Raw genomic sequence first — 54,486 nt, 5'->3', positions numbered from 1 at the left:
CCTTCTTCTTGTCCCAGCTCTTCGCGGTGCCGTCGGTCACCGGAACCGTCGTCGTCACCACCTCGCCCGACGAGATGCCGCGCATCGCCCACGCCAGCGACAGCAGGTCGCTCAGGAACGCGGGGTCGCATCGCTGTAGCGCATGCGGACGAAGGTCAGGGCGTTCGCGCCGTCCAAGCGCTGGCAGCCCGCCTGCAGCGTCTGGCGGGTCTGGGTGTCGTGCATCTCCTGGTCCAGGCACATCTCGACGCCGCCCACCGCCTCGACGATCTCCGCGAACCCGCCGAAGCCGATCTCGGCGTAGTGGTCGATGCGCAGGCCCGTGGCCTGCTCGACCGTCTGCGCCAGCAGCTGCGGGCCGCCCTCCGCGAAGGCCGCGTTGATCATCGTCCGCCCATGGCCGGGGACCGGCACCCGCGAGTCGCGCGGAAGGCTGATCAGCGTCGGGGCCGTGGAGTTGTCCGGCAGGTGGGCGATCATGATCGTGTCCGTGCGCCGGCCCTCCGCCTCGCCGACGTGCAGCCCGGCCGCCGTCTCCGGATCCAGCCCCTCGCGGCTGTCCGAGCCCACGATCAGCCAGTTCGTGCCCGCGCCCGCCGCCGGGCGGCCCGGGTAGTCCGGGAAGGCGTCGACCCGCCGGATCGAGGAGTCGACGTGGAACCACAGCCATCCCCCGAACAGCACCGGTAACAGCACCAGGACCACCACGACCGCGAAGATCTTGCGGCCCCTCCGGCGTGGTCTTCCGGCACCGCGGTTCGGCGCGGCCCAGTCGTTCCGGAACTGATAGGTGTTCATATCCGCGAAGACGTTCCGCTCGCCGGAAAGTTGCTCCTGTCCACAAAAATGGACGGCCTCGTGGCCAAACTCCCCAGCCGTGGCCGAAGCCTCTTGCCTCTCCTCCAGCCGCGCAGGCCCACGTCATCGCCCGCAAGCTGTAAGGGGCGTTTCAGAGTGGTGCGCGGGAGCACAGGGCGTAGATTTCGCGCGAAACCGGCGATCTGCGTGGGGCGGGATGGCGATTTCGCGCGAAACCGCCACCTAGCGCCTTCGGAGGAGCGTTCCCGGACGCCGCCATCTGCCCATAGTCCACATAGGACGACCGTGCCCGCTGCGTCGAGGGTCGTGAGTGCTCGTACCGGTAAGAACCGGAACGAACACTCACGAGCACCTCACCGCAGACGTTGGGCCCGGAGGACGGTGTCGTGGGTATGGCCGCCGGGCGACGGGGGGTTCCGCAGGCGGGATTCGTCGACCAGCACGGTCCAATCGCCGTCGAGGAGTTCGGCGATCTCGTGGGGCTGGTAGAACTCGCTCGGCTCGAAGCCGTACGCGGCTTCCGGTGGCATGTCCGTCATGTCGTGGCCGACGAACAGGAACGTGCCGCCCGGGGCGACCGAGGCCAGCAAGCCGCGCAGGGCCGCGTGCCCGGGCTGCTTCACGAGCGGGAAGTAGTGCACCGACACCAGGTCGAACGCGAGGGCCGGCGGCGCGGCGGTGTTCAGGTCGGCGCGCGTCCAGGCCACTTCTGGACCGCCCGCCGCGACTCGGGCGGCGCGCTCCAGCGCGACCTGCGAGACGTCCACCGCGGTGACCTGCCACCCGCGCCGGGCCAGCCAGAGCGCGTCCGCGCCTTCGCCGCATCCCACGTCGAGCGCTTGCCCGGGCGGCAGGTCGGCCGCTTCGGCGACGAGCGCCCCGTTCGGCTCGCCGCTGAACAGCTGGTCCTCGCTGCTGTAGCGCTCGTCCCAGAACTCCTGCCCGGTCACCTCAGATGCCATGACGCCTGTCTCCCATGACGAGTTCGCAGATGCGCGCTTCCAGTTCGTTCGAGAAGGGATCCCGCGCGGCTTGTCGTTCGGTCATCTCGACCACCTCCGACACCAACATGGCCCCGCGATCCAAAATCCGGCAACGCTGTTTGCGGGAACAGCAAATGCATCAGGGAGTTCCCAGGTGGCGGCTCAGCACCGCGGCCTCCGCGCGGAGCCGTTCGGCGAGGTCGTCGCGCCCGGCCTGCTCGTACTCCTCCGCCGCGGCCGCTCGCTCCCGCACCTCGTTCGCCACGATCGACCGCATGTCGGACTCGGTGAGCCGACGGCGTTGCGCCTCCGCCGCGCCAACGCCCAGCGCCGCACCCGCGACGTGTTCGTTCCCGCTGCTCAGCGAGCGGCCCGCGGGCACGGCTTCGGCGTTGTCGATCGCCGCCAAGGCGGAGCGGAGCGCCGCGACGGCGACGTTGTTCCGGGCCTTGAGGGCCGTTTTCAGGTCGTCACGCAGGCTGGTGCGCATGGGACTCCAATCCGGGTGTCGCCGAGCTGCCTTCGATAGCAGTACGGCTGTACGATATTCGGGTGCCGCGGGTTGCCGATCATGATCAGCGTCGCGCCCAGATCGCGCGGGCCTTCCAGCGCCTGCTCGCCGCGGAGGGCTTCGCGGGCGTCTCGTTCTCGCGGGTGGCGACCGAGGCCGGGATCTCGGTCGGGCTCATCCAGCACTACTTCGCGGGCAAGGACGCGCTGCTGCACTTCGCCTACGAGGACGCCACGCGCCGCATGGGCGAGCGGGTGCGGATTCGCGTCCGCGACGGCGAGGCCGCCCGCCTCCCGATCGCCGAGGTGCTGCTCGACAGCCTCGTCGAACTGCTGCCGCTCGACGAGGAACGGGACGTCGAGTACCGCGTCCGGCAGGGCCTGCAGGCGCAGGCGCTGCACCACGCCGGCCTCGCCGAGGTCGCCCGGCAGTCGGGCGGCGCCATCCTCGACTACGTCACGAAGGCGGTCCAGGACGGCGTGGAGCGCGGCGAGGTCGAGCCGGGTGTCGACGCTGTGCTCGCTGCTCGCACGATCCTCGCGACCGTGCAGGGCCTGGCCGATCAGGTCGCGCTCTCGGGCGCGGACGCCTTCTCGGCGCGGGACGCGTTGCGCCCGGTCATCGCCGCGGTGTTCACCGGGCATCGCTGATCTCCTCACCGCGGGCAAAAGCTCGCGACGACAACATGGCCGTGCGGCTATCGTAGCAATATGCTCGTATTATTATTGCTCGTCGAGGGGCGCACACGATGACCGAACACGTGACCGTGCAGCTGAGCAGCGGCGCCATCCGCGGCCGCAGGCTCGACGAACACCTCTCATTCCGAGGCATCCCGTACGCCGCGCCACCGGTCGGCGAGCGGCGGTGGCGGCCGCCCGCGCCGGTCGAGCCGTGGTCCGGAATCCGCGACGCGACCGTCCCCGGGAATCCCGCGCCGCAGCTGGCGCAGTCCTTCGCGGACGTGACCTCCGTCGACGAGGACTGCCTGACGCTCGACGTCACCGCGCCCTCAACCGCGGGCACCGGACGCCCGGTGCTGGTGTGGCTGCACGGCGGCGGTGGGACGAACGGCACCGCCGCCATCTACGACCCGCGGCGGCTCGCCATCTCCGGCGACGTCGTCGTCGTGGCGCCGAACTTCCGGCTCGGCGTGTTCGGCTGCTTCGGGCATCCGGGCCTCGCCGACGGCGGCACCTTCGGCCTGCAGGACCAACAGGCCGCACTCCGCTGGGTGCAGCGGGAGATCGCGGGATTCGGCGGCGACCCGGCGAACGTGACGCTGATCGGGGAGTCCAACGGGGCCCTCGCGGTGGCGGCGCACCTGACGTCACCCGCCTCGGCCGGGCTGTTCCACCGCGCGATCCTGCAGAGCGCGTTCGGCGTGCTGGGCCCGACACCGGCGCACACCTTCATGCCCGGCCTTCCGACGCTTCCTCCAATGTGGACACCGGTGGCCGAGCTGGACCGGCTCGGCGCCGCCACCGCCGCCGAGCACGGCTGGATCACGCCCGGCAGCGATACCGAATCTGCGCTCGCGCAGCTCCGGCGGGTCCCGGCGGAGGAGTTGCTGCAGGTGTCGGGCAACTTCATCCGGCCCGCCTTCGGCGGCACCACGCTGCCCGAATCACCTGCGGAAGCACTGCTCGCCGGGCGCTTCCACCGGGTGCCGGTGGTGCTGGGCACCACGCTCGACGAGGCCCGGTTCTTCGTCGGACTCGCCGGAAACCCGGTCACCGCCGAGAGCTACCCGCGCCTGCTCGCGGAGGCCTTCGGCGACTCGGCGGAGGAAGTCGCCGCACGCTACGCGCTCGACCGCTTCCCGACGCCCAACCTCGCCTGGGCGCAGATCTGCACCGACCGGGCGTGGTCGCGACCGGCCTGGGAACTGGGCCGTGCCCTCGCCGCGCACACCGACACCTGGTTCTACGAGTTCGCCGACCGGGACGCCCCGCCGCTCGTGCCGCTCCCCGGAGCCCCGACCGGCGCGCAGCACTCCAGCGAGCTGGCGTACCAGTTCGACATCCCCGGCGCACCGCAGCTGACCGCGGCGCAGCGCGAGCTCGCCGACCGGATGAACCGCTACTGGACCGCCTTCGCGGCCAACGGCGACCCCGCCTGCGCCGACCTTCCAGCCTGGCCCGACGCCGCCACCGGCCACGTCCAGTCCCTGGCTCCGGAACGGATCGGCGGCACGGGTTACGCGGCCGGGCACGCCCTCGACTTCTGGTCGCGGATGCCCTGAAAAAGTTCGCGCCCGAGCGACGATTCGGCCCCACCGTCGCAGTCCCACCTGTGAGCGACCCGAAGCACAGGAGATTCAGCCGTGACCAGAGCAGAACCGACGACCCGCCGCGCGCCCGGAATCTGGCCGCTGGTGCACGCCGAGCGGGCGGCCCTGGCCGCCGACCTCGCCGACCTGACCGACGAGCAGTGGGCGAGGCCGTCGCTGTGCACGGAGCTCACGGTGCGCGAGGTGCTGGCGCACCTCACCGCGGGCGCGAGCCTCACCCCCGCACGGTGGTTCGCGGGCGTGATCCGCTGCCGGTTCGACTTCGACAAGCAGGTGGCCATGCGACTGGCGGAGCAGCTGGGCGCCACCCCGGCGGAGACGCTCGCGCGGTTCCGCCGGGTCACCACCAGCACCACCAAGCCGCCGCTGCCGGTCGTGGCGATGCTCGGCGAAGCGATCGTGCACGCCGAGGACATCCGGCGACCGCTGGGCATCCACCGCGACTACCCGATCGACACACTTACGCGGCTGGCCGAGTACTACCAGGGCTCCGACCTCGTCGTTCCCGTCAAGAAGCGGATCGCCGGGCTCCGGCTCGCCGCGACCGACGGCCCCTTCGCCACCGGCTCGGGCCCGCTGGTGTCCGGCACCACCCTGGCGCTGACCATGGCCATGACCGGGCGCACGGCCTACTTCGACGAGCTCGACGGCGACGGCGTCGCGACCCTGCGCGACCGCGCATGAACCAGGCGCCCGGTCGGCTGAGGTTCAGCTCCGGTCGACCAGGTAGTCCTCGCCGCCGACGTAGGCGGTGTGCCCGGTCTCCAGCGGGGCGGTTGCCGCGGACGCGATTTCGGCGGCGAACTCGGAGACCGTCGGCAGGGATCCGGCCTCCGCGCGGCGGGCGTCGATGATGCCGGGGCGGGCGCGCTCCAGGAGCGTCGGGGTGATCGTGCCCTCGATCATGTCCCCCGAGACGACCACCAGGCCGATCCCACGGGCCGCCAGGTCGGGGATCCGGTCGCGCAGCGCGTCCTCGCCGGCCCGCTTGCTCGCGGCCACCGGTTCGTACTCGTCGTAGGTGGGCCGCCTGCCGTGGAAGTGCGCCTGGTGGCTGGTGACGAAGACGATCCGCGCCGACGGCGGCAGCAACGGCATTGCCGCGTCCACAAGGGACACTTGGGCGTCGCGGTTCAACCGGAGCGCGTAATCGGGCGGGACGTCGCGCTCCATCCCGCCGGAGGCGTTGAGGACCAGCAGGTCCAGGCGGCCGCACAGGTCGCGGATCTCGCCGGTCATGGCCGCGACCTCGGCCCGGTCGGTGAGGTCCGCGCGCACGGCCGAGGCCGCACCGCCCGCGCGGGCGATCTCGTCGACGACTCGTTGAGCGCGCCTGGCCTTCTCCCGGTAGTTCACGAAGACCCGGGCGCCCGCGGCCCCCAGCAACCGAGCCGTCTCGGCGCCGATCCCCCGAGATCCTCCCGTCACCAGCGCGATCCGCCCAGCGAGGCTCGTGCTCATGCCGGTTCCGCCTCTCCGCGTTTCACAGTTGTGGTTGCGTCCGGCTCAATCCCGCGTTTCGCAGTTTCTCGTGGCTGGTTTGCGTCACGTTCCCCTGAGGTGCGGTTGAGGAGGACTCGGGTTGACACAGGGCTACTCATGCCCTCTCCATCCGCATGACCATCGCGTCCGCGCCGGCGGCCACGTCCGCGCTGCGCGGCACCGCGGTCCGCGACAGCCGGGTGCTCACGGCCGCTCCGAAACCGGCGATCCGCACCACGTCGTTGACGAACTCGTCGAGATCCTCGGGCCACGGCAGCGAAGGCTGGTTGATCAGCAGCGACACGCACCCGTGCATCGCGGACCACAAGCTCAACGCCAGCGTGCGGGGGTCTCCGCGCAGCACTCCGCCGTCCACGCACGCGGTGACCGCGTCCACCATGTGCGCGAAGCACTCCTCCGTCGCGGGCGAGAGCTCCGGACCACCGGGCCGGTGCAGCATCAGAACGCGGTACTGCACCGGATGATCGAGGGCGAACCGGACGTAGGCGCGTCCACATTGGCCCAGCGCGATGAACGGATCCGTCAGCCGCGCGCAGGCTTCGCGGATCCGGCTGCCCAGCCCGTCCCACGCCCGCAGGCACACCGCCTCGACCAGCCGGTCCTTGCTCGCGAAGTGCCGGTACACCGACGGCGTGGTGACGCCGGCGCGCTCGGCCACGGCCCGCAGCGTGAGCGCCTCCTCGGTGCCGGCCTCGACCAGCATCCGCTCGGCCACGAGGAGGATCTCCTCGCGCAGCCGCCCGCCCTCGCCCGGGTTGGCCCGCACCCGCCTGCCCGGCACCGGTTCGCACAGGTCCGACATCGGGTCGCATCCATCTGACACGAGATCACAGTGACAGCGTCACCCTGACATTGTCAACCACTCCGGACGCTCGCCCCGGTGGCCCGAAAGACCAGATGGCGGCCCTATCGAGCCAGGTCAGAACGATCGTCACAGATTCCCGATCGGATTTGTCCGCAGAGCATTGACCTCGACTTAACTTGAAGTTACAAGCTCTCGATGTTCGCCTCGGCGATAGACCGGGAGCGATTGGTTGGGAAGGAACCCCATGACGACAACGACAACCGACGACCCCCGCCAGGTCACCGTGCTCGGCCTCGGTGACATGGGATCGGCGATCGCCAGGACGCTCGTCGACCGCGGCTACCGCACGACGGTCTGGAACCGGACCGCGAGCAAGAGCGAGCCGCTGGTCGCCGCCGGTGCCACGGCGGCCGCGACGGCCGCGGAGGCGGTGGCGGCGAGCCCGTTGGTCGTGATCTGCCTGCTCGACAGCACGGCGGTCGACGAAGTGCTGGGCGCCGTCGAAACCGCGGTCGCGGGCAAGGTGCTGGTGAACGTCACGAGCGGTTCTCCCGCCCAGGCGCGGGAGAACGAGCGCTGGGCGACCGAGCGCGGCGCCGAGTACATCGACGGCAAGATCATGGGAGATCCGCCGTACGTCGGAACGCCGAACATCATGTTCCCGTTCAGCGGCTCCCGCAGCGCGTTCCAGGCCCACGAACCGGTGCTGCAGGAACTGGGCACCATCGCGTACCACGGCGAGGACGCCGGCCTGGCGGCCGTGGAGTTCATGGGCCAGGTCGCGATGGGCTACGAGATGCTCATCGGCTTCCTGCACACCCTCAAGCTGGTCCAGGCCGAAGGGGTCGACGTGGTGGCGTTCACCGAGCGCGTCGCCGGCTCGGTGGCCGCCTACCCGCCGCTGCTGACCATGATGGGCAAGGCGATCAAGAGCGGCGAGTACGCGCCGGATCTCGGCCCGCTCAACGTCCAGGCCGCGCTGATGGACGACATGATCGACCACCGGGAATCCATCGGCGTGGAGGCCGTGCGGATGCGGGAGGTCAAGGAGCTGATGGACCGCCGGATCGCCGAAGGCCACGGCGATCAGGGCTTCTCCAGCCTGTTCGAGTTGCTCCCGAAGCGCCGGTGACGCGCAGCGGGGTGCGGACGCCCGCACCCCGCTTTTCGCCGCACGCCCGAACCTGAAGCCGCCGCAGATGATCAGCGCGGCCGGCGCAACCCCGCGATGAGGAGCTCGACCAGTCGACGCGCGTCGTAGCGGGGATCGCTGTCCGTGCCTATGCAGAGGTTCCCGACGCCGCACATCAGCTCGCAAGCGTCCACATCGGACCGGATCTCGCCGGAACCGGCCGCGGCGTCGAGCAGTTGGGCGCACCCCACCCGCGCTGCTCGACCCGTCCCTGCGGCGCCGCTGACTACTGCGGCGCTTCGCCGAAGATCATGCAGTGCCCGCGCGCCGTGTCCGCGTACTCGCGGACCCGGTGGATCAGCCCGTCCCGGAGTTCGAGGACGAAGCAGTGGTCGTTGCTGTAGGGGTTGCCGTTGGCGAGGGTCGCCGTCATGGTCGCCTCCACGACCACCCGCTCGCCGTCGGCGTGCAGCCCGTGGAAGACGACGTCGACGTCACGGGCGTACAAGCGGGGGAAGTCCTCGGCGAAGAAGCGCACGATCGCCTCCCTGCCCACCATGTGGTCGGGCGCCCCGAGCGCGACGGCAGTGGCGTTCCCGGGTGGCGACAGCCATTCGGCGTCCTCGGTGAGAACTGCGGAGATCTTGTCGGGGTCGTTGCTGGCGAGCGCTTGGAAGGCGTTCTGGACGATGCTCATGGGCCCCACTGTTTCCCTTGGCGCAGGCCGATGTCTTGGACGAATGTTCCCGTCGATCCGCCCATAGCATGGGGTGATGCGATCCGCCGGGAACGAACGCGAGGCGGTGGCCAGGTGGTGCGTCGCGAGGCCGCCGAGGCCCAGCCGGCTGGCCGGCGTCAGCATGGCCGGGTTCCGCGACCGCGGCGCGGGCCCGGTCGACGTGCGGGTGGTCCCGCACCCGGCCGTCACGCTGGCGCTGGAATTCGGTGACGGCCCGCTCGTCGTGGATGCCGAAACCGGTCGGCAGCGGCGGGGAAATCTCGTCACCGGGTTCATGCACGGCGCTGTTCGCGTGCGGGGCGAGAAGGTCGAGTGCGTGCAGGTGCGCCTGTCCCCGGTGGTCGCGCACGAGGTGCTGGGCATCTCCCCGGCGGAGCTGGACCACGTGGTGGTGACCCTCGACGACCTGTGGGGCCGCGACGCGGCGCGGATCCGGGAGCAGCTCGGCGAAGCCCGGTCGTGGCAGGACCGCTTCGCGCTGGCGGACGCCCTGCTCGCCCGTCGCCGCGAGGCGGGGCGGCCCGTGGATCCCCAGGTGGCCTGGGTCTGGCAGCAGATCGCCGGCAGCCGCGGCCGGGTCCGGGTCGACGGGCTGGCGGCCGAGATCGGGTGGAGCCGCAAGCGCCTGTGGTCCCGGTTCCGGGCGCAGATCGGCCTCCCTCCCAAGCGAGCCGCGAAGCTGGTCCGCTTCGACCACGCCGCGCACCGCCTGGCGGCGGGCGGGAACGCGGCCCGGATCGCGGCGGAGTCCGGCTACGCCGACCAGTCCCACCTGCATCGGGACGTCCTGGCGTTCACCGGGGTGACCCCGGCGACCGTGGCCGGCGAGACGTGGCTGGCGGTGGACGACATCGCGTGGCACGGGCGCGACACGTCGATCGACTAGCCTTGTGCGGTGTTCGACTCGCCTGACTTCGATCTGGCGCCGTACGCGGAGTTCGACACGTCGGAGCTGGTGCGGCGCACCTACTGCAGCTGGGGCGACGCGGGCTGGCGGTCGCTGCTCGTGCAGTGCTTCGACCACGCGCCCGAGGCCCACCACGTCCCGATGCCCGGGGTGTCCGACCTGCATCTCGTGCTCTTCGTGGCCGGGGACGTGGCCACGCGGACGCGCGCCGACGGAAAACCGGTCCGCCGCCGCTGGGTTCCCGGCGATCTGGAGCTCATGGTTCCCGGCCGGACGAGCGTGCGCGACTACCGGGCGACGTCCGCGATGCGCACCATCCAGGTGCACATTCCATCGGCGACCGTCCAGCGGGCCGCAGCGCAACTGGGCGGTTCGGGGCCGGACTTCGAAGCGCTGTCCGCCGCGGTGGACACGGGCGATCCGGTCGTCGAGCAGATCATCCGCGCACTGCCCGCCGCCGGTGGCTCGAACGATCTCTACGCGGAATCCGCCGGGGCGTTCCTCGCGACGCACCTGCTGACCCAGGGCCGGCACGGTCGCCTGCCAGGGCCCGAACACGCCGCCGTCCGCGCGGGCATCGCCGTCATGCGGGACCGGCTGGCCGAGCCGCTGACGCTGGCCGACATCGCCGCCGAAGTGCACCTCAGCGTGTACCACTTCATCCGCGTCTTCCGGGCGGCGACCGGTGAAACGCCCCACCGGTTCCTCACCCGGCTGCGGATCGAGCGGGCGAAGCGGCTGCTTTCCGACGACGCCCTCACCGTCGCGCAGATCGCCGAGCGTTGCGGGTTCGCCAGTCCTGGTGCGCTGTCGACGGCCTTCCTGAGCCATGTCGGCGTCCGGCCGTCGGCGTACCGCAAGATCTGATCGAAGGTCGGCAATCCAGCGCATGTACCCGGCGGCCCGCGTCACCTAATTTCGGCCGTGCCAAGCAGCTTCGGCGTTGCCGCGCGCTCACCCCGGACGCGGTTCCCGCGATGAGAACGGTGGGTGCGGCGGCGAACGAAAGGATTCCGACCATGCTCCGCTACGACGCGACCGCGACCGCGACAGCGTCTCCGGCCGTCGTCTGGCGCCTGCTCGTCGACGCACGCACCTGGCCCACCTGGTCGACCGTCGACAGCCTGGTCACCGAACGTTCCAGCGGCCTCGACCCCGACGGCCGCGATCCCGTCGGCGCGGTCCGCGCGTTCCGCACCGGGCGGACGGTCACCGGGGAACGGCTGACCGGGCTCGTCGAGGAGAAGCAGCTGACGTACGAGGACGCCTTCAACTCGGCCATCCACGACTACCGGGCGGTCATCGACCTCACGCCCGCACCCGGCGGGGGCACGGCCATCCACTGGCACGGCACCTACTCCACCCGATGGGGAATGGGCTGGTTGATGAAGCGCGTCATGCGGCGGGTCATGCAGCAGATGGCCGACGGCCTCGCCTCCCACGCGGCGGAGCAGGCGCGCCAAGACCCGGCCGGCTAGGCGCGCTGGGGTTCCCCTCCGGTGAACAGTGGTCCGCATCACATCAAAAAAGTTGTGCGGATTTCCGGTGCAGCTGTCGAGAACAGCACGCCGGCTCCGTCCCTGGTGCACGATCGGCCTCAACGGGCCGTACCACCGAGAGGGAGCTCACCATGAAGTACCTGCTGCTCAAGCACTACCGAGGCGGACCGGCACCGGCTGTGGACTACCCGCCGATGGATCAGTGGACTCCGCAGGAAGTCGACGCACACATCCAGTACATGAACGACTTCGCCGCCCGCCTGGAGGAGACCGGCGAGTTCGTGGACGCCCAGGCGTTGGCCCCCGAGGGCGCCTTCGTGCGACACGACGGCGCGGGACGCCCGCCGGTGACCGACGGCCCGTTCGCCGAGACCAAGGATCTCGTCGCGGGCTGGATGATCATCGACGTGGAGTCCTGGGATCGCGCGGTCGAACTGGCCGGCGAGCTGTCCGCGGCGCCCGGGCCTGGTGGCGAACCGATTCACGAATGGCTCGAAGTGCGGCCGTTCCTCACCGAGCCGCCCGCGGTGGCCGAATGAACGAGCCGCAGCTGCGGGAGCTCGTGCCCGCGGTGATCGGCGTCCTCGTCCGTCGCGGAGCCGACTTCGCCGCGGCCGAGGACGCCGTGCAGGAGGCCCTGATCCGGGCGCTCGAAGCCGGTCCGGGGGAGCAGCCACGCGACCTGAAGGCGTGGCTGATCTCGGTCGCGTGGCGCAAATTCCTCGACGCCGCCCGAGCCGAGAAGGCCCGGCGCGAACGAGAGCTCGCAGTGGAGGCCGAACCGCCCGGCGGCCCGGTGCCCGCCGCGGACGACACGCTGCGCCTGTACTTCCTGTGCGCGCATCCCACCTTGCCGCCGAGTTCGGCTGTCGCGCTGACCCTGCGCGCGGTCGGCGGCCTGACGACCAGGCAGATCGCGGCGGCATACCTGGTCCCGGAAGCGACGATGGCCCAGCGGATCAGCCGGGCCAAACGGCGCATCGCCGAGGTCCGGCTCGACGAGCCCGGCGACCTCGCGACCGTGTTGCGAGTGCTCTACCTGGTGTTCAACGAGGGGTACAGCGGGGATGTCGACCTGGCGGCCGAGGCGATCCGGCTCGCCCGCCAACTCGCCACCCTCTCCGACGAGCCCGAAGCGGCCGGGTTGCTCGCGCTCATGCTGCTGCACCACGCGCGCCGGACTTCCCGCACCGGGCCCGACGGTCGCCTGGTGCCGCTGGCGGAGCAGGACCGCTCGTGCTGGGACACCGAGCTGATCACGGAAGGAGTGGCGATCTTGCAGACCGCACTGGCCCGCGATCGGCTCGGCGAGTACCAGGCCCAGGCCGCGATCGCCGCCCTGCACGCCGACGCCCCCACCGCGTCCGAGACGGACTGGGTGCAGATCGTGGAGTGGTACGACGAACTGCTGCTCCTCACCGGCAGCCCGATCGTGCGGCTCAACCGCGCCGTGGCGGTCGGCGAAGCCGACGGGCCGCAGGCCGGCCTCGCGGAGCTCGCCGAAATCGACCCCACCCTGCCCCGCTACACCGCGGTGGCGGCATACCTCCGCGAACGCGCAGGAGATCTCGGTCCCGCAGCCGACCTGTACGCCGAAGCCGCCCGCGCCGCCACCAGCCTGGCGGAACGCGACCACCTCACCCGCGAAGCAGCACGCGTGCGCCACGCCGAGCGGAAATCACCACCGCCGTGAAGGCCACCAGCTGCTGGCCGCGACATGTCGGCGCGGAGGAGGGTTCCGATTTTGCCTAAAATTGGAAAACCCCGGCACGGATCGTCTTGCGGCGGGCATCTTCTCCGCGTTCCCGGCGCTATTCCTCGTGGTTCCGAGTCGTTCGGCTGCCGGCGGCCTTTCCCGGATCGGGCTCCCCATGCTGTTTCCGTGGATGTTTCCGCGGTATTCGGTGCTGGTTCCGAGGCGGCGGGCGACGTTTCGCGCGTAGCGTGTGCCGCGGTCACGCAGCCGCCCTGGAGGTTGACGATGTCTTCGACGGTCCACTCGTTCCGCACGCCCGACGGCGTCACGCTCGGGGTCGAGCACTTCGGCGATGCGGCGGCGCCGCTCGTGCTGCTCGCGGGCGGCACGACCATGCTCTCCTGGCCCGACGCACTCTGCGAGGCGCTCGCCCGCGGCGGACGTCACGTCGTGCGCTACGACCTGCGCGACTCCGGCGCATCGACGACCGTTGCCCCCGAGGCACCGGCGTACACGCTGCGCGACCTCGCCGCCGACGCCGCCGCACTCGCCCGCGGACTCGACGACCGTCCGGTGCACCTGGCGGGCATCGGCGTCGGCGGGATGGTTGCCCAGGTCGCCGCGCTCGACCACCCGGACGCGTTCTCGGCACTCACCCTCGCCGGGACGCGGCCCGTCGCACCGGGCCCGGTCGACGACGACCTGCCAGACCACGACGCGGCGACGATGGACCGGTGCTTCGCGCTCCCGATGCCCGACTGGTCCGACCGCGCTGCCGTGGCGGAGTTCGCCGCCGCCAGCGCGGAGATCCTCGGCAACGACCCTGCCGCGGCACGCGCGACCGCCGAACGCATCTTCGACCGCACGCCGGGCACGGAGCCCGCGGTCCAGCTGGCCAACCAGATGGGCATGGTTTTCTCCAGGCTCGACTGCAAGCCGCGCTGGCGCGAGCGCCTGCCCGAGCTCGCGATGCCAACGCTCGTGGTGCACGGCCGTCGCAACATGTTCTTCCCAGTCGGCAACGGCGAGGCGCTCGCGCGCGAGATCCCTGGCGCGCGGCTGCTCGTGCTCGAACAGGCAGCGACCGCGATCCCCGACGCGGCCGCCGATGAGGTCGCCACGGCGATGCTCGCGCTGTAGGCGAGAACTCTGGTCGCAGGCTGCGGTAGCGACGTTGCTTGGCCGAGTTCGGCGCGGAGTGCGATCAACTCCGTCTTTGATCAGTCTCGGTTTCGTCGCCGGGCGGGATGCGGCGGCAGCCTTCTTCCCGAAGCCGGTCGACCGCATCGAGCGCCCGGGCGGAGGCGGTCGTCATGACGCCGCCTCGAGCCGCAGGCCATTGCGCCACACGGCGGCCAGGTCTTGTATCGGCAGGTCGAGCACCTCGCTCAGGCAGACGATCGTGCCGAACGCGGGAGTCGGGAGCCGACCGGTCTCGATCTTGCGCAACGTCTCCGGTGACATGCCGGCCGCGCGCGCCACGTCACCGAGATCGCGGCCTGCTCGCGCTTCACGCAGCAGCCTCCCGAGACGCCTGCCGGCCTCGATCTGTTCGAGCGTGAGCGGATTGCGGACCACGACACCAGGGTACGAGTGGTATTTCAATACCGCACGATGCTACGTTGGTATTATTATACCGATACACGACGTGAGGGTACCCATGATCGAGTTGAAGTCGCCCGCAGAGATCGAACGGATGCACACCACCGGGCAGTTCATCGCCCAGATCCTGTCCGAGCTCAGCGAACTCGCCGACGTGGGCGTCAACCTCCTCGACCTGGAACACCACGTCCGCAACCGGATCCGCCAACGCGGCGCGCAATCCTGCTATTGGGACTACGCCCCGTCCTTCGGCAACGGCCCGTTCCGCAACGTCACCTGCCTGTCGGTCAACGACGCGGTGCTCCACGGACTGCCCCACGACTACGCGCTGCGCGACGGGGACATCCTCACCACGGACCTCGCGGTCGGGATCGACGGCTGGGTCGCGGACGCCGCCCGCACCATCATCGTGGGCACGCCGGCCGACGATGACCTGCGACTCCTCCGCGCGACCGAAGAAGCGCTCGCCGTCGGCATCGAGGCCGCGCGGCCGGGCAACCGGCTGGGCGATATCTCAGCGGCGATCGAGGCGGTCGCCACCGGCTACGGCTACCCGATCAACACGGAGTTCGGCGGCCACGGGCTCGGACGGACAATGCACGAGGATCCCCACGTCCCCAACACGGGCCGCGCCGGCCGCGGCCTCAAGCTCCGAGCGGGCATGACCCTGGCACTCGAACCCTGGTTCGCCCGCACCACCGACCGGATCGTCTTCGACCCCGATGGCTGGACCATCCGCTCGGCCGACGGCTCGCGCACCGCCCACTCCGAGCACACGGTCGCGATCACCGAAGACGGCCCCCTGGTGCTCACCCAACGCCAGCCACACCACGCGGACTCGACCTCGGCATGAGCGGCCGGTCCGCGACGCGGTGAGACTTCGCAAGATCAGTTCGTCGGCGGACCTGTCATACCACCGGGCGTGGACTTCGATTCCGCTCGGAAGCCCACCGCGGAGTACGGGACCGCCACTAGGGTCGGCCCGTGTCCGACTGGGAGCAGTTCCTCGATCAAGTCCCCTGGTTCGTCCAAGGCGACGAGACCGCGGTCGTAGGCGAAGCGCAACCGTGGAGGCGCGGGCCGATCCCGGGGTTGCCCGTGCTCTCAGCCTTGCTCGAATCGGCGACTGTCACGCCGGTCTCCGTGGACGGAGAGACATACGAGCTACTGGCGTGGGAATCACGCGACGATCGGCGAGGATGGCTCTGCCACCCTCCCCGGCAAGAGGGAGGCGAGGAGGTCCACCCGGCTCACCAGGCTTTCTGGACCGTCTGCGGCGGGATCACCGCGTGGTTCGGCGAGCCCGGCGCCTGGTGGCTCAACCAGGACGAGGTGCTCACCGCTTCCGCTGCGGACATGCAGCTTTCAGAAGTACTCGCCGCCTGTACCTGGCTTTGGGACGACGAGGGGCTGGACCTCCCCATTCAGCCTGACGAGTACTACGTCGTCGCGATCGAAGCCAACGGAAACCTGACGCTGGCCCACCGCCAGAGCGGTCAGCTCCTGCTCTTCGCGCAGGACCACGCGTTCACCGGAGTAACACCCCTGCGGGGCTGCCCGCCGTACTCCTTGCTCACGATCGATGACGTGCCCGACCTCGCGACGTGGATCGAGACGTGCGCCGCCGCGCAGCGACCGTGACCCAAGGACGACCGACCACGACGGCGCCGAGCAGAGCCTCACAAGCCTTCTCCTGGCCCCGTTCAACCCCTGAGCTGCCCGGCCTGCATCTCCTCCCAAGGAAACGGCAGACCTGAACGCCCGGAAGCTACCCCCGGGCGACCGCGCGACATGGTCAGCGAAACAGAACCTAGACGGCTGAGCGGGTTGTTTCGTACGAGTCGACCAGCCGGGCCAGCTGCCGGCCCGCCGCCCGCAAGGGTTCTTCGCTGCGGTTGACCTGGGCCGTCACTTCGGCGCCTTCCAGGGTGCTGATGATCGTGGTTGCCAGATCTCGGGCGTCTTCCGCGCGGAGGCCCGAGCGCAGCAGCTTGTCGTGGACCAGCTGCTCCCAGCCGCGCAGTGCGGCTGCGCAAACTCGCTGGATCTCGGAGTCGGTGCCTAGCGTCTCCAGCGCCGCCGCGGTGATCGGGCAGCCGTCGACCCAGTCCGAATCACGTAGCGCTTCGGCGAGCTGGTGGGTGCAGGCGATCATCGCCGCGCTCGGGCTCTCCTCACTGTCCAGCGCCGCACGCAGGAAGGCCGCGAACTCCTGACCGCTGTGCTCGATAGCGGCGGCGGCGACAGCCCCCTTGCCATCCGGGAAGAAGTGGTAGACCGAGCCGAGGGTGGCCTGCGCCTCCCTGGCGATCTGCTTGATACCCGTGCCTACGTAGCCCTGGCGCTGCAGGAGGCGCGCGGCGGCGGTGACGATCCGGTCCCGGGTGCTGGTCTGGCCCATGCGCACAGCCTACTGGTTAGAACGTTCGTTTTAGCGATGTGCTAGCTTGCAGCCGCGCCCTAAATAGAGCGTTCTTTCTAGTCCTGTCACGTCGACAGCGGAGGTCTTCACCGTGAACAGCAAGCAGCCCGTGACCATGATCGGACTGGGCCCGATGGGGCAGGCCATGGTCCACGCCTTCCTCGACGAAGGCCACCGGGTCACCGTCTGGAACCGCACCGCGTCCCGCGCAGACGCCCTGGTCGAACGTGGAGCCGTGCGCGCCGGCAGCGTCGAGGAGGCGCTGGCCTCCAACGAGCTGGTGATAGTGAGCCTCACCGACTACAACGCGATGTACGCGGTCCTGGAACCCGCGGCGCACGCCCTGTCCGGTCGCGTGCTGGTCAACCTCAGCTCCGACACACCGGAGATGACCCGTGCGGGGGCGCGGTGGGTTGCCGAGCACGGCGGGACGCAACTCGCCGGCGGGGTCACCGTGCCGCCGTCGGGCATCGGACGACCGGGGTCGTCCATCTTCTACAGCGGCCCCCGCGCCTGCTTCGAGACGCACCGGCCCACCCTCGAAGCACTGACCAGCACCGAATTCCGGGGCGAGGACCCCGGACTGGCCGCGCTGTTCTACCAGATCGGCATGGTCATGTTCTGGACGTCGATGCTCAGCTACTGGCAGGCGATCGCACTCGGCGAAGCCAACGGCCTCACCGCGGCCGACGTCCTGCCGCACGCCATCGAGACCATGACGTCGATGCCGGACTTCCTGTCCTTCTACGCCGAACGCATCGACGCCGGCGAGCACGGCGGCGACGTGGACCGCCTGGCCATGGGCATGGCCAGCGTCGAGCACGTCCTGCACACCAACGCCGACGCGGGCGTGGACACCGCTCTTCCAGCTGCCGTCGTCGACCTGTTCCGGCGCGGAATGGACGCCGGACACGCGGCCGACAGCTTCTCCAGCCTCGTGAAGCTGCTGAAGAAGCCGGCGGCCTAGAGAGGGGCGCGCACCCGCCCCGCGGAACCCATTCGCCGGGGCGGGCAGCAGCGCCCAGAACAACTCCAGCTGAATCCCCGTGGCCTGCAATGTCGCCGAGAGCGTCATCAGCTCGGCGGCATTGCGCGCCAAGCGTTTCATCTCGTGCACGGTCAGGATCACCGGCTGATCCGGCGCCGCGGTCTCGATCTCGCGAGCCAGGGCGAGCGCGGCCTCGAACTCCGGGCGCACCCGGATCCTGGTGCTGATCTTCTCGGAGAACACCCGCGTGCACTTCGCCGCCGCGAGCGCGTCGAGCTGGCTTTGCAGCTCCTGGGTGGCCGTGGAGCAGCGTGCGTAGCCGATCCGGATCGGCACCCCGTTCGTCTCCGGCGCCGGCGGAGCGTCCTCCGGCCCTTGCGTCCATTTCTTGCCCGGTCCGCGGTCGGCCGGGACGGGCACGGTGAGTTCGTCGCGCAGTGACGGGATTGGCTAACCTATGCCCGTTTTCGGCGGACCTTGCCGAGTCTCGCGGCCTCGCACGACCTGGTGTGTAGTACTGGCAGGGCCAGCTATGCCCTTGGTGATCGGCTGGGTGACAAGCAGACTCAGGGCATGGGCAATAACGACTTGGGCGACTTCCTGCGGGCCCGCCGTGCTGGACTCACACCGGATGAGATCGGTCTGCCGGTCGAGTTCGGCGCCGGTCGCCGGGTCGCCGGTCTGCGGCGCGGTGAGGTCGCGCAGCTGGCCGGGGTGAGTACCGAGTACTACACCCGTCTGGAACAAGGCCGCGCCCGGCAGCCGTCCGAACAGGTACTGCATGCCCTCTGCGACGCGCTGCGGTTCGATGACATCGAGCGGCGGCATCTGTTCGCCCTCGCGGGCACCACAGCCGGGCGCAAGGACCGGGCCGAGCACTCGTCACAGCTACGACCGGCGCTGCGACAGGTGCTGGAGTCGATGGATCTGGCTTCTGCTTTTGTCAGCGACCGGAACCTCACTGTCGTCGGCGGGAACACGTTGTGGGCGTTGCTGTTTCCCGATGTGGCCGAGCTGCCGCGCCGGGAACGCAGCATGGCGCGCTGGACGCTGCTGGATCCGCGTGCTCGCCTGGTGTGGTGCGACTGGGAACGCGTCGCCCGCGACTACGTGCACGGGTTGCGGCTGGCCGCCGCCGCCCAGCCGCGAAACCAGCGCATCGCCAACCTGATCGGTGAGCTGATGATGCGCTCACCCGAGTTCCCGGCGTGGTGGTCAGAACACCGCGTCCAGGAACGCAGCACCGGCCTCAAACGCCTCCACCACCCTGTCGCCGGTGACCTGGAACTGCAGTACGAGATCTTCACCTCGGTCGCCGACCCGGGCCAATCGCTCGTCGTCTACTGCGCGCCGTCCGGCTCGCCATCTCAGGAGCGCCTGCGACTGCTGGCCAGCTGGGGCAGCGAACCCGCCACCGCGACTACCCGGGACACCGCCGCCGAGTCCTGACCACCGCCCGAACCGGGCGATCCAGCACCAACACCACCCAGACACGACCCCGCCATACCCGCGGGGTCGATGCCGCCGTGCCCACGCACAATCCCGCGGCCTGACACTCATCCACGAAAGGACACCCGTAGTGAGCAAGACATTCCTGATCACCGGCGTCAGCACCGGCCTCGGACTGGCCATCGCCCGACGAGCCCTGGCGGCCGGACACCGGGTTGCGGGCACCGTGCGCACCGAGCAGCACGCGGCCGCCTTCCAGGCACTGGACCCCGACCGCGCCCGGGCCTTCATCCTCGACCTGTCCGACGCGGACCGGATCGACCCCACGGTGCGGGCCGCCGAAGCGGAACTGGGCCCGATCGAAGTGCTCGTGGCCAACGCCGGCTACGGGCTCGAAGGCACCTTCGAAGAGTCATCGATGGCCGATCTGCGCCACCAGTTCGAGGTCAACGTATTCGGCACGGTAGCGACCGTGAAAGCGGTCCTGCCCGGCATGCGGGAACGGCGCGGCGGCCACATCTTCGTCATCACCTCGATGGGCGGGCACACCACCTTCCCCGGACTGGCGTTCTACGAAGGCAGCAAACACGCCCTGGAAGGCATCACCGACACCCTCGCCCAAGAGGTCACCCAGTTCGGCGTGCGGGTCACCGCCGTAGCTCCCGGCGCGTTCAAAACCGACTGGGCAGGTAGGTCACTGGTCCGCGCACCACGCAGCATCGCCGACTACGACGCACTGTTCGACCCGATCCGGGCCCGCCGCCAGGCCCTCGCGGGTCAGGGCATCGGTGACCCCGATCGCGCGGGCGACGCCATCCTCACCCTCCTAGACGCGGAGAAGCCTCCCGTGCATGTCCTGCTCGGCTCGGACGCGCTACGCCTGGTCACCGCCGGGCGCCAACGCGTCCAGGACGACTTCGACGCCTGGGAGGAACTCACCCGCTCCACCGACTCCACCGAAGGCGGAGTAACAGTCGCCTGACACTGGACAATTCACCAAGACAGCGGCCGGTAACGGCACTGTGGCTACCGACCCACCCGGAGACAGCGACAGCGCCACATCCGACACATGATCAACGAAACGCCACACGTCCGCTCATCAGCGCAAGGCGTTCTGTGTCAAGCAGATGGCCGGTGCCTCGTCCGGCGCGGTCCCCCCGTCAGCCGACCGCGCCGGACTTCTCCTGCTCGCCGTGGGAACCGATCTCCGAGGCACCGACTGCGGTGGGCCTCGGATCTTCGGGTCCGACCCGGACGCCGGCCCGAAGCGCAGGAACTCCACCGCGTCCAGCACCAGCGCGAACAACTCGGTGTTCGTCTCGGTGCGGATCGCGGAGACCATCTTGTCCAGCGTGGTGAAACCGGGCAGCTCGCGCCGAGCCCGGACCAGCTCCTCCAGCGCGACGTTGATCAGGTCGGCCGGGCTGTCCTCACGGGGATTGCGGCCATGATCAGCCTCAAGCTCGTGGCATTTCTTCGCCCCGGCGCAGCCGGTCGGGTTCGCGCCGGCCTCACAGCGTTCAGGCAGCGTTGCGTGCTGATCTAAGGTGCCGCCATGACGCTCAAGCTCCGGCCGCTCGCGCTCGACGACGTCACTGCCGTCCACGGCTGGGCCTGCTTGCCGGAATCGTGCCGCTACCAGGCGTGGGGACCCAACACTTACGAGCAGACGCAGGCCTATGTGCGGGCCGCGGTGGAGGCATCCCCAGACCGGCTGGTGTTCGCGGTGCTCGTCGATGGCGACGTTGTGGGCAGCGCCCAGCTGAAGCTGCGCGGCCCGAGCACCGGCGAGATCGCGTACGCGGTGCATCCACGGCTGTGGGGGCAAGGCATAGCTACGGCTGCGGCGCGGGAACTGCTGCGCATGGGCTTCAGCGAGCATGGGCTCCACCGCATATCCGGCACGTGCGACCCGCGCAACCTCGCCTCGGCAGCGGTGTCGCGCAAGATCGGCATGCGATACGAGGGCCGGATGCGCGGCACCGCGTACATTCGCGATGGCTGGCGCGACTCGGACCTGTACGCCATCCTCGCCGACGACTGATGCTGGCTCAGGCGATGGCCAGTTGGCCGGACACTGGCATCACGACTGAGAGTTGGACACCAGATTTGAGACCTGCAGAACTGCAGGGTCTCAAACCGCGTGACATCTTGATCTCATTTGACCTGCGTCTTTGCCGGCGTCTCGCTGGGTAGCCACTCGGGTTCCGTCTCACTTCGGTGGTATTTCTTCGTGGTTGAGACGTGGTGGTCCGGTGCAGCTGGACAGCTTTGTCCGAGCATCCGATCCCGCGGCGGCCAGCTCGGCGAGCGCCGGAGGCTCACAACCCACCGCACAAGTGCAGTCGAAATGCAGTCGCACACGAGAAAGTGCAGCCGAAAATGAGACCCTGCACCTACACGGAACTACTCCTGGGCCATGTCGACGAAGCGGCTGTAGTGCAGCTGGTGGGCGACCGTGATCGTGGCCGTCGGGCCCGCACGGTGCTTCGCCAGGATCAGGTCCGCCTCGCCCATCCGCGGGTCGTCCCGCTCGAACGCGTCCGGCCGGTGGATCAGGATCACCATGTCCGCGTCCTGCTCCAGTGAACCGGATTCGCGGAGGTCCGAGAGCTGCGGGCGCTTGTCCGTGCGCTGTTCCGGGCCTCGGTTCAGCTGGGAGATCGCGATCAGCGGCACTTCGAGCTCCTTGGCCAGCAGCTTGAGGTTTCGGGAGAACTCCGAGACCTCCTGCTGCCGGGACTCGACGCGCTTGCCGGAGGTCATCAGCTGCATGTAGTCCAGCACGATCAGCTGGATGTCGTGGCGCTGCTTGAGCCGCCGGGCCTTCGCGCGGATCTCCATCATGGTGAGGTTCGGCGAGTCGTCGACGAACAGCGGCGCCTCGCTGATCTCGCTCATCCGCCGCGCCAACCGCGTCCAGTCGTCGTCGGTCATCCGGCCACCGCGCATGTCGCCGAGCCGGATCCGGGCCTCGGCGGAGAGCATGCGCATGACGATCTCGGTGCGCCCCATTTCCAGCGAGAAGATGACGCTGCCGAGCCCGTGCTTCACCGACACCGACCTGGCAATATCCAGTCCCAGAGTCGATTTGCCCACACCAGGCCGGGCCGCGATGATGATCATCTGGCCCGCGTGGAGGCCGTTGGTCAGGGCGTCGAGGTCCGCGAAACCCGTTGGGATGCCTTGGGATTCTCCACCTCGCGAGGCGATGGCGTCGATCTCGTCCATCGTCGGTTGGAGGAGTTCTTCGAGGACGTGGTAGTCCTCGCTGGCCTTGCGCTCCGTCACGTCGTAGATCGCGGACTGGGCCCGGTCGACGACCTCCTCGATCGCCGCACCCTCGGAGCCGTGGTAGCCGAGCTGGACGATCCGGGTGCCCGCCTCCACCAGGCGGCGCAGGATCGCCTTCTCCGAGACGATCTCCGCGTAGTAGCCGGCGTTCGCCGCCGTGGGCACCGTGGCGATCAGGGTGTGCAGGTACGGCGCGCCGCCGACCTTGAGCAGTTCCTGGCGGCGTTCCAGCTCGGCCGACACGGTGATCGCGTCCGCCGGTTCGCCGCGGCCGTAGAGGTCGAGGACGCAGTCGTAGATCGCCTGGTGCGCCGGGCGGTAGAAGTCGTTGGGGCTGAGCACCTCGACGACGTCGGCGATGGCGTCCTTGCTCAGCATCATGCCGCCGAGCACCGATTGCTCCGCGGCGAGGTCCTGCGGGGGCTGCCGTTCGAAGGTGGTGCTGCTGCTCGACCCGCCGTCGCTGTCGAAGTACGGATCTTCCTGCTCGTCGGGCACCGCCACCGGACCCGTCACCTCCTCCGGCACAGGGCGTTCACGCGTGGTGTGCGTGAACGCCCGCGCGCGAAGCTAGATCGCCCGCCTGGAGCAGGCAAGTCAAGCTGTGGACAAAGCTCGGGACAACCTGTGGATAGATCGAATCGAGCTGGGGATAACTCGCGGCAGCCTTCCACGCAGCTGGGGACAACTTGGGGACAAGTCGGCATGATCGACAAAAAACCCCAGTTCAGCCCCTGTGTGAAGGCTGTGGAAGAAATCCGTGGAAAAGTCCCGGTGTGTCGCTCTCGTCGGCGTGTCGGGACTCGGCGGGGCTCGGCCACCGCCGTGACAACCGGGGCGCGCACCGGACGCAGCATCGTCCACCCGTCACACGAATGCCGGAGTGGACGATGCCGCGTTGTGGAAACCGGTACTACCGGGTCACTGCTCGCCGGCGACCTGGACGCTGACGTTGGCCGTCACGTCCGGGTGCAGCTGCACGTCGACGACGTGCTTGCCGAGCGACTTGATGTGGCCGCGCAGCTCGACGGAGCGCTTGTCCAGGTTCGGGCCACCGGCCTTGCGGACCGCGGCGACGATGTCGCCGCTGGTGATCGAGCCGAACAGCTTGCCCTGCGAGGACACCTTCGCGGTCAGCGTGACCGCGCCGAGGTCCTTCAGCTGCTGCTTGAGCTCGTGGGCGTGCTCCAGGTTGCGCACCCGGCGGTTCTCCTGCACGCGGCGGATCGTTTCGATCTGCTTCTGCGCGCCCTTGGTGGCCACGATGGCCAGGCTGCGGGGCAGCAGGTAGTTGCGCGCGTAACCGTCCTTGACCTCGACGATGTCGCCAGACTCGCCGAGACCGGTCACGTCAGCAGTGAGGATGATCTTCACGACGTGTCTCCTTCCGGGTCAGCGAGCGGTCGAGGTGTAGGGCAGCAGGGCCATCTCGCGGGCGTTCTTCACCGCGATGGCGACGTCGCGCTGGTGCTGGCTGCAGTTGCCGGTCACGCGACGGGCACGGATCTTGCCGCGGTCGGAGATGTACTTCCGCAGCAGCGTCGTGTCCTTGTAGTCGATCTGCGCCGCCTTGTCCTTGCAGAACACGCAGACCTTCTTCTTCGGCTTGCGCACGGGCGCCTTGGCCATCGGTCTTCCTCCTGAGCGAAAACTTCGTAAGCGTTGCTGCGCCGTTTAGAACGGCGGCTCGTCGCTGAACCCACCGCCGGAGCCGGCGGGCGGCGCGGAACCCCACGGGTCGTCGGCCGGGGGACCGGACGGGCCCCCGCCACCGCTGAAGCCACTGCCGCCGCGGCTGACCTTGTTCACCTTGGCGGTCGCGTAGCGCAGGGACGGCCCGATCTCATCGACCTCGAGCTCGACGACCGTGCGCTTCTCGCCTTCCTTCGTCTCGAAGGAACGCTGCCGCAGCCTGCCCTGCACGACCACCCGCATGCCGCGGGTCAGCGACTCGGCCACGTTCTCCGCGGCCTGCCGCCAGATGTTGCAGCGCAGGAACAGGGCCTCGCCGTCCTTCCACTCGCCGGACTGGCGATCGAAGGTCCGGGGCGTGGACGCGACCGTGAAGTTCGCGACCGCGGCACCGGAAGGCGTGAACCGCAGCTCCGGGTCGGCGGTCAGGTTGCCGACCACCGTGATTACCGTTTCACCAGCCATGACCTGGGGACTCCAGTCTGGTCGTTAGCGGAATCGGGCCGGTCAGGCGGACGCCTGAGCGGCGCGGGCCTTGGCGGCGCGCGCGGCCTTGCGGGGCTCGACGATCTTGCGGATGACCTTCGTCCGCAGGATCGACTCATTGAGGTTCAGCTGCCGGTCCAGTTCCTTGATGGTGGCCGGCTCGCTGTTGAGGTCCAGGACGACGTAGATGCCCTCGGCGTTCTTCTCGATCTCGAACGAGAGACGCCGGCGGCCCCAGACGTCGACCTTCTCGACGGTGCCACCGTCGTTGCGGACAACGTTGAGGAAGTTCTCCAGGGACGGAGCGACGGTGCGCTCGTCCAGGCTCGGGTCCAGGATGACCATGAGCTCGTAGTGACGCATGAAGACCATTCACCTCCTGTGGACTCACGGCCACGGGCTTTCCGTGGCAGGAGGGTCGTTCGCGTCGACGAACTGAACAAGGCTAGCAAGCGGCACCGACACCGCCGCCATCACCCCACCCCACCCCCGACGACGTTCGTGGTTCCGCAATTTCAATGGAAATCGAAGGTCCGATTTCCATTGAAATTGCGGAAGTTGTCCACAGCCGTCGGCGTGTCGGGGCGCGACACGCCCGTGTCCCGCAGTTTCAATTGAAAATGCGGGACACCGGGTGGGGTCGGGGGAGGCTCGGGGTCAGTGGCGGCGGAGGACCCAGCTGCGGACGAGGGTCGCCGTGACCACCGCCAGCGAGATCGCGGCGAGCAGCACCGGGGCCGCCACCCGGTCCGTCACCTCCGTCGGCAACGCCTCCGCCTTGCCCGCGGCGCGGATCTCCTCCTGCTGCTCACGTGCCTTCTGCTGCTCCTGGGACTGCTTCTGGAGGTCGCCGATGTCCGGCGTCAGGCCCGGCACCTGGCCGTAGCGGGCCTGCCCCCACGGGAGCGAGCCGCCCTGGAGGTCCCGCAGGCTGGGCGGCAGGACGCTGAGCGCTCCCGGCGCCCCGCCGCTGGGCGTCAGGGCCGGCGGCGGCGTCGTGGGCGCCGGCAGGGTGGGGCTCGGCGGCGCCGGGTTCGTGCTGGGTGGCGGGTTCGGCGTCGGCTTGGGCTGCTCGGGCGTCGGCTGCTGCGTGGTCGGCGGCGGTTCGACGGCGGGCTTCGCGACCTTCACCGTGAGGGCGTTGCCGAGGCTGACGAGGTTGGTGAAGTGCCAGGTGACCGCGTCGACCTTCTTCTCGGGCAGGCCGATCTCGGCGAGCCGCGGCGCGGCGGCGTCGGCGATGTCCTTGCCGGAGTAAAAGGTGCGGCCCTCCCGAGCGGGCCCGAGCGGGATCGGCGTCAAGGCGGCGAACTTCTTGGCGGCGTCGTCGGCCGGGCCGAAGGCCAGCGGCATGGCGAGCAGCACGGCCTCGCGGACCTTGAAGTCGAGCGTGGACGGCGCGATGGTGATCTGCTGGCCGGGTTCCGCGTCGACGATGGCCAGGGGCTGGTCGACGACCAGCGGGTCGGCCGCGTAGGCGGCGCCGGCGCCGAGGAAGGTGCTCGCCGTGATCGCTAAGCCGACCAGCCCCGCGGACACGGTCCGGCCGAGCGCGTTCGGCCGGACCAGCGGATTGGGTTTCCCCCGTGCTCCCATGTCTCGTCTCCCCACGGCCGTGCGAATGCCGATCACTCTCTCAAGATTAATAACGCCCGAACACCGCCATTGGTGACGGCCCGGGGGAAAACCCGTGGCTTCCCGCGCTGTGGGATCGGGCCGTTCACGCCGCCGGGAGGCGATCCGGTCGGCCGCCTAGACTTCGGGTATGCGTATCGGCGCCCACGTTCGCGATGATGACCCGTTGGCCGCCGCCGCCGAGCGCGGCGCGGAGGTCGTGCAGTTCTTCCTGTCGGACCCGCAGGGCTGGAAGGTCCCGAAGCCGCATCCGCAGGCGGAGCAGTTGCGCGACAGCGACGTCGAGGTGTTCATCCATGCGCCGTACGTGATCAACGTGGCCTCGCTGAACAACCGGATCCGGATCCCGTCCCGCAAGGCCGTGGCGCAGCAGGCGACGGCGGCGGCCGCGGTGGGCGCGACGGGCCTGATCGTGCACGGCGGGCACGTGACCAAGGACGATGCGCCGGCCGAGGGCGTGTCGAACTGGCGGAAGCTGTTCGAGCGGCAGGCCGCGGACGGCGGTTTCGACGTGCCGATCCTGATCGAGAACACCGCGGGCGGCGCCAACGCGATGGCGCGGCGGTTCGATGCGCTGGCGCGGTTGTGGGATGCGGTCGGCGAGTTCGGCGCGGGTTTCTGCCTGGACACCTGCCACGCGCACGCCGCGGGCGAGGAGCTGCTGGACATCGTCGACCGGGTGAAGGCGATCACCGGGCGGATCGATCTGGTGCACCTCAACGATTCGCGGGACGAGTTCGGCTCCTCGCGGGACCGGCACGCCAACATCGGCACGGGCAACATCGATCCGGATCTGCTGGTCGCGGTGTGCGCGAGCGCCGGGGCGCCGGTGGTGGTGGAGACGCCGGACGAGGGCCAGGCCGACGACATCGCGTTCCTCCGCGGCAAGGTCGCTTGAGCGCATCGACTTCTTCGCGGTATCGAACGGGAGTGATCGGCATCGGCGTCAAGACGGCCCGCAGGTTGACGATCTCCGGCTTGGTCGCGCTGTGCATGTTCACCGCGTTGGCGTTGGCGCTGGGGTATGCCAACAAGGCGCGGTGCACCGGCCCGCTCTTCGACGAGTGGGGGCGTTCGGAGCCCGCTTACCAGGAGCGGGCGTACGGCGACGTGTGCTACTCCGACATCCAGAACCTGTGGATCGGCCGGGACATCGACCGGCACGTCTTCCCCTACGTGCACGGCGGGATCGAGCCTGACGGGACGTTGTACGGCGGCGTGGTCGAGTACCCGGTGCTGACCGGCGTGCTGATCTGGGTGGGCGCGTTGTTCGCCGACACGGATGCGGGTTTCCTGGCCTCGTCGGCGTTGTTGATGGCGCCGTTCGGGTTGGCCGTCGCGTGGTGGCTGGGCCGGTTGAGCGGCTGGCGGGCACTGTTATGGGCGTTGAGCCCGCCGCTGGTGCTTTACGCCTTCCACAACTGGGATCTGCCGGTGGTGGCGTGCGCGGTGGCCGCGGTGTTCGTCGTGCACCGGTGGACGTCGGCGTCGTTGCGCAGGCGGGCGACGGCGGCCGCGGTGCTGCTGGGCTTGGGTTTCGCGCTGAAGCTTTACCCGGCGCTTTTCGTGCTGCCGCTGGCGTTGTACGTGCTGACCGAGGGCCGCGACGAGCGGCGGTTCGACGTGCGCGGCGCTCTGCAGGTGGTGGGGGCCGCGGTCGGGACTGCGGTGCTGGCGAACGTGCCGTTCATGCTGGCCGGGTTCGGCGGCTGGTTGGCGTCGTTCGACTTCCAGTCCCGGCGGCAGGTGGACATCAGCACGAACTCGATCTGGTACTGGGGTTTCCGGCATTGGACCGAGTACGAGGGTTTCCAGTCGGCGATGGGCGTGGTGTCGCCGCTGCTGATGCTGTTGTCGTTCGCGGTGGCTTGCGCGGTCGGCTGGTTGCGCTACGAGCGCACCGGGACGTACCCGTGGATCCAGGTGTCGGCGGCGATGTTGTGCGGTTTCCTGTTGCTGCACAAGGTGCATTCGCCGCAGTACACGCTGTGGCTGCTGCCGTTCTTCGTGCTGGTGGCGGTGCGCTGGGGCTGGATCGTGGCGTACCTGGTGGCGGACCTGGCGATGGGCATCAGCATCTTCCGCTGGTTCTACCTGAACATGGCGGGCGAGCCGAACGGCATCCACGACGGCTTCACGTCGCAGGCGCTGATGATCGGCGTCTGGGGCCGGGCGGCGCTGCTGGTGGGCCTGTTCGTGGCGTTCCTCGCCGCGCGCTCCACTGTGGACGATTTCGGCCCGGTGCGGAGCGCGTTCAGGTTGCGTAGCGAGTCGCCAGCGCGGTAACGGTTTCGGCGACCGCGGCGCGGAGTTCGGGCGGGCCGAGCACCTCGGCTTCGGCGCCGAGGCGGAGCACGTCGTGGACGGCGACGTCCTGCCGTTCGACGAGCAGGTCGACCTCGACCCAGCCGTGCTCGTCGGGCGGCCCGGCGGCGGCGAGGGCGCCGGTGCCGAGAGAGCCGAACTTCGCGGGCAGCAGTTTCTGCGCGAGCGGCGAGATCCTCAGGCGCGCTGTTCCGCGGTACATCTCGGCTTCCATGCGCCGGGCGGATTCCGCCCAGCTGGCGGCGAGGTCGAAGCCCGCGGGCCGGGCGAAGGCCTCCGGGGTGATCTCCACGGCCAGGAAGCGGGAGATCCGGTAGGTGCGGATGGCTTCGCCGGCCTGGGCCACGAGGTACCAGATCCCGCCTTTCAGGACGATGCCCAGCGGGTTGAGCTCTCGGTGCACCTCGCCACGCCACCGGCGGTAGTGCACGCGCAGGACGCGTTGTTCCCACACCGCCTGGGCGATCTCGGCCAGGTGCGGCACGTCGTCGGCGTCCCGGAACCAGCCCTTGGCGTCGAGGTGGAACCGGTCCTGGATGCGGCGGGCCCGCTCGGCCAGTTCGGCGGGCAGCGCGGCTTGGACCTTCAGCTGCGCGGTGGCCAGGACCGCGCCGAGGCCGAGTTCCCGGGCCGGTCCGGGCGCGCCGGCGAGGAAGAGGGAGCCGGCTTCGGCGTCGGTGAGGCCGGTCAGCCGGGTGCGGTAGCCGTCCATCAGGCGGTAGCCGCCGTCGGGTCCGCGGTCGGCGCAGACCGGGACGCCGGCCGCGCCGAGGGCCTCGATGTCGCGGTAGACGGTGCGGACCGACACCTCCAGCGCCTCGGCGAGTTCGGTCGCGGTCATCCGGCCGCGGTTCTGCAGCAGCAGGAGCACGGAGAGGAGCCGGTCGGCGCGCATGTGCCGGATTCTGCCCGGTGTACCTGACAGGAGATGTCAGGTACGGCGTTCAGGCTGGCCGCAAGACCGATCGAAGGGATGTCCATGACCACCGGCAGTTTCACCGTCGTCCGCTGGGACGAGAGCGTCATCGGCGACGGCGAGCAGCACCCGAAGCTCGCGCGCGCCGCGATCACCAACAAGTTCACCGGTGGCATCGAGGCTGCCGAGGTCGCCTGCGAGTACACCCTCGTGTACAGCACCGAGCTGACCGGTTCGTTCACCGGGATGCAGCTGATCCGCGGGACGCTGGACGGGCGCGAGGGCACCTTCGCCATCGAGGAGCGCGGTCACTTCGGCGGCGACGGCTCGATCCACTCGACCTTCGAGGTGGTGCCGAGCTCGGGCACCGGCGAGCTGTCCGGGCTGCGCGGAACCGGCCGCTACACGGCCACCAGCGGCGAGCTCACGGTGCCTTACGAGTTCGACTACGCGCTGGACTAGACGGATCGGGCCGTGTGCGTTTTGTGCTGCTATGGCGACACAAACGCACACGGCCCGTCAACTGCGGAAACGTCAGATCAGAAGACGGACTCGTCCAGCTCCATCAGGGAGTTGTCCGCCGCCTCGATGATCTTGCGGCGACCGGTGAGCTCCGGCAGCACGTTCTTGGCGAAGAACCGGGCCACCGCCACCTTGCCCTGGTAGAACGGCTGGTCCTTGGCCGAGGCGCCCGCGTCCAGCGCGGCGAGGGCGATCTCGGCCTGGCGCAGCAGCAGCCAGCCGATCAGCACGTCGCCCATGCTCATCAGGAACGACACCGCGTGCTGGCCGACCTTGTAGATGTTCTTGACGTCCTCCTGCGAGGAGGTCAGGAACTCGATCAGCGTGCCGAGCATGCCCTGGGCGTCCTGCAGCGCCCGGGCGACCAGCGCGCGCTCCTCCTTGAGCCGCTCGTCGGCGCCCTCGGCCTCCAGCGTCGCCTGGATCTCGGCGGCGATGTGGCCGATGGCCGCGCCGTTGTTGCGGACGATCTTGCGGAAGAAGAAGTCCTGGGCCTGGATCGCGGTGGTGCCCTCGTACAGGCTGTCGATCTTGGAGTCGCGGATGTACTGCTCGATCGGGTAGTCCTGCAGGAAGCCGGAGCCGCCGAGGGTCTGCAGCGACAGGGTCAGCATCTCGTAGGCCCGCTCCGAGCCGACGCCCTTGACGATGGGCAGCAGCAGGTCGTTGACCTGCTCGGCGACGCTGAAGTCGGTGCCCTCGTGCTGGCCCTGGAAGACCTGGTCCTGGAAGGTCGCGGTGTAGAGGTAGACCGAGCGCAGGCCTTCGGCGTAGGCCTTCTGCAGCATCAGGATACGGCGCACGTCCGGGTGGTTGGTGATGGCCACGCGCGGCGCGGTCTTGTCGGCGGCCCTGGTCAGGTCGGCGCCCTGCACGCGCTCCTTGGCGTAGTCCAGCGCGTTGAGGTAGCCGGTGGACAGGGTGCCGATGGCCTTGGTGCCGACCATCATCCGGGCGTACTCGATGACCTGGAACATCTGCGCGATGCCGTCGTGCACCTCGCCGAGCAGCCAGCCCTTGGCCGGTACGCCGTGCTGGCCGAAGGTCAGCTCGCAGGTGGCCGAGGCGTTCAGGCCCATCTTGTGCTCGACGTTGGTGACGAAGGCGCCGTTGCGCTCGCCGGGCTCGCCGGTGGTGCCGTCGAAGTGGAACTTGGGCACCAGGAACAGGCTCAGGCCCTTGGTGCCGGGCTTGGCCTCGATGCCGGGACCTTCGGGGCGGGCCAGCACCAGGTGCATGATGTTCTCGGTCATGTCCTGGTCGGCGGAGGTGATGAACCGCTTCACGCCGTCCAGGTGCCAGGAGCCGTCCTCCTGCTTGATGGCCTTGGTGCGGCCGGCGCCGACGTCGGAGCCCGCGTCCGGCTCGGTGAGCACCATGGTGGCGCCCCAGCCGCGCTCGATCATCAGCTCGGCCCAGCGGCGCTGCTCCTCGGTGCCGTTGCGCCACAGGATCGTCGCGAAGTTCGGGCCCGCCATGTACATGTAGACGGCCGGGTTGGCGCCGAGCATGAGTTCGGCGGCGGACCAGATGACGCTGGGCGGGGTGCCGTAGCCGCCGAGCTCGTCCGGCAGGCTCAGCCGCCACCATTCGCCGTCCATGACCTGCTGGTAGGACTTCTTGAACGCCTCGGGCAGCGTCACCGAGTGGGTGGCCGGGTCGAACTTGGCGGGGGTGCGGTCGCCTTCGACGAAGGAGTCGGCCAGCGGTCCGGTGGCCAGCTCGTTGAGTTCGCTGAGCACGCCCCGCACGGTGTCCTCGTCGGACTGCTCGAAGGCGCCCTTGCCCAGCCGTTCCTGCACCTTGAAGACCTCGAAGAGGTTGAACTCCAGGTCTCGGACGTTGCTCTTGTAGTGGCCCATCGAAGGCTCCCTCTTGCGCGCTGCTGCGGGCGGGCCCGGCCCGGCCCTTACTCGTCGGTAACAAGAGGGTATTACCTGACGGTAACTTCTGCCAAGCGGCCTTCCGGACGGCTTCCCTGAACCGGGCCGTGACCAGGGGCATTCCGCCGGAAAAATCCCGATCACGGGAGGTCGATCGCCCAAAAGCAGCAGCGGCGTGTCGGACCGGACACCTAGAGTTGCGCTCACATTCCGGCGACTACCCCAGCGGAGGCCCCGATGACGGCGGTGCGCGCGGAAGCCCTGGCGAAGACCTTCGGCGCGAACCGCGCGCTCGACGGCGTGGACCTGGAGATCCCGACCGGACAGGTGCTCGGCCTGCTCGGCCCCAACGGCGCGGGCAAGACCACCGTCGTGCGGATCCTCACCACCCTGCTCAAGCCGGACTCCGGGCGGGCCTTCGTGGCCGGGCACGACGTGCTCGCCGACCCGCAGGCGGTCCGCCGCTCGATCGGCCTGTCCGGGCAGTACGCGGCGGTCGACGAGAACCTCACCGGCTACGAGAACCTCTACATGGTCGGCCGACTGTACGGCATGACCCGCGCCGACGCGAGCGCGCGAGCCCGGCGGCTGCTGGACCGGTTCCGCCTGCAGGACGCCGCCGACCGGCCGTCGAAGGGCTACTCCGGCGGGATGCGGCGACGGCTCGACCTGGCCGGCGCGCTGGTCGCCGCCCCTGCCGTCGTGGTGCTCGACGAGCCCACCACCGGCCTGGACCCGCGCGGCCGGATGGACACCTGGCAGGTCATCGGCGAACTCGTCGCCGACGGCACCACCGTGCTGCTGACCACGCAATACCTGGAGGAGGCCGACCAGCTGGCCGACGGCATCGCGGTGATCGACCGCGGCCGGGTGATCGCCAGCGGCACCGCCGACGAGCTCAAGTCGCAGGTCGGCGGCGAGCGCCTCGAACTGGTCGCGCAGGACGCGGCCGACCTGCCGGTCGTCGCGCGGGTGCTCGGCGAGGTCGGCGCCGGGGAACCGGAGGTCGAGGAAAACCTGCGGAAGGCGTTCGTCGCCGTGGACAGCGGGCCGAAGTCGCTGATCGAGGCGCTGCGCCGGCTGGACGCCGAAGATGTCGCGGTGCACGACGTCGCGCTGCACCGGCCGACGCTGGACGACGTGTTCCTGGGCCTGACCGGCCGCCGCACCGAGGAGCAGGAGGGGCAGCCATGAGTAGCCCTGTGTCAACCCCAGTCCTGCTCAACCGCACCTCAGGGGAACGTGACGCAAACCAGCCACAAGAAACCGCGAAACGCGAGATCGAGCCGGACGCGGCCACAACTGTGAAGCACGGAGAGGCGGAACGGCCATGAGCGCGCTCGCCGCCAGCATCCGCGACAGCAGTGTCGTCGCGTGGCGGAACCTGATGAACATCAAGCGCAACCCGGACTGGCTGCTGTCCAGCACCGCGCAGCCGATCATGTTCGTGCTGCTGTTCGCCTACGTCTTCGGCGGCAGCCTCGGCGGCGAGGCGTACCGGGAGTTCCTGATCGGCGGGATCTTCGTGCAGACCGTCGCTTTCAACAGCGCGTTCACCGTGATCGGGCTGGCCAACGACCTGAACAAGGGCATCGTGGACCGGTTCCGGTCGCTGCCGATGTCGCGGATCGCGGTGCTGCTGGGCCGCACCTCGTCGGACCTCGTGATCAGCGTGCTGACCGTGGTGATCATGTCGGCGTGCGGGCTGCTGGTGGGCTGGCGGATCCGCGGCAGCCTGTTCGAGGCGCTGCTCGCGTTCTTCATCCTGCTGCTGTTCTCGTTCGCGATGTCCTGGGTCGGCGCGTTCATCGGGCTGATCTCGCGCAGCGTCGAGGTGGCGCAGAGCGCCGGGCTGCTCTGGCTGTTCCCGGTCACCTTCGTCTCGTCGGCGTTCGTGCCGGCGGAGGCGATGCCCGCGCCGCTGCGCGCCTTCGCGGAGTGGAACCCGATCACCGTCACCGCAGACGCGCTGCGCCAGCTCTACGGCAACCCGCTGCGGGTCACCGGCCCGCCGCCGGACAGCTGGCCGGCGCAGCACGCGGTGCTCTACTCGATCGGATCCGCGCTGGTCATCCTGGCGATCTTCATGCCGCTCGCGGTCGCCCGCTACCGCCGCGTCGCCAGCCGCTGACCGCTCACGAATCCTTAGAGAGGCTGTCTTTGAAGCGGCGCAGTCGCTTAGCCCACCCTCGCAACTCGCACCGCCGCGGGTTCACGGTGCCCACCCCTCCGGGGTTCTCCCAGCGAGGACAGCCCCGACGTGGTGAATTGGCCATTCATGAGTCGGGGATCCCACAGCGAGAAGACCGCAGCAACTCCCGCAGGGGGGCCGCCACCCGCACCGCCAAGCAAAACGAGTCCTCAAACGAGCTCGAGCAGGCCGGCGAGGAACTCCGTGACGAGGCCGTCCCGGTCGATCTCGGCCGCTACGTCGATCAGCGGGCCTTCGGGTTCGGCGAACTCGCGGCGGTCGACGACGAGCATGCCGCGGGTGTGCTCGCCGCGGAGCTCCACCCGGACCGGGGTCTTCTCGCAGCGCGCGAGATCGGGCCGCACCGCGAGCACGGCGGCGCTCGGGTCGTGCAGCGGGCAGCCGGGCCGGGCGTGCCTGCCGCGGTAGAACTGCAGGTAGTGCTGGAGGATCGCGTGCGCGAACTCGGCCTTGCGACCGGGCGCCGCGGCGATCCGGTCCACATCGGACTGGTCGAGCCAGGTGCGCATCGTGACGTCCAGGCCGACCAGCGTCAGGGGCCAGCCCGCGCCGAGCACCAGCGCGGCGGCCTCCGGGTCGTGCCAGATGTTGGCCTCGGCGAACGGGCTGATGTTGCCGGGTTCCCGCGTCGTGCCGCCCATGATGACCACGTTGCGCACGACTTCCGGCAGCCGCGGCTCGAGCAGCAGCGCCAGCGCCAGGTTCGTCAGCGGTCCGGTGGCCACGACGGTGCACTCGCCGGGCAGCTCCCGCGCGATCCGGACGAGCTGCTCGGCCGCCGACACCGGCTCGGGGCGCAGCTCGGACATGGGGCTCGCGTGTCCGCCGAGGCCGTCCTCGCCGTGCACGAGCGCGGAGATGTCCAGCGGTTGCGCCAGCGGGCGCTGCGCGCCGACCGCGACCGGGATGTCCCGCCGGCCGGCGACGTCGAGCACCTGCAGGGCGTTGGCGGCGGCAGCGTCGGCCGGCGCGTTGCCGTGCACCGTGCCGACCGCGACGAGCTCGACCTCGTCCCGACCCAGGAGGAACAGCGTCGCGAGCGCGTCGTCGATCCCGTAGTCGCCATCAAAGATGATCTTGGCCAAATCGCCACCTCACTCGGGTCGAATCACGGCAATCGTTATCCACACAGTTGGATCTAGTTCTATCAGCTGTTTCAACAAAAAGTTAGGCGAATCGTTGACGATCCGGTGACCGATGCCTACCTTCTACGGAAATCGATTCCATCACTACGGGAGTGATCATGGTCGGGTCCGTCGTGGATCGGCCCGCGGCAACGCGGCAACGCACCGGGCTGGTGCTCACAGCGCTGATCATCGGTGTGGTGAGCTTCCAGCTCAACGCCACCATGGTCACCCCGGCCATGCCGGACATCGCCCGCACCCTGGGCACCACCACCGACCTGGTCGGCCTGTCGCAGACCATGTTCCTGCTGATCGGCGGCCTCGCGGGCGTCGTGCTGTCGCGGCTGAGCGACCACGTCGGGCGGCGCAAGGTCCTGGTGATCTCGCTGCTGGTGATGTCCGCAGGCTCGCTGATCGCGATGCTCGCGCCGAACATCGGCGTGCTGATCGCGGCCCGGGTGCTGCAGGGCGCGTCCGGCGCGACGTTCCAGCTCACCTACCTGATCCTGCGCGACGTCCTGTCGCCGAAGCAGTTCGGCCAGGCCCTCGGCCTGGTCACCGCGATCAACGGCGGCGTCGGCGGCCTCGACGGGCTGGCCGGCGGCGCGCTGGCCGACACCGTCGGCTTCCGCGCGGTGTTCGCGGTGATCCTCGGCCTGGGCGTGATCGCCGCGCTGATGGCGGGCAGGTTCGTGCCCGAGACCCACGCCGGCACCGGCGGCCGGATGGACTGGGCCGGTGCGGTCGCGCTGACCGGCGCGCTCGCGGCCCTCAACCTCGGCATCAGCCAGGGCAATGACCAGGGCTGGCTCAGCCCGCTCGCGCTCGGCCTGCTGATCGGCGGCGCCGTGCTGCTGGCCGTGTTCTGGCGGGTCGAGAACCGCGTCGGCGAACCGCTGATGGCCGCCCGCCACCTGCGGTCCCGGCAGGTGTGGCCGCTGGTGGCGACCACGCTGCTCGCCCTCACCGGCGTGTTCTGCGCGATCAACTTCACCGTCGTGCTGCTCAGCCAGGACGAGCAGCTCGGCTACGGCATGAACGCGACGCTGTCGGCCCTGATGTTCCTGGCACCGCCCGCGGTGATCGGGCTGGCGTCCGGGCCGGTGGCCGGCTGGCTCGCGCCGCGCGTCGGCTGGCGGCTGGTACTACGGGTGGGGCTCGCGCTGAGCATCGCCTCGCTGGTCTTCGCCGCGGCCTTCGCCGACTCGCGGTGGCTGGTCTTCGCCGCGTTCATCGGGCTCGGCATCGGCTACAACGGCCTGGTCATGACGACGCTCAGCGGGCTCGGCGTGGTGCTCTCGCCGAAGGAGAGCCCGGGGGCGCTGCCAGGCATGAACGGCGCGGCGTTCGGCATCGGTGCCTCGCTGGGCATCGGCATCGTCGCGCCGACCGTCGACGGCGGCGACTACCACACGGCGCTGTGGATCTCGGTGGCCGTGACGGCGCTGGCGCTGGTCGCGTCGTTCCTCATCAAGCCCCCGTCGACGATCGAAGGCGAGAACATCTAGGGCGTTCGCCCCTCAGGCGGGGCGCCGGTTTCGCGCGAAAGCGGCGCCGCCAGGCGTGGCGAACGCCGGTTTCGCGCGAAACCGGCACACCCTCCCCGCAGAGAATCCGGGTTGACCCTCACGTCACGTGAGGCCGCATGCTCGGTGCCGAGGAGGCGAGGAGGCGAGGACCATGAGCTACTCGGTCGGCGAGGCGGCCCGGATCGCCGGGGTGACCGTGCGGACGCTGCACCACTACGACGAGATCGGCCTGCTGACCCCCAGCGGCCGGACGGCGGCGGGCTACCGCAGCTACTCCGACCCGGACCTGGACCGGCTGCGCCGCATCCTGTTCTACCGGGAGCTCGACCTCGGCCTCGACGACATCGCGAGCATCCTCGCCGACGGTGGCGCGCACGCGCACCTGAAGCGGCAGCACGAGCTGCTGCTGGCCCGCATCGAGCGGTTGCAGCGGATGGTCGCGGCGGTGGAACGCGAGATGGAGGCGAACACGATGGGGATCGACCTGACGCAGGAGGAGAAGTTCGAGCTGTTCGGCGACTTCGACCCGGACGACTACGCCGCGGAGGCCGAGCAGCGCTGGGGCGGCACCGACGCCTACCGGCAGTCCCAGCAGAAGATGTCCGGCTTCACCAAGGCGGACTGGAAGCGGTTCATGGCCGAGCAGGAGGACATCGGCCGCCGGCTCGCCGAGGCGATGCGGGCCGGGCACGCGCCGGACGGCGAGGCGGCGATGGACCTCGCCGAGGAGCACCGCGGGCACATCACGCGCTGGTGCTACGACTGCACCTACGAGATCCACCGCGGTCTCGGCGAGATGTACGTGGCGGACGAGCGGTTCGCGGCGAACTACGAGAAGCTCGTGCCCGGCCTCGCCGAGTACGTCCGGACGGCGATCAACGCCAACGCCACCCGAGCCGGCGCGTAGGCGGCCCGTCCCAGATCACCGCAATTTCCATTGAAATCGAAGGTCCGATTTCAATGAGCGTTTTTCATCCTGGTCGGCCCGCAGCCGCGGGTCGCAAAGCTGCACGTCGATGGGGTGCCGCATGCGCCGCAGGCGCATAACCCACCTACGACACCTGCACCGCCGCGGGTTCTCAGAGGCTTCCTGGCGAGGACGGCCCTGACGCCGTGTAATTGGACCAGGGCACCCACAGTCCAGGGAGCCTCTGAGGTTCCGCTACCCGCACCGCCACGCAAAACGAGGTTGGAAAAACCTCAATGGAAATTGCGGCCATCACCCACCCTGCCAACGGTGATCACCTGGCCACGGCGACGCCCGCTGAGGAGCGGGGTAGCGTTTCGCACCGGAACAGGTGAGGAGCGTGATGGGTTCGGCATTCCCGGCTGAGCTGCAGCCGCAGAGCAAGCCCCGGACCAGGGCCGCGTGGGACGTGTACGCGGTGGTCTCGGTCGGCGGCACGCTGGGCTCGCTGCTGCGCTACGGCGCGTCCCTGGCCTGGCCGGGGCCGTTGTCGACGTTGCTGGTCAACGTGATCGGCTGCGTGGCCATCGGGGTGCTGATGCACGTGATCACCGAGCTCGTCGTCGCGCACCGGCTGGTCCGGCCGTTCCTCGGCGTCGGCGTGCTCGGCGGGTTCACCACGTTCTCCACCTACGTCGTCGACGCGCTGCACCTCGTGCTCGACCACCAGCCCGCGCTCGCCCTGGCCTACCTGGTCGGGACCGTGCTGAGCTGCCTGCTCGCGGTGCTCGTCGGGGTGTTGGCGGCGCGCTCGGTGGCGCGCCTGTTCGGGCGGGGTGATCGGTGATGCGGCTGCAGGGCGAGGCGTTCCGGCTCACCGCGATCGTCGGCGAAGGCGACACCTACCAGCACAAACCGCTGTACCACGAGATCGTGCTGCGGGCCAGGCACGCCGGGCTGGCCGGCGCCTCGGTGTTCCGCGGCGTCGAGGGCTTCGGCGCGACCGCGGCGATCCACACCGCGCGGCTGCTGTCGCTGAGCGAGGACCTGCCGGTCGCGGTGGTGATCGTCGACGACGAGCAGCGGGTGCGGAGCTTCCTGCCGGAGCTCGACGGACTGGTCACCAACGGCCTGGTGCTGCTCGACGAGGTCGAGGTGATCCGCTACGCCGGCAACGAGCCGCGGTGACGTTCGTGCTGGTCGCGGTCGGTGGGGCGCTGGGCGCGTGCCTCCGGTTCCACACCGATCGCTGGGTGCAGGCGCGGCACGACACCGGCTTCCCGTGGGGCACGGTGACCGTCAACGCGATCGGCTCGCTGATCCTCGGCTTCCTCGCCGGCGTCGCGCTCTTCGGCGTGCCGATCCCGGTGCTCCAGGCCTTCATCGGCGTCGGCTTCTGCGGCGCGCTGACCACCTTCAGCACGTTCAGCTACGAAACCGTCCGGCTGCTGCTCGACGGCGCACGGCTGTTCGCGGTGCTCAACGTGGTCGTCACGACGCTCGCCGGGATCGGTTCGGGCGTGCTCGGCGTGGTGCTGGCCGCCGCGATCTGGGGCTGACCCGCCGCGCTGCCCGACTGCCCCGGCGGCGGGAGAATCGAGGCGAAACGGGCACGGGAGGGGGATCCGATGAGCGACACCACGATCATCAAGGTGGACGGCGCGCACTCACCGCGCGGCGCCCTCGGCCAGTACTACCTCGCCGAAGGCGTCGGCCTGGCGATGCGGCTGTGGCGCGACGAGCCGCCGGGCGTGGACAAGCAGTCGGCGGCCCGCGACTACGAGACGGCCGGATACGTGATCAGCGGCCGCGCGGAGCTGCAGAGCGAGGGCCAGACGGTGCTGCTCGAGCCGGGCGACTCGTGGATCATCCCGAAGGGCGCCGAGCACCGCTACAAGATCCTCGAAACGTTCACCGCCGTCGAGGCCACGCACCCGCCGGCCCAGGTCCACGGCCGCGACGAGAAGTCCGGCTGACCAGCGGGTGGTGTCATGGTCGCGGTGGAAGTCGTCGAGACCTCATCGCTCGGCGACCGCAGCTACCTCGTCACCGACGGCGCGGTGGCGGCCGTGGTGGATCCGCAGCGCGACGTCGACCGGATGCTCGCCGTCGCCGGTAGCCGAGGGGCCCGCATCACCCACGTGCTGGAGACGCACATCCACAACGACTACCTCTCCGGCGGCTTGGATCTGTGCCGGCTGACCGGTGCGGAGTACGGGGTGTCGGCGTCGGACGTGGTGTCGTTCGCGCGGCGCCCGCTGGCCGAAGGAGACGTGGTGGCGGTGTCGCCCGGGCTGCGGCTGCGCGTGCTGGCGACGCCCGGGCACACCTTCCACCACCTGTCGTACGTGCTCGAAGAGCCCGGCGGCGTGGTCGGGGTGTTCACCGGCGGGTCGCTGCTGTTCGGCTCGACCGGGCGCACCGATCTGCTCGGCCAGCAGCACAGCGAGGAGCTCGCCCGGCAGCAGCACGCGTCGGTGCGCAAGCTCGCCGAGGTGCTGCCGGACGACGCGGCGATATGGCCGACGCACGGCTTCGGCAGCTACTGCTCGGCCGACGCCGTGACCGGCGGCTCCGCGACCGTCGGCCAGCAGAAGAAGGTCAACGCCGCGTTCCGGCTCGGCGAGGACGAATTCGTCGACCACGCCTTGTCCGCGCTGGACGCGTTCCCCGCGTACTACGCGCAGATGGGCGCGCGGAACGCGGCCGGTCCGGAACCGGTCGACCTGCGGGAACCGGCCCGGGTGCGACCGGCGGAGCTGGCCCGGCGGCTGCGCGTCGGCGACTGGGTGGTGGACCTGCGGTCCCGCCGGGCGTTCGCGCACGCGCACCTGGCGGGCACGATCAGCCTCGGCCTGGACGGGCCGCTGGCCACCTGGCTCGGCTGGCTGGCCGACCGGGGCGCGCCGCTGACGCTGGTCGGCGAATCGCCGGAGCAGGTCGCCGCCGCGCAACGCGAGCTGGCGCGCATCGGCATCGAGCGGCCGATGGCGGCGGTCGGGCATCCGCACGAGCTCGCCGCGGACCCGAGCCTGGTCCGCAACCTGCCGTCCGCGACGTTCGACGACCTCGCCGAAGCCGGCCCGGGAACGGTCGTGCTGGACGTGCGGATGCGCCGCGAGTGGCGGGCCTGCCACCTCAAGAACGCCGTGCACATCCCGCTCTTCGAGCTGCGCGACCGGACGCACGAGCTCCCGGACGGGGTCGTGTGGGTGCATTGCAGCGCCGGGTACCGGGCCGCCGCGGCGGCGTCGCTGCTGGCGCGCGCGGGCCGCGAGGTGGTGCTGGTCGACGAGGAGTTCACCGCCGCGCACCAGGCCGGTCTGCCGCTGGTGTCCGACCGCTGAGGAACCGCCGGCGCCCGGCGCGAGTCTGATCGGGCGTGGACTTCGACTTCGGCGTGCTGCCCGTGCTCGTGCCGGTGGTGCTCGGCGCGATCTTCCTGGTGGGCGGCGCGCGGCAGGTCCGGCGGAACCGGCGGCTGGTCCGCCACGGCGGCCGGGCGCACGGGATCGTGGTCGCCCAGGACAGCAGGTGGTCGTCGTCGAACGACGGCTCGGGCGGCAGCTACCAGCACGCGCCGATGATCGAGTTCGTCGCCGAGGACGGCCGGACCCACCGGGCGAAGTCGGAGATCTCGAAGACCCACACGTCGTTCATCCCCGGTCGGCGCGTCCTGGTGCACTACGACCGCGCCGACCCGTCGAAGATCTTCCTCCCCGGCCACGACGGCGGGCCTGCGGTGATCTTCGCGCTGATCGGCGCGGTCGTGCTGGCCGTCGGCCTGGCGGCGCTCTGGGCGTTCTGGCGAGGCGTGACCGCCGACGACCTGATGGACAACGGCGTCCTGTTCGGGGCGGCGTTCCTGTGCGTCGGCGGCAGCGTGCTGGCCATCGGCGTCGCCGGGATCCTCGCCACGCTGCGCATCAAGACCGGCCCGCGCTCCCACGGCGTCGTGATCGGCGAAACCACCAGCACCGGCCCGCAGGGCATGACGCGGCACCACGCGGTGGTCCGCTGGACCGCCCCGACCGGCGAGGTGCTGGAGGCGCCCAGCGGGCGCGGGCGGCTGATCCGCCGCATCCCGGTGGGCACCGGGATCACCGTCCGCCAGCACCCGCACGACCCGTACCGGATCCTGCTGGCCGGCGACGGGCCGGAGCTGGCCGGCTTCGCGTTCCTGCTGTTCGGCGGCCTGTTCAGCGCGGTCGGCGGCATCATGACCTGGGCTGTGCTGCACTTCTGACGCCGTCGTTCGGGGGAGCCCGGGCCTACACTCGGTGTCGACAAGGCGTTCGGCGAGCACGGGTGGCCGCCATGACAACCCGGCGGGTGGGCAGACTTCCCGACGACCTGACGAGCTTCGTCGGCCGCCGCGGGGCGATCACGCAGGTGAAGCGGCTGGTCTCGGCCTCGCGGCTGGTGACCCTGACCGGGGTGGCCGGGGTCGGCAAGTCGCGCCTGGCGATCCGCGTCGCGCGCGATCTGCGCCGCGCCTTCCCGGACGGCATCTGGCTGGTGGAACTGGGCAAGGTCCTGCCCGGCGACGACCTCGCCCAGGTGCTGGTCACCAGCCTCGGGCTCGAACCCTCGGACCTGCCGCCGGAGGCGGTGCTCGCCGATCAGCTCGCCGACAAGCGGATGCTGATCCTGCTCGACGGCTGCGAGCACCTGCTGGACGAGTGCGTGCCGCTGGTCGGGGACCTGCTCGCCACCGCCCCCGAGGTGCGCGTCCTCGCCACCTCCCGCGCTCCGCTGGCGCTCGCCGCGGAGCGGGTGTGGCCGGTGCTGCCGATGGGCATGCCGCGGGTGGACCGGGAAGGCCACGTGGTGCAGCGCGCCACCGGCTTCGAGGTGCTGGAGCTGTTCGCCGACCGGGCCTCCGCGGTGCTGCCGGGATTCGCCATCGGCCCGGCGAACGAGGCGCTGGTGGTCCGGCTGTGCCGGCAGCTCGACGGCCTGCCGCTGGCCATCGAGCTGGCCGCGGTGTGGATGCGGTCGCTGTCGGTGGAGGAGATCCTCGACCGGCTCAGCGACCGGTACCGCTTGCTGACCTTGGGCGATCGCAGCGGCCTCCCGCACCACCGCTCGCTGCGCGCGGCGATCGAGTGGAGCTTCGACCTGTGCTCGCCGACCGAGCAGGCCGTGTGGGCGCGGCTGTCGGTGTTCGCCGGCGGTTTCGAGCTGGACGCGGCGGAGGCGGTCTGCGTCGGCGACGGCGTGACCGTCGAGGACGTGTTCATCGGAGTCGCGGGCCTGGTGGAGAAGTCCGTGCTGGTCAAGGAGGACCAGCCCGCCACCCGGACCCGCTACCGGCTGCTGAAGACGATCCAGGAGTACGGGCGCGAGCGGCTCGGCGGCGGCGCGAAGGAGGCCGCGCTGCGGCGGCGGCACCGCGACCACTTCCTACTGCTCGCCGAGCACGTCGACGCGGAATGGCTCGGCCCGCACCAGGTGGAGTGGCTGACCCGGCTGCGGCAGGACCGGTCGAACCTGCGCGCCGCCCTGGACTTCTGCCGCGCCGAGCCCGGCGAGGGGCACGAGGGCCTGCGGATGGCGGCGGCCCTGCGGTTCTTCTGGGCGGCCGGCGGTTCGCTGCGGGAAGGCCGGTACTGGCTGGACGAAATGCTCCGGGCGGTGTCCGAGCCGGATCAGCAGCGAACCCGGGCGCTGACGACGAACGGCCTGGTCAGCGCCATGCAGGGAGACACCGAAGCCGCCCGCGCGCTGCTCGCCGAGGCACGGGACGCGGCGCGGCGGGCGGAGTACGGCTCGGTGCTGGTGCTGACCGCGCACATCGCCGGGCTGGTCGACCTGCTGCGCAACGAGAACGCGGCGGCGACCTCCCGGCTGGCCGAAGCGCTGGAACGGCGGGAGATGCTGCAGCACGACGGGGTCGCGCTGCTCAGCCTGCCGAACCTGGCGCTGCTGGCGGTGTTCCGCGGCGACTACGAGCGAGCCGTCGAGCTGTGCGAGGAATGCAGGGAGATCTGCGAGGAGCACGGCGAGCTGTGGGGCCGCTCGTGGGCCGAGCTGGTGCTCGGGCTGGCCCGCTGGCGGCAGGGCGACTTCCCGGCCGCGCTGGCGCACGTGCACGAATGCCTGCAGATCAAGCAGCTGTTCAACGACGTGCCCGGGATGCTGATGGCGATCGAGCTCGAGGCGTGGGTATCCGCGGCCCAAGGCCGGGTGGCGCGGGCGGCCCGGCTGAGCTCGGCGGTGGCGCACCTGTGGCGGCCGCTGGGCCGCTACCTGTTCGGCCTGGAGCGCCACCTCGGCTGGCACGCGGAAGCCGACGCGCGCATCCGAAACGCCCTGCCGACGGCGGAACTCCGCGCTGAGCGCAGCCGTGGCGCGGAGTACGCGCTGGACGAACTGATCATGTTCGCGCTCGGCGAGCGCCCGCCCGCGCCTTCCGAGGAAGACCCGGTGCGGCTGACGCCGCGGGAGCGCGAGGTGGCGCGGCTGGTCGCGCAGGGGTTGTCGAACCGGCAGATCGCCGAGCAGCTGGTGATCTCGAAGCGGACCTCGGACAGCCACATCGAGCACATCCTCGCCAAGCTGGGCGCCACCTCGCGCGCGCAGATCGCGGTCTGGGTGGCCGAACAGCCGTGACGCGAGGGGCAGCTGAAGTGAACGGCCTGTTCACCGCGCCTATCGAGACGAACGGTCCGTTCACTCCATCCCATCGGGCATCCACCGAAGCCGGGCGAATGAGGCGAACAGGCCGTTCACCTCTCCTACCGAGGCGATTACGTCGTTCACTCCGCGCTCAGCCGCTCATGGCGGTCCGAGCTCAGGCCGTCATGGCGAGCTCGGCGTGGGCGCGGGCGCGGCGGGCCGCCGAGATGACGACCTGCCGGCTCGGCGCCGGGCGGTCCGCGCGCGGCGGGCTGATCCAGCTCGGGTCGTCCAGCGGCGGCAGGGCCAAGCGGGCGCCGGGCGGCACTCCGACGACCTCGTCGAGGTCCTCGGGCAGTTCGACGCGGCCGCCGGGCTGGGTGAGCAGCACCCAGTCGGCGCCGTCGACCAGCACGGGTCCGGCCTGGAGGTGGATGGCGAGCACCTGGTGCACGCGGGCGGCGAATTCGGCGGGCATCCGCAGCGCGCCGATGCGGCCGCCGACGATGAGTGTGGTGCGGTCGGAGTTCGGGTCGTGCTCGACCCACCAACCGTAGGAGCGGTATTCGGAAGAACTGTTCATCTCGACTTTTCGCGGGCCTTCGGGAGATCGGGGGGATGGTGAACCGGCGAGGTGGGTGCGGCGGCTCCGTTGCCGCCTAGTCGGACGGGTGGCACCCGCCTCGCCGGTGGGAGGGCCGAACAACAGGCAGCTGGGGCAAGTAGCTGCTGTCCGGTCAATGCAACCTCCTCCCTGGTGTGGGAACGCCGCTGGGGATCCGGGGTCGACCCTGGCCGGAACGAACGGGTGGGCCTCGGTCGCTCCGGCGGCTCATCGCCGTTCGACCACCGGTTTCCCGAGCGGTACGTCCGTTTCCGGACGTGTCGAAAGCATGGGCCGAAAGACCCTGGTGCCGAAGCGGGACATGTACCGAGGGCCATACCTAGATACCGCCCGTTCAGGGGATCACGACACGCGCACCCAACTCGCTTGGCTCCCCGCCGCCGCTCGGCGTGCTACCTAACCTGATCCGCACACCTGAGCGAGAGGAGCACGTGATGCGAACTGCTTTCATCCACGGCGAGGTCGGCCGGTTCGAGGCGGCGCGCGGCGAGTTGGTCGCGGCGTTCACCCGCAGCCGGCCGGAGTCCGACGCCGGCTGGTTGGCCGGGTGCCTGCTGGACGACAAGTTCACCAGGGACGGGCTGCTGGCCCGCTGGACCGAAGAAGACCTGGTGCGATTCCTGGTCGAAGTGGTGCCCCGCCGGTTGCTCGTGCCGAAGTGGTCGCTGGTGCCGGATTTCCTGCACCAGTGGCTGGATTTCCTGGCCGCGGCGGGCCTGCTCACCTCGCCCGGTTCGCTCGCCGAGCTGCACGGGGCGGTGGAGCGGGCCGTGCCGGACTACCTGGCGGCGATGGCGGAGCCGACCGAGTGGGCGGCGGCGAAGTTCTGGGACGCGACGATGCGCGAACTCGGCTTCGATCCGGAGGATCCGGGGTCGGCGGCGGAGTTCTTCGACGCGGTGGACGCCGGTGAGATCGACTTCGACGGCGAGATCCTGGAGGAGATCGAGCGCCGCGACGCGCAGGAGGCTCCGGACGAGCCCGCGCTCTGGTTGCCGCCGGTCGATCTCGTCCACGTGGAGCCGCACCGGGCCATCGCGGCGAATTCGCCGGTCATCCGGAAGATGCGCGCCGTCCTGGAGTGGCTCGGCACCGGCCGCGATCCGTCCGATGTGGACGATCTGGTCGCCGCCCTCGGCGAGGCGTCCGGCGCCGAGGAGGCCGACCTGCTGCTGGAGTGGGCCGAGCGGGCGGGCCTGGTCCGGCCGGCCGGAGACCTGCTGGTGCCCGCGCTGATCGCGGAGCCTCTGCTGGCGGAACCGGAACTGCTGTGGACCCGGCTCTGGCAGTGCTTCGTGCTGATCGACGACGTGTTCCACGCCGAGCTGGACGGGATAGCCGAGGACGAGGACGCACTGCCGGAGATCGTCCAGGCCGCGCTGAGCGTGCTGTACTCGCGGACCGACGCGGTGCCGCTGGAGCTCGTGGTGTCGATGGCCTGCGATCTCCTGGACGCGGGAGAACCGAGCGACCGGGAGGCCGTGCGCGGCGTCGTTCGCCGGATGCTCGCCCAGTGGGAGGCGATGCTGGCGGTCCGCTGCCACGTCACCACCGCCCCGGAGGAGATCGAGGCGCTGGAAGCCGCCGTGCCCGTAGGCGTCGCCCCCGATCGCACCATGATCGAGTTGATGCCACCGGGCCTGTGGGCGGCGCGGGAATCGTTGCGCGCCTTCGGCTTCCAGGTGCCCACTGTGGACGACCTGGCGCAGTACCCGGCCGAGTTGCTGGCGCTGGTGGCCGCGGACACCCCGGCCGACGTGCAGCAGGTCCTGATCCCGCGGTGGGTCGAGCAGCGCGGTGCGAAGCGGGCCAGCGCGGAGCTGGCGGAGCTGCTCCGGCGCGTGGACGATCCGGCGATCCGCCTGGCGGCGCTGGGCTTGCTGGAGCACACCGGCGCCGAGGGCGTGTCGGCGGTGCGCGAGCTGGCCGAGGATCCGGTGGCCGGCCCGGCGGCGCGGATGTGGCTGCAGTCCCGCCCGGCGAGCACCGAGAACGTGGTCCGCCCCGGCGATGAGCTGCTGTTCTCCCTGGACGGCATGGCGGCGGCGCTGGACGAGGACGTCGACCTGTTCCTCGCGGAGTTCAGCAGGCAGCCGGGGCCCGCGCAGGTCGAGCTGATCGCGGAAATCGCCGCGACGGAGCACAACAGCGCAGGCGAGATCCTCGCGGTCCTCGCCGCGCACCACGAGGAGGAGGTGATCGCGGCGGCAGCGCAGGCGGCCCTGAGCTCCTGAGCACCGCGATTCCGGCCCGGCCGGGCCTCCACCGATAGTGAGCTCGCTCATCGTCGTTTGTCCCGCTAACAAAAACTTGTTAGCATTGCGAACGAATTACTTTCGTCCAGCGAGGGGTGGCGACCGATGAGCGCCGGGCACGACGTTCGGTTACTCGACGTTTTCAAGGGACAACCGAAGGCGGTGTGGATCACCGCGTTCGCGGCCGTGATCGCCTTCATGGGCATCGGCCTGGTCGACCCGATCCTGCTCTCGATCGCAGAAGCGCTGAACGCCGGCCCCGAGCAGGTCACCCTGCTGTTCTCGTCCTACCTGGGCGTGCAGGTGCTGGCGATGCTGATCACCGGCGCGTTCAGCGCGCGCTTCGGTGCGAAGCGGACCGTGGTCACCGGGCTGGTGCTGATCGTGATCGCGACGCTCGCGTGCGCGATGGCCGGCTCGATCGGCGAGCTCGTCGCGCTGCGCGCGGTGTGGGGCCTCGGCAACGCGTTCTTCATCGCCACCGCGCTGTCGGTGATCGTCGGCGCCGCCAGCGGCGGCCAGGGGGCCGCCATCATGCTCTACGAGGCGGCGCTGGGCATCGGCCTGTCCACCGGCCCGCTGCTGGGCGCCCTGCTGGGCAACATCTCCTGGCGCGGACCGTTCGCCGGCACCGCGGTGCTGATGGCGATCGCGCTGATCCTCTCGGCGGGCTTCCTGCCCAAGGACGGCGACCGGGCCGACCGGACCAAGGTCCGGCTGCTCGACCCGATCCGGGCGCTCCGCCACGGCGGCCTGCTGCGCACCTCGCTCGGCGCCGCCCTCTACACCGCGGCGTTCTTCATCGTCCTGGCCTGGTCGCCGTTCGTCCTGGAGTTCGGCGCGATCGCGGTCGGCCTGGTGTTCTTCGGCTGGGGTCTGTGCGTCGCCCTCGCCGGCGTGTTCCTGGCCCCGCGGCTCGCGGGCCGGCTCGGCGAGGTCGGCGGCACCATCTTCGCGGTGCTGATCTTCGCGGTGCTGCTCGGTGTCATGACGTTCGGCTCGAAGCCCGTGGTGGTCGTCGCGGTGATCCTCAGCGGCTTGGCCTCCGGCCTGCTCAACACCCTGTTCACGGGAACCGCGATGAGCATCAGCGACGCGCCGCGCCCGGTCGCCAGCGCGGGCTACAACTTCCTGCGCTGGCTCGGCGGGGCGGCCGCGGCCACGCTGGTCGGACACGTGGCCCAGTGGTTCGGCTCGCAGCACGCCCCGTTCGCGGCCGGCGCGATCCTGTGCGTGATCGCCGCGGGCCTGCTGTTCGCGGAGCTGCGCACCCAGGCCAACACGCGCTCGGTTCCCGCCGAAGCCGCACTGGTCGGCGAAGAGTTCTGACCGGCTGTTCAGATGTGGTGGCGTGGGATGGGCGACGCGGGTTGTTGCCTTTGAAGCGGCGCAGCCGCTTAGCCCACCCTCGCAACTCGCACCGCCGCGGGTTCTCAGAGGTCTTCTCGCGAGGACAGCCCCGACGTGGTGAATTGGTCATTCATGAGTCGGGGATCCCACAGCGAGAAGGCCTCTGAGGTTCCGCCACCCGCACCGCCACCCAAAACGAGCCTGGAAACAGGCTTGCTTGCAAGCACTCTTCGAGAATTCGCCGAGTTTTCGAAGAGTGTTTGCCTTCTTTTGGTGGTGTCATACGCTCCTAGCCATTTCTCGATCAAGCTTGGGAGGTTGCGGTGGCACAGCCGGGCGAACGTCGACTACTACCGCTGTTGTCGGCCGGGCGGGCGCGGGTGACCTGCCGGTACCGCTGCGGCGACCAGTGCGCGGAGCACCCGCCGAACCCGACGGAGAACCAGTACTTCGGCGACCTGCTGCAGAACGTGCTGTCCCGCCGGGGTTTGCTGCGTGCCGGCGCGGTGGTCGCGGCCTCCGCCGCGGTGCTGCCCGGCCTCGCCGGACGGCCCGCCGTCGCCGCGCCCGGCCGGCCGCCGGGGCTGGACTTCACCCCGGTGCGGCCGAACAGCGAAGACGCCGTCGTCGTGCCGGAGGGCTACCAGCAGCAGGTCGTGATCAGGTGGGGCGACCCGATCCTGCCCGGTGCCCCGGAGTTCGACTTCGACGACCAGACCCCGGAAGCCCAGGAGCGGCAGTTCGGCTACAACAACGACTTCTGCGCGCTGCTGCCGCTGGGCGACGACCGACGGCTGATGGTGAACAACCACGAGTACACCTCCGAGGAGTTCCTGTTCCGCGGCTACGACCCGGAGAACCCCACCGAGCAGCAGGTCCGGGTCGCCTGGGCCGCGCACGGGTTGTCGGTCGTGGTGCTCGAAACCGGCGACGGCGCGCCGAAACCGGTGCTCGACCCGCTGAACCGGCGGATCACCCTCAACACCCCGTTCGAGCTGCGCGGCCCGGCGGCGGGCAGCGAACTGCTGAGAACTCCGGCGGATCCGACCGGCACGCGATCGTTCGGCACCATGAACAACTGCTCCGGCGGTGTGACCCCGTGGGGCACGATCCTCTCGGGCGAGGAGAACATCCACTTCTACTTCGCCAACGCCGACTCGATCACCGACCCGGCGACCAAGGAGCGGCTGGCGCGCTACGGGATCAAGGGCGCCGCCAGCGAGCGGAAGTGGGAGCGCTTCGACTCCCGCTGGGACCTGGCCAAGCAGGTCAACGAGCCGAACCGGTTCGGCTGGATCATCGAACTCGACCCGCACGACCCCGAATCGACGCCGGTCAAGCACACCGCCCTCGGCCGCTTCAAGCACGAAGGCGCCAACATCCGGGTCGCCGACGACGGCCGGGTCGTGGCGTACATGGGCGACGACGAGAAGTTCGAGTACGTCTACCGCTTCGTCTCGGACCGGCGGATGAAACCGGGCCGCAGCAAGCACGCCCGGCGGCACAACATGTCGCTGCTGGACTCGGGCACGCTCTACGTCGCGAAGTTCACCGGCGACAGCCCGGACGAGATCGACGGCTCCGGCAAGCTCCCGGCGGACGGCGAGTTCGACGGCTCCGGCGAGTGGATTCCGCTGGCGCACAACGACACCAGCTTCGTGCCCGGCATGACCGCCGAAGAGGTCTACGTCTTCACGCGCCTCGCGGCCGACAAGGTGGGCGCCACGAAGATGGACCGCCCGGAGGACGTGCAGCCGCATCCGAAGACCGGCCGCGTCTACGCGGCGCTGACGAACAACTCGGACCGCGGGGCGACCGGCAAGGCACCGGCCGACGAGCCGAACCCGCGCAACGGCAACAAGTACGGCCAGGTCCTGGAGCTCGACGACGACCCGGCGAGCACCCGCTTCGCCTGGCGCCTGCTGCTGGTCTGCGGCGACCCGAACGACCCGGCGACGTACTTCGCGGGCTTCGACAAGTCCCAGGTCAGCCCGATCGCCTGCCCGGACAACGTGGCCTTCGACAGCCACGGCAACCTCTGGATCACCACTGACTCGTCGGAGGCCCTGGGCGCCAACGACGGCCTCTACGCGGTGCCGCTGGAAGGCCCGGAGCGAGGCCACGTGATGCAGTTCCTCAGCGTCCCGCGCGGCGCGGAAGCCTGCGGCCCGATCATCGAGGACGACCTGATCATGGTCTCGGCCCAGCACCCGGGAGAGGTCGACGGGGCCAACGCCGACAATCCGGTCTCCCACTGGCCGGACGGCGGGACCAGCCAACCCCGCCCCTCCGTGGTAGCCGTCTGGCGCTGATCGTCCCGGCCGCGCCGCGCCGCTGACCGGCGGTGTGGCGCGGCCGGCAGGACGGCGGAACTGCGGCTCGTGGTGGCGCGTCTCAACCTCGGCATGCCGGCCCGCGGGGCGGTCGGCAGCGGGAGAGAGGCGACGGATGTACCCGACTTGGCTGACCGCCGACCTGGTGTTCCCGGAGGGGAACCTGGTGGAGCACCTGACCGCCGCGACGGAACTCGTACCGGAGTCGCTGCTCGACGACAGCGGGCAGGCCGTCGAGATCGCGGAGTGCATCGACGACGGGTACAACCACTTCTGGATGAACGCGCTGCACTTCGTCGGGCACTGGGCCGACGAGGCGGGCCGGGCCGACGAGCTGCCGACCGAGTTCTGGTTGCGCGTGGCGCAGGCGGCGCACGCCATGGAGTTCCCGGAGTTCGTGCCGTACTGCCACGGCAAGGCAAAGGGCCTCCCGCACCAGGACCCGGGCGACCTGATGGCGGCGTTCAGCACGATGCCGTCCGTCGTCGAGGTTTCCGGCGAGCTGCGCGAACTCTGCCTGGCAGCGGCCGAGCACCTCCTCGCCGACGACCCGGCCACGGCCCGGATGCTCGACGAGATCGACCTCGACGCGCTCGCCGCACATCTGCGCAACGGCGCGTACGACCGGCTCGGCGAGCACCTCAGCGAACTGTTCTCGGATGCCTTCGACGACCTCTTCGAGCTGGTCACCAGCCCGGACTTCCCGGCGGAGCGGGCGCGGCACGCCTGGGCGGTGATCGGCCCGAACCCGTTCCGGGTGGTCCTCGGCGACGGCATGTTCCCGACCACCGAAGCCCAGCCCTGGTGGCGGGCCATCTGAGGAATCACTGGATGGTGCGAAATTCCTGGGTTCCGGTGACCAACGAGATGTTCCGCAGCGACGAGTGCGCGTGCAGGTAGTCCAGCTCACGCGCGAGATCGCCGGCACCGTTGCTCCCGAAGTTCTGCGCGGAAATGTTCAAAGTGGACAGCACGCCCACCGCGCGCCCCGACGAATCCAGGACTCCGCTGCCGGAATCGCCGGGGATGCCCGGCGTGACCGTGAGGATGGTGTGGTTCCAGCCGCCGCCGGAATCGCCGAGCGAGGTGCCCGCCTTCGCGTTCAGGTCGCTGGCACTGGCCCGCAGCTTCGAACTGCCGTAGGTCACCACGACGTCGCCCTGCTGCAGCCCGCCGGTGTTCAGGCCGCTGGGGCCACCCCACACGGGCAAGCTCGGGTTGACCTTGCCGACATCGGCCGGGTCGAGCTGGATCAGCGCGAAATCGTTGTAGGCGCAGGTGTTGGCGTCCGTCTCCTTGATCGCCTGCATCGTCAGCCACGAGCTGTAGACCAGCACGCCCGGCTTGCTCGCGCCGGTGATCTGGACCTGGGTGCCGATGGGCAGCGACGGCGAAGTGCAGCCGTTGGTCTGCTCGACGCCGCCGGTCCTGGCGCAGTGCGCGGCCTGCCCGAGGTACACCTTCGACCCGCCCTGGAACACGAAGTTCGAGGTGCACTGCGCGGAGTTGGTCACGGTCTGCACGCCAGGATGCACGGCCGCGCTGGACGCGGCGGCCCAGCGCGGCTCAGCCGAAGCGACCCCGCCGGCCGTCAGAACGGCAACGGCGACCAACGAGACCAAGGAAGCGGAACGAGTCCTCACGATCACGGCCTCCTCCCTGTGCCGCGAAGGCCCGAGCGCCGTGGAACCGGCTCGACGAGCCCTGACCGCTACCTGATACCACACGCCGCCACCTGCGGCGATGCCGATCAGAAGCGCCCACGCCCCAGGCGGACCAGCCGCCCCAGACCCAACAATTCGTGAAAGCCTTCCACGAACGACCGGGTCAGCGCACCGCTCAGCGGCGGTCCCGCAACCCCGAGAGGAACGCCGCCCACTGCCGCCGGGGAAACACCAACACGGCACCATCCCGATCCTTGGTATCCCGAACGGCAACCACCCGAGACACCAAAGCCACCTCAACGCAGTTTCCCTGCCCGGCGCTTCGGCTTGACTTCCTCCAGTTGGCGAACGCTTCCATCAAGTTCTCCTGCCCGGCTACGCATGGCGTGCACTGAGTCGCCAGGATCCAGCGCGTGGGCCCGCAGGTGCTCGATCACGGTCCTGAACCTGCCGACCTGCTGCGGTTCCTCAACCCACTGCGCCCCGGCCTGGGTCTCCAGGTACACGACGTCCGGGTGCCACTCTTCCGCGTAGCCGAGAAGAACAAAAGGCCCAAGTGCCGGGTGGCCGCCTGCTGTGAAGGGCATCACCTGGACGACGATGTTGGGCTGCTCGGTCAGTTCGAGGATGTGGTCGATCTGCTCGCGCAGAACGGATTCGCCGCCAACCGGGCGCCGGAGGGTGGTCTCGCTCATGACCGCCCACAGCCGGAGCGGCTCGGGCGCGAAGAGCCGTTTCTGGCGCTGCATCCGAAGATCCACGCTGCGCTCGACTTCCTCCGGCGTCGCTTCTAGGAACGTCGCCCTGGTAGTTGCCCGGGCGTACGACTCGGTCTGCAGCAGTCCCGGGACGAAGTCCGATTCGTAGGTGACCACGGACGAGGCTTCGGCCTCCATCCCGACGAAGGTGTCGAACCACTCCGGGATCAGGTCACCGTACGACTGCCACCAGCCCTTCTTCTTCGAGTCGCGGGCGAGCATGACCAGAAGGTCCCGCTCCTCGGCGGCGACGCCGTAGAACGACGCAAGCGCGTGTGCGTCGGTAACGCTGACGCTCTGCTCGCGCGCTTCGATCCTGCTGACCTTCGACTGCCGCCAGTCGAGGCCCTTCGCGACGTCGGCCTGCGTGTACCCGGAGTCCTTGCGGAGTTCGAGCAGCCGCTTGGCCAGGACCTTGCCTCGAACGGTTGGACTGATCGCCATGCTGGGCAGTCTCCTGCCTGGTCGTGCTGTCACTCCAGCGTGTCCACTCGAACGATATCTAGTGGATCGCATAAATGCGATGCAAGCATTTATGCGAGTTGATGTTGTCATCGAAGGGAGCCCGGATGTTCGACTACTTGACCTACGTCTGGCGCCCGGTCACGGGAGGACGCCACGCATTCCCCATCACAGCAACGAAAACCCCTGCCGGTACCCCGGCGGTCGCGTTCTGCGGAGCAGAAGCGGACGCAGCAGAGCTACACGATCGCTCCGAAGTGGACTGGATCCGCGAAGACACCTGCATGCGCTGCTGGCACGCCCTCACCACCCGCCCCTGACACCTGACACGTCCGGGTGGAGGTGGCGTTTTCGCGCGAAAACGGCGCCCGCCACGCGTGCGAAACGCCGGTTTCGCGCGAAAACGGCGCACCCCAAGCCACGAAAGACATCCCAGGAGCTTGAATGTCAAGCAGCAGCCGAGTTGATGTGATGCGACCAGGCGGTCGTCTCGTCGTAGAGGGTGCCGGTTTTGAGGCATCCGTGGAGGATGCCGACGAGTCGGTTGG

Annotated in this window: 58 protein-coding genes and 2 pseudogenes (1 of these 60 only partly in view); 35 read left to right on the top strand and 25 right to left on the bottom strand. The window is 70.0% G+C overall.

Going from position 1 to position 54,486, the window contains the following annotated elements:
• The 4 genes from E1288_RS50105 to E1288_RS05785 all read right to left on the bottom strand — a co-directional run.
• A protein-coding gene (locus E1288_RS50105) for a hypothetical protein (protein WP_328592439.1) crosses the window boundary here: on the bottom strand, positions 1 to 85 show its 5' portion. It extends 65 nt beyond the left edge of the window; the window shows 85 of its 150 coding nt (coding positions 1-85); its start codon is at positions 83 to 85; its stop codon lies beyond the left edge, outside the window.
• A 26-nt stretch (positions 86 to 111) separates the two neighbouring features.
• A complete protein-coding gene (locus tag E1288_RS05795) occupies positions 112 to 798 on the bottom strand; it encodes an LCP family protein (RefSeq protein ID WP_328592438.1) in 687 nt (228 codons plus the stop codon).
• Between the two features lie 374 nt (positions 799 to 1,172).
• Positions 1,173 to 1,781, bottom strand: a complete 609-nt coding sequence (locus E1288_RS05790; protein ID WP_132481914.1) for a class I SAM-dependent methyltransferase — start codon at positions 1,779 to 1,781, stop codon at positions 1,173 to 1,175.
• A 160-nt stretch (positions 1,782 to 1,941) separates the two neighbouring features.
• A complete protein-coding gene (locus E1288_RS05785) occupies positions 1,942 to 2,292 on the bottom strand; it encodes a GatB/YqeY domain-containing protein (protein ID WP_132481911.1) in 351 nt (116 codons plus the stop codon).
• Positions 2,293 to 2,354: 62 nt separating this feature from the next.
• On the opposite strand from E1288_RS05785, the gene E1288_RS05780 reads away from it, so the two are divergent.
• From E1288_RS05780 to E1288_RS05770, 3 genes are all read left to right on the top strand, one after another.
• A complete protein-coding gene (locus E1288_RS05780; RefSeq protein ID WP_132481909.1) occupies positions 2,355 to 2,963 on the top strand; it encodes a TetR/AcrR family transcriptional regulator in 609 nt (202 codons plus the stop codon).
• A gap of 98 nt (positions 2,964 to 3,061) precedes the next feature.
• Positions 3,062 to 4,555, top strand: a complete 1,494-nt coding sequence (locus E1288_RS05775; RefSeq protein ID WP_132481906.1) for a carboxylesterase/lipase family protein — start codon at positions 3,062 to 3,064, stop codon at positions 4,553 to 4,555.
• 81 nt (positions 4,556 to 4,636) lie between these two features.
• Positions 4,637 to 5,287 (top strand): maleylpyruvate isomerase family mycothiol-dependent enzyme, encoded by a 651-nt coding sequence (locus E1288_RS05770; RefSeq protein WP_132481903.1) that lies wholly within the window; start codon positions 4,637 to 4,639, stop codon positions 5,285 to 5,287.
• A 24-nt stretch (positions 5,288 to 5,311) separates the two neighbouring features.
• Here E1288_RS05770 and E1288_RS05765 read toward each other — a convergent pair whose 3' ends face one another.
• Positions 5,312 to 6,064, bottom strand: coding sequence for an SDR family oxidoreductase (locus E1288_RS05765; RefSeq protein ID WP_132481900.1), 753 nt, complete (start codon positions 6,062 to 6,064; stop codon positions 5,312 to 5,314).
• 136 nt (positions 6,065 to 6,200) lie between these two features.
• The gene (locus E1288_RS05760) at positions 6,201 to 6,908 is read right to left on the bottom strand and encodes a TetR/AcrR family transcriptional regulator (RefSeq protein ID WP_235883372.1); all 708 of its coding nucleotides are present in this window, start codon (positions 6,906 to 6,908) and stop codon (positions 6,201 to 6,203) included.
• A gap of 247 nt (positions 6,909 to 7,155) precedes the next feature.
• Between E1288_RS05760 and E1288_RS05755 the strand changes: the two genes are divergently transcribed.
• Positions 7,156 to 8,043, top strand: coding sequence for an NAD(P)-dependent oxidoreductase (locus E1288_RS05755; protein WP_132481897.1), 888 nt, complete (start codon positions 7,156 to 7,158; stop codon positions 8,041 to 8,043).
• A gap of 71 nt (positions 8,044 to 8,114) precedes the next feature.
• Here E1288_RS05755 and E1288_RS05750 read toward each other — a convergent pair.
• Together E1288_RS05750 and E1288_RS05745 are read right to left on the bottom strand one after the other, a co-directional pair.
• A pseudogene (locus E1288_RS05750) lies at positions 8,115 to 8,288 on the bottom strand (SbtR family transcriptional regulator); the annotation flags it as partial.
• Between the two features lie 41 nt (positions 8,289 to 8,329).
• Positions 8,330 to 8,740: a nuclear transport factor 2 family protein gene (locus E1288_RS05745; RefSeq protein ID WP_132481894.1), complete on the bottom strand. Its 411-nt coding sequence runs from the start codon at positions 8,738 to 8,740 to the stop codon at positions 8,330 to 8,332.
• A gap of 76 nt (positions 8,741 to 8,816) precedes the next feature.
• Between E1288_RS05745 and E1288_RS05740 the strand changes: the two genes are divergently transcribed.
• From E1288_RS05740 to E1288_RS05715, 6 genes are all read left to right on the top strand, one after another.
• Entirely contained in the window at positions 8,817 to 9,668 is an 852-nt protein-coding gene (locus E1288_RS05740) for a helix-turn-helix domain-containing protein (RefSeq protein WP_207954209.1), read from the top strand.
• A gap of 9 nt (positions 9,669 to 9,677) precedes the next feature.
• Complete coding sequence (locus E1288_RS05735; RefSeq protein ID WP_132481891.1) at positions 9,678 to 10,556, top strand: AraC family transcriptional regulator; 879 nt, start codon at positions 9,678 to 9,680, stop codon at positions 10,554 to 10,556.
• Between the two features lie 152 nt (positions 10,557 to 10,708).
• Entirely contained in the window at positions 10,709 to 11,167 is a 459-nt protein-coding gene (locus E1288_RS05730) for an SRPBCC family protein (protein WP_132481888.1), read from the top strand.
• 152 nt (positions 11,168 to 11,319) lie between these two features.
• The gene (locus E1288_RS05725) at positions 11,320 to 11,727 is read left to right on the top strand and encodes a YciI family protein (protein ID WP_132481885.1); all 408 of its coding nucleotides are present in this window, start codon (positions 11,320 to 11,322) and stop codon (positions 11,725 to 11,727) included.
• Complete coding sequence (locus tag E1288_RS05720) at positions 11,724 to 12,881, top strand: RNA polymerase sigma factor (protein ID WP_132481882.1); 1,158 nt, start codon at positions 11,724 to 11,726, stop codon at positions 12,879 to 12,881. Before E1288_RS05725 ends, E1288_RS05720 begins: the two co-directional genes overlap by 4 nt.
• 288 nt (positions 12,882 to 13,169) lie before the next feature.
• Complete coding sequence (locus E1288_RS05715; protein ID WP_132481880.1) at positions 13,170 to 14,024, top strand: alpha/beta fold hydrolase; 855 nt, start codon at positions 13,170 to 13,172, stop codon at positions 14,022 to 14,024.
• A 171-nt stretch (positions 14,025 to 14,195) separates the two neighbouring features.
• On the opposite strand, the gene E1288_RS05710 is transcribed toward E1288_RS05715, so the two are convergent.
• Positions 14,196 to 14,462 (bottom strand): helix-turn-helix transcriptional regulator, encoded by a 267-nt coding sequence (locus tag E1288_RS05710; RefSeq protein ID WP_132481877.1) that lies wholly within the window; start codon positions 14,460 to 14,462, stop codon positions 14,196 to 14,198.
• 82 nt (positions 14,463 to 14,544) lie between these two features.
• Here E1288_RS05710 and map point away from each other — a divergent pair, with 82 nt between their 5' ends.
• The gene (gene map, locus E1288_RS05705) at positions 14,545 to 15,339 is read left to right on the top strand and encodes a type I methionyl aminopeptidase (RefSeq protein WP_132481874.1); all 795 of its coding nucleotides are present in this window, start codon (positions 14,545 to 14,547) and stop codon (positions 15,337 to 15,339) included.
• A gap of 131 nt (positions 15,340 to 15,470) precedes the next feature.
• Entirely contained in the window at positions 15,471 to 16,127 is a 657-nt protein-coding gene (locus E1288_RS05700) for a hypothetical protein (RefSeq protein WP_132481871.1), read from the top strand.
• A gap of 169 nt (positions 16,128 to 16,296) precedes the next feature.
• On the opposite strand, the gene E1288_RS05695 is transcribed toward E1288_RS05700, so the two are convergent.
• Positions 16,297 to 16,887: a TetR/AcrR family transcriptional regulator gene (locus tag E1288_RS05695; RefSeq protein WP_132481868.1), complete on the bottom strand. Its 591-nt coding sequence runs from the start codon at positions 16,885 to 16,887 to the stop codon at positions 16,297 to 16,299.
• A gap of 112 nt (positions 16,888 to 16,999) precedes the next feature.
• Between E1288_RS05695 and E1288_RS05690 the strand changes: the two genes are divergently transcribed.
• A complete protein-coding gene (locus E1288_RS05690) occupies positions 17,000 to 17,875 on the top strand; it encodes an NAD(P)-dependent oxidoreductase (RefSeq protein WP_132481866.1) in 876 nt (291 codons plus the stop codon).
• 78 nt (positions 17,876 to 17,953) lie between these two features.
• On the opposite strand, the pseudogene E1288_RS48625 reads toward E1288_RS05690, so the two are convergent.
• A pseudogene (locus tag E1288_RS48625) lies at positions 17,954 to 18,232 on the bottom strand (recombinase family protein); the annotation flags it as partial.
• A 237-nt stretch (positions 18,233 to 18,469) separates the two neighbouring features.
• On the opposite strand from E1288_RS48625, the gene E1288_RS05680 reads away from it, so the two are divergent.
• Positions 18,470 to 19,345, top strand: coding sequence for a helix-turn-helix transcriptional regulator (locus E1288_RS05680; RefSeq protein ID WP_132481863.1), 876 nt, complete (start codon positions 18,470 to 18,472; stop codon positions 19,343 to 19,345).
• A gap of 130 nt (positions 19,346 to 19,475) precedes the next feature.
• Entirely contained in the window at positions 19,476 to 20,327 is an 852-nt protein-coding gene (locus E1288_RS05675) for an oxidoreductase (protein WP_132481860.1), read from the top strand.
• A gap of 117 nt (positions 20,328 to 20,444) precedes the next feature.
• Here the strand turns inward: E1288_RS05675 and E1288_RS47900 are convergent, their stop codons facing one another.
• Entirely contained in the window at positions 20,445 to 20,951 is a 507-nt protein-coding gene (locus E1288_RS47900; protein WP_207954208.1) for a DUF4158 domain-containing protein, read from the bottom strand.
• Between E1288_RS47900 and E1288_RS05665 the strand changes: the two genes are divergently transcribed.
• Positions 20,901 to 21,389: a GNAT family N-acetyltransferase gene (locus E1288_RS05665; RefSeq protein ID WP_132481857.1), complete on the top strand. Its 489-nt coding sequence runs from the start codon at positions 20,901 to 20,903 to the stop codon at positions 21,387 to 21,389. The genes E1288_RS47900 and E1288_RS05665 overlap by 51 nt on opposite strands.
• 362 nt (positions 21,390 to 21,751) lie before the next feature.
• On the opposite strand, the gene dnaB is transcribed toward E1288_RS05665, so the two are convergent.
• From dnaB to E1288_RS05635, 6 genes are all read right to left on the bottom strand, one after another.
• The gene (gene dnaB / locus E1288_RS05660) at positions 21,752 to 23,137 is read right to left on the bottom strand and encodes a replicative DNA helicase (protein ID WP_397527837.1); all 1,386 of its coding nucleotides are present in this window, start codon (positions 23,135 to 23,137) and stop codon (positions 21,752 to 21,754) included.
• Positions 23,138 to 23,560: 423 nt separating this feature from the next.
• A complete protein-coding gene (rplI, locus tag E1288_RS05655) occupies positions 23,561 to 24,013 on the bottom strand; it encodes a 50S ribosomal protein L9 (protein WP_132481853.1) in 453 nt (150 codons plus the stop codon).
• 18 nt (positions 24,014 to 24,031) lie between these two features.
• On the bottom strand, positions 24,032 to 24,268 hold the full coding sequence (gene rpsR, locus E1288_RS05650; protein WP_093151213.1) for a 30S ribosomal protein S18: 237 nt from the start codon (positions 24,266 to 24,268) through the stop codon (positions 24,032 to 24,034).
• 45 nt (positions 24,269 to 24,313) lie between these two features.
• Positions 24,314 to 24,796 (bottom strand): single-stranded DNA-binding protein, encoded by a 483-nt coding sequence (locus E1288_RS05645; protein WP_093263833.1) that lies wholly within the window; start codon positions 24,794 to 24,796, stop codon positions 24,314 to 24,316.
• A 42-nt stretch (positions 24,797 to 24,838) separates the two neighbouring features.
• On the bottom strand, positions 24,839 to 25,189 hold the full coding sequence (gene rpsF / locus E1288_RS05640) for a 30S ribosomal protein S6 (RefSeq protein WP_010312877.1): 351 nt from the start codon (positions 25,187 to 25,189) through the stop codon (positions 24,839 to 24,841).
• A gap of 285 nt (positions 25,190 to 25,474) precedes the next feature.
• Positions 25,475 to 26,413 (bottom strand): hypothetical protein, encoded by a 939-nt coding sequence (locus E1288_RS05635; protein WP_132481850.1) that lies wholly within the window; start codon positions 26,411 to 26,413, stop codon positions 25,475 to 25,477.
• Positions 26,414 to 26,582: 169 nt separating this feature from the next.
• Between E1288_RS05635 and E1288_RS05630 the strand changes: the two genes are divergently transcribed.
• Together E1288_RS05630 and E1288_RS05625 are read left to right on the top strand one after the other, a co-directional pair.
• Complete coding sequence (locus tag E1288_RS05630) at positions 26,583 to 27,350, top strand: deoxyribonuclease IV (RefSeq protein WP_132481847.1); 768 nt, start codon at positions 26,583 to 26,585, stop codon at positions 27,348 to 27,350.
• A gap of 32 nt (positions 27,351 to 27,382) precedes the next feature.
• Positions 27,383 to 28,738, top strand: coding sequence for a glycosyltransferase family 87 protein (locus E1288_RS05625; RefSeq protein WP_408012994.1), 1,356 nt, complete (start codon positions 27,383 to 27,385; stop codon positions 28,736 to 28,738).
• Here E1288_RS05625 and E1288_RS05620 read toward each other — a convergent pair.
• On the bottom strand, positions 28,707 to 29,672 hold the full coding sequence (locus E1288_RS05620) for a helix-turn-helix transcriptional regulator (protein ID WP_207954207.1): 966 nt from the start codon (positions 29,670 to 29,672) through the stop codon (positions 28,707 to 28,709). The two genes, E1288_RS05625 and E1288_RS05620, sit on opposite strands and share 32 nt — an antisense overlap.
• An 84-nt stretch (positions 29,673 to 29,756) precedes the next feature.
• Here E1288_RS05620 and E1288_RS05615 point away from each other — a divergent pair, with 84 nt between their 5' ends.
• Positions 29,757 to 30,155 (top strand): DUF3224 domain-containing protein, encoded by a 399-nt coding sequence (locus E1288_RS05615; RefSeq protein WP_207954206.1) that lies wholly within the window; start codon positions 29,757 to 29,759, stop codon positions 30,153 to 30,155.
• Between the two features lie 77 nt (positions 30,156 to 30,232).
• Here E1288_RS05615 and E1288_RS05610 read toward each other — a convergent pair whose 3' ends face one another.
• Positions 30,233 to 32,077 carry an acyl-CoA dehydrogenase gene (locus E1288_RS05610; protein WP_132481840.1) on the bottom strand — a complete coding sequence of 615 codons (1,845 nt, stop codon included), beginning with the start codon at positions 32,075 to 32,077 and terminating at the stop codon, positions 30,233 to 30,235.
• Positions 32,078 to 32,335: 258 nt separating this feature from the next.
• Here E1288_RS05610 and E1288_RS05605 point away from each other — a divergent pair, with 258 nt between their 5' ends.
• Both E1288_RS05605 and E1288_RS05600 read left to right on the top strand, forming a co-directional pair.
• On the top strand, positions 32,336 to 33,292 hold the full coding sequence (locus E1288_RS05605) for an ATP-binding cassette domain-containing protein (protein ID WP_132481837.1): 957 nt from the start codon (positions 32,336 to 32,338) through the stop codon (positions 33,290 to 33,292).
• Between the two features lie 136 nt (positions 33,293 to 33,428).
• Positions 33,429 to 34,229, top strand: coding sequence for an ABC transporter permease (locus tag E1288_RS05600; protein WP_132481834.1), 801 nt, complete (start codon positions 33,429 to 33,431; stop codon positions 34,227 to 34,229).
• 230 nt (positions 34,230 to 34,459) lie between these two features.
• Here the strand turns inward: E1288_RS05600 and E1288_RS05595 are convergent, their stop codons facing one another.
• Positions 34,460 to 35,395, bottom strand: coding sequence for a nucleoside hydrolase (locus E1288_RS05595; protein ID WP_132481831.1), 936 nt, complete (start codon positions 35,393 to 35,395; stop codon positions 34,460 to 34,462).
• 158 nt (positions 35,396 to 35,553) lie between these two features.
• Here E1288_RS05595 and E1288_RS05590 point away from each other — a divergent pair, with 158 nt between their 5' ends.
• The 9 genes from E1288_RS05590 to E1288_RS05550 all read left to right on the top strand — a co-directional run bounded on the left by E1288_RS05590 (position 35,554) and on the right by E1288_RS05550 (position 44,485).
• A complete protein-coding gene (locus tag E1288_RS05590) occupies positions 35,554 to 36,942 on the top strand; it encodes an MFS transporter (protein ID WP_132481828.1) in 1,389 nt (462 codons plus the stop codon).
• 172 nt (positions 36,943 to 37,114) lie between these two features.
• Complete coding sequence (locus tag E1288_RS05585) at positions 37,115 to 37,870, top strand: MerR family transcriptional regulator (RefSeq protein ID WP_132481825.1); 756 nt, start codon at positions 37,115 to 37,117, stop codon at positions 37,868 to 37,870.
• A 403-nt stretch (positions 37,871 to 38,273) separates the two neighbouring features.
• Positions 38,274 to 38,717 (top strand): fluoride efflux transporter FluC, encoded by a 444-nt coding sequence (locus E1288_RS05580; RefSeq protein ID WP_132481822.1) that lies wholly within the window; start codon positions 38,274 to 38,276, stop codon positions 38,715 to 38,717.
• On the top strand, positions 38,717 to 39,058 hold the full coding sequence (locus E1288_RS05575) for a DUF190 domain-containing protein (protein WP_207954205.1): 342 nt from the start codon (positions 38,717 to 38,719) through the stop codon (positions 39,056 to 39,058). The genes E1288_RS05580 and E1288_RS05575 overlap by 1 nt, the downstream gene beginning before the upstream one ends.
• Complete coding sequence (crcB, locus tag E1288_RS05570; protein WP_132481816.1) at positions 39,055 to 39,429, top strand: fluoride efflux transporter CrcB; 375 nt, start codon at positions 39,055 to 39,057, stop codon at positions 39,427 to 39,429. The genes E1288_RS05575 and crcB overlap by 4 nt, the downstream gene beginning before the upstream one ends.
• Positions 39,430 to 39,498: 69 nt before the next feature.
• A complete protein-coding gene (locus tag E1288_RS05565; RefSeq protein ID WP_132481813.1) occupies positions 39,499 to 39,846 on the top strand; it encodes a cupin domain-containing protein in 348 nt (115 codons plus the stop codon).
• A gap of 15 nt (positions 39,847 to 39,861) precedes the next feature.
• Positions 39,862 to 41,217: an MBL fold metallo-hydrolase gene (locus tag E1288_RS05560; protein WP_132481810.1), complete on the top strand. Its 1,356-nt coding sequence runs from the start codon at positions 39,862 to 39,864 to the stop codon at positions 41,215 to 41,217.
• A 35-nt stretch (positions 41,218 to 41,252) separates the two neighbouring features.
• On the top strand, positions 41,253 to 42,116 hold the full coding sequence (locus tag E1288_RS05555) for a DUF3592 domain-containing protein (RefSeq protein WP_132481807.1): 864 nt from the start codon (positions 41,253 to 41,255) through the stop codon (positions 42,114 to 42,116).
• Between the two features lie 71 nt (positions 42,117 to 42,187).
• Entirely contained in the window at positions 42,188 to 44,485 is a 2,298-nt protein-coding gene (locus E1288_RS05550) for a LuxR C-terminal-related transcriptional regulator (RefSeq protein WP_207954204.1), read from the top strand.
• A gap of 181 nt (positions 44,486 to 44,666) precedes the next feature.
• Here the strand turns inward: E1288_RS05550 and E1288_RS05545 are convergent, their stop codons facing one another.
• Positions 44,667 to 45,074: a hypothetical protein gene (locus tag E1288_RS05545; RefSeq protein ID WP_132481804.1), complete on the bottom strand. Its 408-nt coding sequence runs from the start codon at positions 45,072 to 45,074 to the stop codon at positions 44,667 to 44,669.
• 476 nt (positions 45,075 to 45,550) lie between these two features.
• On the opposite strand from E1288_RS05545, the gene E1288_RS05540 reads away from it, so the two are divergent.
• The 4 genes from E1288_RS05540 to E1288_RS05525 all read left to right on the top strand — a co-directional run bounded on the left by E1288_RS05540 (position 45,551) and on the right by E1288_RS05525 (position 51,874).
• Positions 45,551 to 47,350 (top strand): hypothetical protein, encoded by a 1,800-nt coding sequence (locus tag E1288_RS05540; RefSeq protein WP_132481801.1) that lies wholly within the window; start codon positions 45,551 to 45,553, stop codon positions 47,348 to 47,350.
• A gap of 126 nt (positions 47,351 to 47,476) precedes the next feature.
• Complete coding sequence (locus tag E1288_RS05535; RefSeq protein WP_132481798.1) at positions 47,477 to 48,700, top strand: MFS transporter; 1,224 nt, start codon at positions 47,477 to 47,479, stop codon at positions 48,698 to 48,700.
• 344 nt (positions 48,701 to 49,044) lie between these two features.
• The gene (locus E1288_RS05530; protein WP_132481795.1) at positions 49,045 to 51,033 is read left to right on the top strand and encodes a PhoX family protein; all 1,989 of its coding nucleotides are present in this window, start codon (positions 49,045 to 49,047) and stop codon (positions 51,031 to 51,033) included.
• Between the two features lie 136 nt (positions 51,034 to 51,169).
• Positions 51,170 to 51,874, top strand: a complete 705-nt coding sequence (locus E1288_RS05525) for a hypothetical protein (protein ID WP_132481792.1) — start codon at positions 51,170 to 51,172, stop codon at positions 51,872 to 51,874.
• 4 nt (positions 51,875 to 51,878) lie between these two features.
• Here E1288_RS05525 and E1288_RS05520 read toward each other — a convergent pair whose 3' ends face one another.
• The 3 genes from E1288_RS05520 to E1288_RS05510 form a co-directional block, all read right to left on the bottom strand.
• Positions 51,879 to 52,697 (bottom strand): serine protease family protein, encoded by an 819-nt coding sequence (locus tag E1288_RS05520; protein ID WP_132481789.1) that lies wholly within the window; start codon positions 52,695 to 52,697, stop codon positions 51,879 to 51,881.
• Between the two features lie 196 nt (positions 52,698 to 52,893).
• Positions 52,894 to 53,076: a DUF397 domain-containing protein gene (locus E1288_RS05515; RefSeq protein ID WP_132481786.1), complete on the bottom strand. Its 183-nt coding sequence runs from the start codon at positions 53,074 to 53,076 to the stop codon at positions 52,894 to 52,896.
• A complete protein-coding gene (locus E1288_RS05510; RefSeq protein ID WP_132481783.1) occupies positions 53,015 to 53,920 on the bottom strand; it encodes a helix-turn-helix domain-containing protein in 906 nt (301 codons plus the stop codon). The genes E1288_RS05515 and E1288_RS05510 overlap by 62 nt, the downstream gene beginning before the upstream one ends.
• 125 nt (positions 53,921 to 54,045) lie before the next feature.
• Between E1288_RS05510 and E1288_RS05505 the strand changes: the two genes are divergently transcribed.
• Positions 54,046 to 54,258, top strand: a complete 213-nt coding sequence (locus E1288_RS05505) for a zinc finger protein (RefSeq protein ID WP_132481780.1) — start codon at positions 54,046 to 54,048, stop codon at positions 54,256 to 54,258.
• Positions 54,259 to 54,486: the final 228 nt, after the last annotated feature.

The organism is Saccharopolyspora elongata (assembly GCF_004348985.1).
GTDB lineage: Bacteria > Actinomycetota > Actinomycetes > Mycobacteriales > Pseudonocardiaceae > Saccharopolyspora > Saccharopolyspora elongata.
This window is presented reverse-complemented; position numbering and strand designations above follow the sequence as displayed.

What these genes read in the sequence shown, in the direction of transcription:
- E1288_RS05795 (WP_328592438.1), bottom strand. Translation starts at nt 798, where the DNA reads ATGAACACCTATCAGTTCCGGAACGACTGGGCCGCGCCGAACCGCGGT.
- E1288_RS05790 (WP_132481914.1), bottom strand. Translation starts at nt 1,781, where the DNA reads ATGGCATCTGAGGTGACCGGGCAGGAGTTCTGGGACGAGCGCTACAGC.
- E1288_RS05785 (WP_132481911.1), bottom strand. Translation starts at nt 2,292, where the DNA reads ATGCGCACCAGCCTGCGTGACGACCTGAAAACGGCCCTCAAGGCCCGG.
- E1288_RS05775 (WP_132481906.1), top strand. Translation starts at nt 3,062, where the DNA reads ATGACCGAACACGTGACCGTGCAGCTGAGCAGCGGCGCCATCCGCGGC.
- E1288_RS05765 (WP_132481900.1), bottom strand. Translation starts at nt 6,064, where the DNA reads ATGAGCACGAGCCTCGCTGGGCGGATCGCGCTGGTGACGGGAGGATCT.
- E1288_RS05760 (WP_235883372.1), bottom strand. Translation starts at nt 6,908, where the DNA reads ATGTCGGACCTGTGCGAACCGGTGCCGGGCAGGCGGGTGCGGGCCAAC.
- E1288_RS05755 (WP_132481897.1), top strand. Translation starts at nt 7,156, where the DNA reads ATGACGACAACGACAACCGACGACCCCCGCCAGGTCACCGTGCTCGGC.
- E1288_RS05745 (WP_132481894.1), bottom strand. Translation starts at nt 8,740, where the DNA reads ATGAGCATCGTCCAGAACGCCTTCCAAGCGCTCGCCAGCAACGACCCC.
- E1288_RS05740 (WP_207954209.1), top strand. Translation starts at nt 8,817, where the DNA reads ATGCGATCCGCCGGGAACGAACGCGAGGCGGTGGCCAGGTGGTGCGTC.
- E1288_RS05730 (WP_132481888.1), top strand. Translation starts at nt 10,709, where the DNA reads ATGCTCCGCTACGACGCGACCGCGACCGCGACAGCGTCTCCGGCCGTC.
- E1288_RS05725 (WP_132481885.1), top strand. Translation starts at nt 11,320, where the DNA reads ATGAAGTACCTGCTGCTCAAGCACTACCGAGGCGGACCGGCACCGGCT.
- E1288_RS05720 (WP_132481882.1), top strand. Translation starts at nt 11,724, where the DNA reads ATGAACGAGCCGCAGCTGCGGGAGCTCGTGCCCGCGGTGATCGGCGTC.
- E1288_RS05715 (WP_132481880.1), top strand. Translation starts at nt 13,170, where the DNA reads ATGTCTTCGACGGTCCACTCGTTCCGCACGCCCGACGGCGTCACGCTC.
- map (WP_132481874.1), top strand. Translation starts at nt 14,545, where the DNA reads ATGATCGAGTTGAAGTCGCCCGCAGAGATCGAACGGATGCACACCACC.
- E1288_RS05695 (WP_132481868.1), bottom strand. Translation starts at nt 16,887, where the DNA reads ATGGGCCAGACCAGCACCCGGGACCGGATCGTCACCGCCGCCGCGCGC.
- E1288_RS05680 (WP_132481863.1), top strand. Translation starts at nt 18,470, where the DNA reads ATGGGCAATAACGACTTGGGCGACTTCCTGCGGGCCCGCCGTGCTGGA.
- E1288_RS05665 (WP_132481857.1), top strand. Translation starts at nt 20,901, where the DNA reads ATGACGCTCAAGCTCCGGCCGCTCGCGCTCGACGACGTCACTGCCGTC.
- rpsR (WP_093151213.1), bottom strand. Translation starts at nt 24,268, where the DNA reads ATGGCCAAGGCGCCCGTGCGCAAGCCGAAGAAGAAGGTCTGCGTGTTC.
- E1288_RS05645 (WP_093263833.1), bottom strand. Translation starts at nt 24,796, where the DNA reads ATGGCTGGTGAAACGGTAATCACGGTGGTCGGCAACCTGACCGCCGAC.
- rpsF (WP_010312877.1), bottom strand. Translation starts at nt 25,189, where the DNA reads ATGGTCTTCATGCGTCACTACGAGCTCATGGTCATCCTGGACCCGAGC.
- E1288_RS05635 (WP_132481850.1), bottom strand. Translation starts at nt 26,413, where the DNA reads ATGGGAGCACGGGGGAAACCCAATCCGCTGGTCCGGCCGAACGCGCTC.
- E1288_RS05630 (WP_132481847.1), top strand. Translation starts at nt 26,583, where the DNA reads ATGCGTATCGGCGCCCACGTTCGCGATGATGACCCGTTGGCCGCCGCC.
- E1288_RS05620 (WP_207954207.1), bottom strand. Translation starts at nt 29,672, where the DNA reads ATGCGCGCCGACCGGCTCCTCTCCGTGCTCCTGCTGCTGCAGAACCGC.
- E1288_RS05615 (WP_207954206.1), top strand. Translation starts at nt 29,757, where the DNA reads ATGACCACCGGCAGTTTCACCGTCGTCCGCTGGGACGAGAGCGTCATC.
- E1288_RS05610 (WP_132481840.1), bottom strand. Translation starts at nt 32,077, where the DNA reads ATGGGCCACTACAAGAGCAACGTCCGAGACCTGGAGTTCAACCTCTTC.
- E1288_RS05605 (WP_132481837.1), top strand. Translation starts at nt 32,336, where the DNA reads ATGACGGCGGTGCGCGCGGAAGCCCTGGCGAAGACCTTCGGCGCGAAC.
- E1288_RS05600 (WP_132481834.1), top strand. Translation starts at nt 33,429, where the DNA reads ATGAGCGCGCTCGCCGCCAGCATCCGCGACAGCAGTGTCGTCGCGTGG.
- E1288_RS05590 (WP_132481828.1), top strand. Translation starts at nt 35,554, where the DNA reads ATGGTCGGGTCCGTCGTGGATCGGCCCGCGGCAACGCGGCAACGCACC.
- E1288_RS05585 (WP_132481825.1), top strand. Translation starts at nt 37,115, where the DNA reads ATGAGCTACTCGGTCGGCGAGGCGGCCCGGATCGCCGGGGTGACCGTG.
- E1288_RS05580 (WP_132481822.1), top strand. Translation starts at nt 38,274, where the DNA reads ATGGGTTCGGCATTCCCGGCTGAGCTGCAGCCGCAGAGCAAGCCCCGG.
- E1288_RS05575 (WP_207954205.1), top strand. Translation starts at nt 38,717, where the DNA reads ATGCGGCTGCAGGGCGAGGCGTTCCGGCTCACCGCGATCGTCGGCGAA.
- E1288_RS05565 (WP_132481813.1), top strand. Translation starts at nt 39,499, where the DNA reads ATGAGCGACACCACGATCATCAAGGTGGACGGCGCGCACTCACCGCGC.
- E1288_RS05560 (WP_132481810.1), top strand. Translation starts at nt 39,862, where the DNA reads ATGGTCGCGGTGGAAGTCGTCGAGACCTCATCGCTCGGCGACCGCAGC.
- E1288_RS05550 (WP_207954204.1), top strand. Translation starts at nt 42,188, where the DNA reads ATGACAACCCGGCGGGTGGGCAGACTTCCCGACGACCTGACGAGCTTC.
- E1288_RS05545 (WP_132481804.1), bottom strand. Translation starts at nt 45,074, where the DNA reads ATGAACAGTTCTTCCGAATACCGCTCCTACGGTTGGTGGGTCGAGCAC.
- E1288_RS05540 (WP_132481801.1), top strand. Translation starts at nt 45,551, where the DNA reads ATGCGAACTGCTTTCATCCACGGCGAGGTCGGCCGGTTCGAGGCGGCG.
- E1288_RS05535 (WP_132481798.1), top strand. Translation starts at nt 47,477, where the DNA reads ATGAGCGCCGGGCACGACGTTCGGTTACTCGACGTTTTCAAGGGACAA.
- E1288_RS05525 (WP_132481792.1), top strand. Translation starts at nt 51,170, where the DNA reads ATGTACCCGACTTGGCTGACCGCCGACCTGGTGTTCCCGGAGGGGAAC.
- E1288_RS05515 (WP_132481786.1), bottom strand. Translation starts at nt 53,076, where the DNA reads ATGGAAGCGTTCGCCAACTGGAGGAAGTCAAGCCGAAGCGCCGGGCAG.
- E1288_RS05510 (WP_132481783.1), bottom strand. Translation starts at nt 53,920, where the DNA reads ATGGCGATCAGTCCAACCGTTCGAGGCAAGGTCCTGGCCAAGCGGCTG.
- E1288_RS05505 (WP_132481780.1), top strand. Translation starts at nt 54,046, where the DNA reads ATGTTCGACTACTTGACCTACGTCTGGCGCCCGGTCACGGGAGGACGC.